Genomic DNA, 57671 nt, shown 5'->3' with positions numbered 1-57671 from the left:
GTCGTCGGTTCACGCCGATCGATCATGCGTCGCTGCATGCGTCCGCGTTTGCTTTGGCGTTCGCCGACGTACCGGTCGAGCGGGCGGCTCGGGTCGTTGCGTTCCTGCGCTCGCGCGGCATGGCGTGCAGCGTGTATACGGCCGCGCCGTATCTGCTTGGACTGTATGGTTCGGGTGCGCCCGATGCCGCCGCGGCCGCGACCGCGATGATCGCCGACCGTCGCAACGCGCATTCGTGGGCGTACATGATCGCGCAGAACGCGGGCGGCACGATGGAGGCGTGGGATGTGGCGCGCAAGCCGAACACCACGTATTCGCATCCGTGGGCCGCGTCGCCGGCGTTCCTGCTGCCGGAGGGTCTGATGGGCGTGCGTCCGCTTGAGCCGGGATACCGACGGTTTGAGGTCGCGCCGCAGCCGGGAGCCGTTCTCGCGGCGAGTGCGACCATGCCGACTCCGGCCGGCGACATTCGCGTTTCGTATCGAGTGAGGGAAGGGGCTGCGGATGGCGCGATCGAGCTCGACCTGACCGTCCCGTCGCGCACCCGCGCCAACGTGATCCTGCCGACCGCCGCGTACCGCGACCTCGCGCCCGGCCGGCACCGCCTCGTCGGCTGAGCTGATCGCGAACTGACTATGTATCCGGTCGTGCGATGAATTGTGATGGCTCAGCGCCATCGCATGACCGGACGATTCCATTGGTCTGTATGCCTATTGCTCTGTCGGACTTGACTTGATGCGTTCTCTGTTCTTGGCTTTCTCGGCTGAGGGAGCTGTCGGCAAAGCCGGCTGAGGGAGCGTCAAGCCCATCACATTAAGTCCGACAGAGCACTATGTCGTCATTCGTATGATGTCTTGTTACGTGGCGTGTCGCGTAATTGTAGCGCTACAATAATGATCGTCAGTGATGTTGTATCCGTCAATCATCAGCAAGGAAGCAGTCATGGGTAACACTTCGCACGATCAGTTCGCCATCGCCGGCAAACCGGCACACGAAATCGCGGATCGGCTCGCAGGCGCAACGAACGGCAATGCAACCGACGTCAGCGTCGAAAACTCGGCCGCGTCGTCCAACCAGCATAACGACATCGCCGCGCAGGTCTTCACGGTCGACCCGACCGGCACCGCGATCGAATGGACCAGCGACGGCGAATACGTGCGCGTCGACGCGTGGGGCACGAACAGCGTGCGCGTGCGCTCCCGCCTCATGCAGCACCCGCTCGACACCGACTGGGCGCTCCTCGCGCCGCCGGCTGACGCACCCAAGCCGAGTATCGCGGTCGGCGACCAGGCCGCCGCGCTCGTCAACGGCGAGATCGCGGTCAAACTCGAGATCATCGGCTGGGCCAAAGACCAGATGCGTCTCACCTTCATCGACACGCACACCGGCAAGACGCTCCTCAAGGAATCCTCCGACGGCGGCGCCCTGCGCCTGCGCGCCCGCAAGCACAATCCGCTCGAATCCGGCGCGGAGGCCCCGGTCGCCAGCTTCGAACCGCCGGCCGGCGAACACCTGTACGGCATGGGCGAATACCAGCAGAACGTCCTCGATCTCAAGGGCTCCACGCTCGAACTCGCGCACCGCAACTCGCAGTGCTCCGTCCCGTTCGTCATCTCCTCCGCCGGCTACGGATTCCTGTGGCACAACCCGGCCATCGGCCGCGTCACCTTCGCGGCCAACCGCACCGAATGGCAGGCCGACTACTGCGATCAGATCGACTACTGGATCACCGCCGGCCGCACGCCCGCGCAGATCGAATCGCAGTACGCCGACGCGACCGGCCACGCGCCCGTCATGCCCGAATGGGGCCTCGGATTCTGGCAGTGCAAGTTGCGCTACTGGAACCAGGAGCAGCTGCTCGACGTGGCGCGCGGCTTCAAGAAGCGCGGCATCCCGATCGACCTGATCGTCATCGACTTCTTCCACTGGCCGCTCATGGGCGACTTCCGTTTCGACGAGGAATTCTGGCCCGACGTCAAGGCCATGACCGACGAACTGCACCGGATGGGCATCAAGCTCATGGTCTCGATCTGGCCGCAGATCGACCTCAAATCCGAAAACTACGAGGAGATGCGCCATCGCAACTTCCTTGCCAAGACCCGTACCGGCAAGGACGTGGGCATGTGGTGGCCGCGCGACAGCCAGTTCTTCGACGCCACCAACCCGGACGCGCGCGCCTTCGTGTGGGGCAAGGTCAAGGAACACTACACCGACCTCGGCGTGGACGCGTTCTGGCTCGACGAGGCCGAACCCGAGTGGGGCGGCGACTACGACTACGCGCACTACATCTTCAACGCCGGCCCGGTCGGCAAGATCGGCAACCTGTACCCGCAGAAGTACAACCAGACCTTCTACGAGGGCCAGCTGTCGATCGGCCGCGAAAACGACACGGTGAACCTGTCGCGCGCCGCATGGGCTGGCGCCCAGCGCTACGGCGCGCTCGTGTGGTCGGGCGACGTGCACTCCACGTTCGACGACCTCAAGGCGCAGATCACCTGCGCGATCCACATGGGCGCGGCCGGCATCCCGTGGTTCACCACCGACATGGGCGGCTTCGCCGGCTCCGACATCACCACCGACGCGTTCAAGGAGCTGTTCGTGCGCTGGTGCCAGTTCTCCACGTTCCTGCCGGTCATGCGCAACCACGGCGACCGCGGTCCGCGCAACCACCAGGTGCTCGACCAGCGCGGCAACCAGATCACCCACGTGCATACCGGCGACGACAACGAGCCGTGGAGCTTCGGCCCGGAGGTCGAGAAGACGATGGTCAAGTACATCCGGCTGCGTGAGGCGATGCGCCCGTATACGCGAGAGCTGTTCGCGGCGGCGCACGAATCAGGACAGCCGCTGGTGCGCGGCCTGTTCTACGAGTTCCCGGGCGAGGAGGCGGCTGCGAACGTTGCCGACGAGTACCTGTTCGGGCCGGATATCCTGGTCGCGCCGGTGACCGAGCCGGGCGCGCGCTCGAGGGAGGTGTATCTGCCGGGGGCCGGTGCGGCTGGTGATGCGCCCGCCGAACTGACGACGTGGACGAATCTGCACACCGGCGAGACGTTTGCCGGCGGCCAGACGATCACCGTCGACGCGCCGCTCGACGTCGTGCCGGCATTCGCCCGTAACGGTCGCGATCACGGGCTTGCCGGACTGATCTGATCGGTCGGCTTGATCAGTCCGATCTGGCTGGTCGACTATCGGTCAGATCAATCTGACCGGAACTCGCTGAGTCGGTCTGACTGATTCTGCCGATTCGTTCGGCTGGCCGATCTCGTCGATCGGTTTGGCTGGCTACCGTTCCAAACTGTCGTTCGGTGAAACGCGACGATATTTCGCCGGAACCGGACGGCGGTCGCGGACGGTCATTCGCGCTGCCGGTCGGCTACGATAAGACGCGGAGGTACGGATGGTCACACTCGATGATGTAGCGGCCCGCGCCGGCGTATCGCGCATGACCGCGTCGAACACGCTGCGCGACAAAACGGTCGGAGGCAAACCGATCGTCAAGCCGGAAACCGCCGAACGCGTGCGCAAGGCGGCCGCCGAACTCGGCTATCGGCCGAACCTTGCTGCGCGCCAGCTCAGCTCGGGCCGCACCGGAATCATCGGCCTGTCCGTCGCCGATCTCGACATGATCTTCCCGGCCGCGCTCGCCGCCACCCTCTCCGACGAGGCATACCGGCGCGGCTACCAGCTCATCACCCAGCAGACGCGCATGTCCGCCGACTACGAGCGCGAGATGCTCGGCAGCGCCAGCGCGCAGATCTGCGACGGCACGATCGTGTGCTGGCCGAGCCATGACACGGTGTCCGCGCTCGCGTCCGCGCATGGCCATCCCACGGTCGTGCTCGACGGATTCGGACTCGAAGGGCGGGCCGATTGCGTGTTCACCCCGTGTGTTGATGGCGCGAAGGCGGCGGTGCGGCATCTCGTTGCGGCCGGTGCGCGGCGCGTGCTCATTCTCGGTACGGTGTACCGCACTGCGGGTGCGCTGGCGAAAGCCGCGAACAGTGCCGAACTGCGTCTGCGGGGTGCGTGCGAGGCGCTGGCCGAAGCCGGACTGCCGTACGGGCCGGGTGATGTGGTGCCGTGTGGTTGGACCCGGCAGTCCGGATATGACACGATGGCGCGGATTCTGGCCGATGGCGGTGCAGGCGTCGATTCACTTGGGTTCGACGCGGTGTTCTGTATGGCGGACACGGTGGCGATCGGCGTGCTGAGGGCGTTGACCGATGCCGGCGTGCGCGTGCCCGACGATGTGATGGTGATGGGCTTCGACGGCGTGGAGGACGGACGATACACCAATCCCGGGCTGTCGAGCGTGCTGATCGATACCGCCGAGGTCGCGTCTGTCTGTCTGGACATGCTGGCGGAGCGGATCGCGGCTGGGGGCGGCCGGACGATGGGCGATGTGCCGGTGGCTTCCGCGGCTCCGCGCACGCGTATGCTCGCCTATCGTATCGTTGCGCGTGGCAGCGCCGAACGATGATATCGCCGGCCGCATCTGTCGATCGGACGAATTGACCTGCCCTAGGTTGCGCATTACTGGTTTGGAATGAAAGCAGGACTGTGCGGCGTGTTATTCAAACGTTTGAATATACAATGATGACGAACAAGGCCCCACAACGAGGAGGAGTGTCATGACCGCATACCACGTTTCTGCATCCGCGCCCGCCGCCGGCGCAGACGGCACCGAAGCCCATCCGTTCCATACCATCAACGAAGCCGCCGCCATCGCCCGCGCCGGCGACGAGATCGTCGTGCACGACGGCGTCTACCGCGAATCCGTCGACCCACAATATGGCGGTGAAAGCGCGGAGCATCGCATCGTCTACCGCGCGGCCGACGGCGAGCATCCCGTCATCAAGGGTTCCGAACGCGTCGACACATGGGAACGCGTCGAAGAATCCGCGGACGGCGCCGTGTGGAAGGCTGTGCTGCCGAACGCCATGTTCGGCGCGTTCAATCCGTACGTGCGCACGGTGTTCGGCGACTGGGTGATCGACGCCAGCTCGCACGCCCGCGCCGTTCGCGAAGGGCACGACAAGCTCGCGCTGGAAGCGTCCGCCGCCGCACAGGCCTCCGCCGTGTCCGAGTCCGGCACCCCCAAGTCGCCCGCCTGCCACCTCGGCTGCGTCTATCTCGACGGTCGTGCGCTCTACGAGGCGTTCAGCCGCGAGGAAGTCGCCCATCCGCGTCCGCGCACGGTCGGTTTCGACTGCGGCGCGTGGCGCAACGGCCCGGTCGCCGACACTGCCGCCGGCAACCCGAGTCTCACTACGCTCGTCTGGTACGCCGAAGTCACCGGCGACTCGCACACCGGCACCACTACCATCTGGGCCAACTTCCACGATGCGGATCCGAACGAGTCCCTCACCGAAATCAACGTGCGCGAAACCTGCTTCGCCCCGTCGCGCCCGCAGACCAACTACATCACCGTGCGCGGCTTCGAAATCGCCCAGGCCGCCACCCCGTGGGCCCCGCCCACCGCCGATCAGGTCGGCATGATCAACACGCACTGGTCGCGCGGCTGGATCATCGAGAACAACCACATCCACGACGCGAAGTGCTCCGCCGTCGCGCTCGGCAAGGAAGTCTCCACCGGAGACAACGACTGCACGCGCACCCGCCGCAAGTCCGGTTACCAGTACCAGATGGAGGCCGTGTTCAAGGCTCTGCGCTTCGGCTGGGCCAAGGGCGTCGTCGGCGGTCATCTCGTGCGGGGCAACCGCATCCACGATTGCGGCCAGACCGGCGTCGTCGGCCATATGGGCTGCGCGTTCAGCCGCATCGAGCACAACGAGATCTACAACGTTGCCACGCGCCGCGAGTTCTGGGGCCATGAGATCGGCGGCATCAAGTTCCACGCCGCGGTCGACACGGTCATCGCGAACAACAACATCCACGACTGCACGCTCGGCATGTGGCTCGACTGGCAGACGCAGGGCACGCACATCGACCGCAACGTGTTCTGGGCGAACACGCGCGACATCATGGTCGAAGTCAGCCACGGCCCGTACACGGTCAGCAACAACGTACTCGCCTCGCCAATCAGCCTCGACATCATCTCCGACGGCGGCGCGTACGTGAACAACCTCATCGCCGGCACGATCCGGCTCGGCCGCGTCATGGACCGCTCCACGCCGTACCATTTCCCGCACACCACCGCGCCGGCCGGTTCCGCGTTCGTCTACGGCGGCGACGACCGGTTCGTCAACAACCTGTTCGTGAAGGCCGCCGGCACGCCCGCCGACGCCGACGAACAGACCGGTTGGCTGGCGGAAGGCCACGGCACGCGCGCGTACAACCTGCAGGCCGCGAAGGATCTGCCGCGCGTGCTGGGGGAGCGCGGCGAGCGTCCGGCGACGCTTGCCGAGTACGAGCACTGGGCGAACGCGACGGTCGGCAACGGCGATGAGGAGGCGTTCCGCGAGGTGCCGCAGCCGGTGTTCGCGCGCGACAACACGTACGTCGGCGGTGCGCGGGCGCTGCTCGGCGAGACCGGTGCGATCGTGCGTGACGGTTCGTTTGCGGTTGACGTCGCGCAGGATGGTGCCGATCGGTCGGTGCGACTGACCGTGCGGGCCGATGATGATGCGGCTGCCGCGGATGATACCGCCGTGTTCGGCACCGGTGCGATCGTGCGCACCGCCGACCTCGGCGAGCCGCGCATCGTGGAGGAGCGCTTCGAGCATGCGGACGGCAACCCGTTCGTCTTCGACACGGATCTTGTGGGGGATGCGCGTGCGGCGCAGTCCTCGCGCGGGCCGCTCGCTGAGTTCCGCCCGAACCAGTCCGTCACCGTCTGGCGCTGACGTGTGCGATCACGTCGATCGGCGTGACGCTTGTATGAGTGTGAGGCACGGGATGGCATACACGGTTGATTCGCCATCCCGTGACCGAAACAGATACCTGACGAGTATCGGTGTGCGATCAGCGCGCGGTGGATTCGCGCTGGACGATGCGGTAGTCCGCGACCAGTCGGCGCGGGGTCGGTGACCCGTCCTCGTCACCGGGATGATCGATGCGCGAGATGAGCAGGTCAAGCGCCTTGCGGGCGTAGTCGTCGTAGTCGATGGCGATCGTGCTGATCGACGGCGACGTGTACGCCGTCTCTCGAATCCCGTCGAACCCGATGATCGCCACGTCAGCCGGTACGCGCACGCCGCAATCCGCGAACCCACGCGCGGCGCCCATCGCCATCACGTCGTTCAGGCAGAACAGGCCATCGACCGGCAAGCCGCCATCCGTATCCGCCCGTTGCGCAACCAGCCGGTGCGCGGCCTTGCGCGCCTCCTCGAAATCCCACGAACAGTCGATCGCCAAGCCCGGCTCGAACGTGATGCCGGCTTCGTCCAACGCCGCCAAAGCCCCGTGCAGCCGCTGCGTGCGGAACGCGGAATTGCCATCCTTCGCAAACACGACCGAACGCGCCTCGCCCGGCGCATCCGCACGCACACCGATACCGAGAATCCCGATCCGCCGGCAGCCGGCCGCAATCAGGTGCCGCACCGCGTCACGCGCCCCCGTAAAACTCGGCGTCACCACCGCGTCGAACAGCGGCTCGTCCGAAAAATCCTCGCACCACACCATCGGTTTCGTACCGATATGCGACTTGATCTCCTCCGCCGACACCTTCGCCGGACTGAATATCAAGCCATCGCAGAACTGGCTCGTCGTGCGCTCCAACGTTTGCAGTTCACCCTCGCGCGAATTGGCCGTCTCCTGAACGATCACGCGCAATCCGCGCTCGCCGGCCTGCCGCGTGATCGCCGCCGCCAGACGCATCGGCTGCGCGGCCTCCAGCGCATACACCGCCACGCCGATCACCCCGTTGCGTCCGGCTTTCAGAATCCGCGCCGACAGGTTCGCCGTATATCCGAGCTCGCGCGCCGCCGCCCGCACACGCTCGACCGTTTCGGCATGGAACCGCGTGTCCCCGCGCAGAATGTACGACACCGCCGACGCCGACACCCCGGCCCGTGCCGCCACGTCACGCAACGTCGCCATGCTGCCTCCCCGCCGGATCGTCGCCGGCCGCGCTTCGTCCTGATTCGGTGCGGTCATGCCGCCGGATTCATCTTATGCCATCGCGTCGGCCGCGGTTTGAGGCTGTGTATGTGAGTGACCGGATGGTAGCGTGGGGAAGGACGTTGTGTGGATATGACGAAGGAGTACATATGACTGACGATGGGTTGACCGCGGTTGTGCCGGATGCGGACGGACGGTTCGCGTGGGGCAACGGCGTGGTGACGATGACGTTCGAGACGGGCGGCGACAAGCCGGTGCGGCTGAGCGGGTTGTCTGGCCGCGGCATGGGCGGGGGAGTCGGTGCTGCGGGTGCGGCTGTTCCGGCCGGCGACGATGCGGTTGTGGACGGCAACGCGGCTGCCGCGGGAGGCAACGCGGCCTCGCATGATGGCGGCACGGTCGTATTCCAGCGCGACCCGCGGCCGATCGTGGAGGTGCGTGCGGCGGCGACCGGTTCGCATGACAATCGTCAGCCATTGATCCTGACTGTGGCCGGCTCGAAGCTGCGGTTCGTGGGCGCTCGCGCGAGCGAGCCGGAATCCGGTTCGCGTGAGCCGTACCGGCTGGAGATCACGCAGTTTGCGTCGTACGAGAGCTTGAAGCCTGGCGGGCGTCCGATGGACAGCATCGATCCCGGTTCGGCGGCTTCTGCCGATGCGACGCTCGCCGGCGCGGACGGACAGGGGAGCACTGCCGAAACCTCCGGATCGCATGCCGACGGTCTTACCGTCACCTCCGTGTTCGAGGCCTATCCGGGCATTTCCGCGGTACGCGCATATACCGTCCTGCATTCGCCGCAAACGTTCCCAATCGAGTCGGCCTCGTCGTTGAACCTCACGTTGCCGATGGATGCGAACGGCGCGACCGTCGAATCGTCGCGCATCTTCTGGGGCGATGCCGCGTGGGCGGTCGAGAACGACTGGCACAGCGCGCCGTTGCGCAAGACCGCCGTGCGCGACCGCAACCAGATCATCAACCCCGGCGAATCCAGCTCGCGGTTCGTGCGCAGTTCGGCGTCCACATGGTCGACCGGACTGCACGAGCCTGCCGGCATCATCGAGGCCGACCGTGACGCGGCCGTCGCGCAGTCAACTGCTGCACACGTCGCAAACGTGAGCAATACGACCGATCCTGCGCACGTTACTGCTGACGGTCAGAACGCACACGTTGCCGCCGGCAACGCGACTTCCGCAGCCGGCGGCGCCGTCCCCGCGTTCTCCGTCATGTGGCAGATCGAGCACAACGGCCCGTGGGAGTGGGAGGTCGGCGAAAACGATCCCGGCCTGCACGTCGCCGCGTTCGGTCCGGAATACCAGGATCACCAGTGGTCCACGGACCTCGGCGATGGCAACGATTGCACCACCGTGCCAGTCTCGTTCTCGATCGCGTCCGGCGGCTGGCAGCAGGCGGTCGCCGAAATGACCCTGCAACGCCGCGCCCTGCGCGCCGCAAAGGCTGCGGAACTCGGCCGTTCCGCGCAATTCGAGCGCACGCAGGGGCTCGTCGTGTACAACGACTACATGAACACGCTGTTCGGCGACCCGCGCATCGAGAAGGAACTGCCGCTCATCGACGGCGCCGCGAAGGCCGGCGCGGACATTTTCTGCATCGACGCGGGCTGGTACGACAGCACCGACGGCGGCTGGTGGGACATGGTCGGCGAATGGCTGCCATCCACGAACCGTTTCGGCGAGGAGGGGCTGGCCGGACTGGCCGCGCGCATCCGCGAAGCGGGCATGGGACTCGGCCTGTGGCTCGAACCCGAAGTGATCGGCGTCAAGTCGCCGCTCGCCGCGACGCTGCCCGACGAGGCGTTCTTCACCCGCCACGGCGTGCGCGTGTGCGATTCCGGCCGTTACCTGCTCGACTTCCGTTCGCAGGCCGCGCGCGAGCACGTTACGCGCACCGTCGACCGGCTCATCGCCGACTTCGATGTGAAGTTCTTCAAGTTCGACTACAACACCATCCCCGGCGCGGGCACCGACCGCGACGCCGAATCGGTCGGATCCGGCCTGCTCGACCACTGCCGTACGTATCTTGACTGGCTCGACGACCTGCGCCGCCGTCACCCGGACGTGATGATCGAGAACTGTGGTTCCGGCGCGATGCGCGCGGATTACGCGCAGCTGAGCCGGCTCGACCTGCAGTCGACGTCCGACCAGTGCGATCCGCTGATCTACGCGGCGATCGCTGCCGGTGCGGGGCTCACGATCCTGCCCGAACAACAGGGCAACTGGGGATACGCGCAGCAGGAGATGGACGACGAGACGGCCGTGCTCACGTTGGCGGCCGGCGTGATGGGGCGCCTGTACCTGTCCGGGTTCATCAACCGGATGGACGACACGCGACTCGCGCTGGTACGCGACGCGGTGGCGTTGCAGCGGCGGATTCTTGCTCGTCAGGAGACGCTGGTGCCGTGGTGGCCGGCCGGGCTGCCCGATTTCGACGGCGATTGGCTGGTGGCCGGATTGCGACCGTATGCGCCGGTTGCTGCAAACGATGCCGACAACGAGGCGACTGCATACGTTACTGCATGGCGGCGTGCGGGGTCGTCGTCGATCGATCTGCCGCTCGAGGAAGGCCGCGAGATCACGCAGATCTTCCCGGCTCCGGTGACGGATACGGCTCGGGATGCCGGCGCTGCGATCGGTGACGCTGCGGAAGGAGCGACTGACGGTATAAACGGCGGCGCGGTCGCGAACCATGCGCCGAATGCCCGCCCGTGGACGATTGAACGGCTCGACCCGTCCACCGTGCGTCTGGCCGTATCCGATGCGACCAGGCCCTCCGCCCGCATCTTTGCCGTGCGGTGAATCCCTCGCCCGTGGGCTCATGCGACATCGTGCTGTCGCGTGATTCGTGAGCTATGATCCCAGAAACGTTGAGGCCCGGTTCGTGTGAACCGGGCCTCAACGCGAGAAAGGAGAAGAGAAGAAGAAGGTTTCAGTTGTCGCGGCTTGTTCGGCCGTGATTCCCATATAACCGCACGTTGCATAACGCAACGTGCGGTTTGTCTGAAAGTTATCTGGGAAATGAAGGTTGTACGGTTGCGTCCGTTTCCCATAGATGACTGGTCTCCTAGAGGAAAACGGACGCAGAAGACCGATTGGAGTCCGCTTCCCTCTAGAATGGTATTCCTTTTAGGAGGAAGCGGACGCTGGAGAGGCGGTTCGCGTCCGTTTCCCGTGAGGATCGGGTTCCTTCTGGAGAGAAGCGGACTCTGAGAGGGGCGTCCATTTCCTTCTGGGATGGTGCCCCTTCTAGGGGGAAACGGACTCCAAAAAGACGGTTGGCGTCCGTTCTCTCCCAGGAGAGCGTTCCCTCTGAGGAGAAGCGGACGCTGGAGAGGCAGTTTGCGTCCGCTTCCCGCTAGGATCGTGTTCCTATTAGAGGGAAACGGACGCTGAGGAGGATGAGCGCATCCCTAGGGGAGAGGAGCCGCGCCCAGATCGCGGGAATCACGCGGTGAACTCGACCGCGGCCCACGAGACGGCCGGCAGCGCGAAGCTCAGCGTGCCCGCATCCACCGTGGAAACGGGCAGCTCGCCCGGCGTCACGGCGGTCGGGTCCTCGGCCGTGTTCTGCATGTACGGGTTGTCGTCGTGCAGGATCTGCGCGCGCGTCACGGTCACGTCGCCCGCGCCGGCCAGCCCGTCGAGCGAGACGGTCACGTCATGCGCCGCGCCGAGATCACGGTTCACCGCGAGCAGCAGTCCGCGACGCGCCTCCGCATCCCACGTCACCACCGCGTCGATCGCCGCCACGTCACCGTACGACTTCGTCGCCACGGTCGGCGAGTCGATCGCCGGCACGTACACGTCTCCGCGAGCGTACGCGGCCGCCTCCGCGAACGGGTAGAAGATCGTCTGCTTCCACGCCGGACCGCCGTTCGGTTCGGCCATGATCGGCGCGATCACGTTGACCAGCTGCGCGCGCGACGCCGACCGCACACGATCGCAGTGTTTGAGCAGCGTGATCATCAGCGAACCCTCGACCACCGCGTCGGCCACGGTGTAGATGTCCTCGAGCAGGTGCGGCGCGACCGGCCATGTGCCGTGATGCAGTCCGTTCGCGGACTCCTTCTGCCACGCATCCTCCTGCTCGTTCCACGCATCGGAGTACCACACGCCCCACTCGTCGAACGACAGCGCGATGTCCTTGTCTCCGTTGTTCGCAGCCTTCGCGGCATCCGCCTGCTTGGCCACGGTGTTGATGAAATACGTCATGTCTTCGGCCGAAGCGAGGAAGTCCTGCAGCTCAACCGCGTCATGCGTGCGATGGCCGCGGTCCATGTAGTACGCGTGCGCGGACACGAAATCGAGGTTCCGGTACGCCTTGGTGAGCACCTTGCGCTCCCATTCGCCGAACGTGGGCATGTGCGCGTTCGACGATCCGCACGCCACGAGCTCGAGGCCGGATTCTGCCAGCTTCATCGCATGCGCCACGCGGTCGACCGCCGCCGCATACTCGTCCGGGCTCATGTGTCCGACCTGCCACGGGCCGTCCATCTCGTTGCCGATGCACCACATCTTCACGTCCATCGGCTCTTCGATGCCGTTCTTCACGCGCCGGTCGGCCAGTTCGGTGCCGGCCGTGCCGTTGACGTACTCGAGCTCCTCGAGCGCCGACTTGAGGCCGCGCGTGCCCATGTTCACGGCGAGCATGATCTCGGTGCCGGACTTCTGGCTCCAGCGGTAGAAGTCGTCGATGCCCATCTGGTTGGTTTCGGTGCAGTGCCAAGCGAGGTCGCGGCGCACGGGGCGCTGCTCGCGCGGGCCGGTGCCGTCCTCCCAGTTGTAGTTGGAGACGAAATTGCCGCCGGGGTAGCGCACGCAGGTCACACCGAGTTCTTTGACGAGATCGAGCACGTCCTGACGGAAACCGTTTTCGTCGGCGGTGGGGTGGTCGGGTTCGTAGATGCCGCCGTAGACGCAGCGGCCGAGGTGTTCGACGAACGAGCCGAACAGGCGGCGGGGAACGTCGGCGATCGGTTTGGTGCCGGCGAGACTGATGGTTGCATCGTTGCGATTGGTGGTTTCGTTACTCATGAATGATGCTCCTTTGCGTGGGTTTGATCGATGATGGTAATCGTTATGCTTGCTTACCGCTGCTTGCTTCGCGATCGTCGTGTCATTTCGAGCGAGGCGCAGACGAGTCGAGAAATCTTTCGAGTGCATCAGCCATAAGAGATTTCTCCGCTCGCTGCGCTCGGTCGAAATGACACGTGTGTCATGCGGTGATTGGTGAAGCAGACGGCGGAGCATGGCGCCTAACGTGCCGGACCGGGGGCGACGTGACGGAGTTTGCCTCCTCGATCCGGTGTGATGCGAGACGACCGTAACCCAACAGGATGATGACGATGATGTTGAGTTACGGTCGTCTCACGGGGACGGATCAGAGCTTGAACGCGGCCTCGACCGCGTCGTATTCGGCGGCGGTGATCGGCAGGATCGCGCCGTGACGCTTCTTCAGCCCGCCGAAGTCGATGTCGTCGGCCACGGCCCAGTCGGCCGGATCGTTGCTGGCGAGATTCGCCGAGCGGAACGGCAGGTAGCCCTTGGCCTCCGCGAACTGGTCGCACATCAGGCCGTACTTCATCTCGCGGCCGTTGATCGTCTTGATGTCCGCGTCGTTGTAGCGGAACAGCTCCGGTCCCTCAAGATACATCCACGAGTAGCGGCCGTTGCCGAGGATGCTGGTCAGCGAGCCGACGTACGACCATGCGTTCGGATCGTCGGTGCGCAGCACCTCGTAGGCGCTCGCGTACGGGTTGCGCGTGCGCTCGATCGTGATCTCGGAATCCTTGGACGCGCGGTACCACCAGCCGTCGTCGTCGCGCAGCATGGTCGAGTCGATCACGCTGTTCTTGCGGTCGATCCACTTGACCGGGTCGGAGAACGTGACGAGGTCCTTGCTGGTCGCGTAGTACATGTTCGTGCGGTCGCCGAGCTCGTTGTTGAGCGGGCTGCCCGGTTCGTCGACGTTGGTCTTGGTGGCCCAGAACACGATCCACTGCTGCTTGTCCGGGTCCCAGTTGGCTTCCGGCGCCCACGCCATGCCCGCGCCCGGGATCTTCGAGGCGACGTCGACGAGGCGCGGCTCGCTCCAGTGCACGAGGTCGGGGGAGTCCCAGATCACGAGGCCGGTGGAGCCGTTGGTGGTGGCGCCGTCGTGCGGGCCCCAGCCGCCGCGGTAGTGGATGGACAGGTCGGTGGCGACGATGTGGAAGCCGCCGTTCGGGTCGCGCGTGATGTGCGGGTCACGCGTGCCCTTCTCGCCGCCGAGCCAGGTGAGCGCCGGCTTGCCGGCTGGGCGCAGGTCGTGCCACTTGACGCCGTCGCGGCTGAGGGCGAAGTACAGCTGTTCGTCGGTCGGGGTCTTCTCGTCGCCGATGAAGTGAACGAAGAGATACGCCTCGGTCTTCGGAGTGGATTCGGTCATTGGTTACTCCTTTGTTGGGTTGGATGGTGGTTGCGTATGTTGGATGTGGGATTTGTTTGTCATGTCGACCGAGCGGATCGGACGGAGGCATCTTGCGTGACGGTTGGCGTCTGAAGATGGCTTCATTCGCTGCGTGTAATCGACATGACAACGTGTGCTACGTGGGGTGCCGACTAAACGGATCGGCCGCCTGTCGATTCGCGCGCGACGAGCTGGTAGCCGATCGTCGCGCGGGTCGGCGCGGTCGCGTCTTCGCTGCGGGCGCGTTCCTCGATCCGTCGTGTGATCATGTCGAGCGCGAACTGCGCGAGCTGGTCGAGATCGACCTGGATCGTGCTCAGCGTTGGCGTTGCGTACGAACCGAAGCTGGTGCCGTCGATGCCGATGACTTTCACGTCGTCCGGCACTCGGATGTCGCGATCGGCAAGGCCGCGGATCACGCCGAACGCGGCGTAATCGTTCGAGCAGAACACGCCGTCGAACGCGGTGGCGGATCCGTCGCGTTTCAGGTCGGCTGCCGTGCCGCGGGATGTTTCATGTGAAACGTTGGCGATGTTTTCACGTGAAACATTATCGGTGTTTGCGGCCCCGTCCACGGCGGCGACGTGATCCGACTCGTTCGCTCGCGCGGCCAGGATCGCATCCGCAATACGGTGCCCGGCGTCGATGCCGTCCTCGCTGTTGTACCCGCAAAACGTCATCGACTCGTCATACGGCAGTCCCGCGTCAAGCAGTGCGCCGCTCGCCCCGCGCAGTCGCAGGTCATAGGAATGCTCGGCGTGTGCGAGTTCGGCTCGCGGGATGTATCCTCCGCCAACGATCGCAATGTGCTTGCAACCGCGTTCGATCAAATGCTGCACGGCGGCGCGTGCACCCTCCTCGTTCGGGAAGTTCACGGTGTCGACGCTCGGCGTCTCCTCGCAACCGTCGATGAGCACGAGCGGCCGGCCGGCGTTCATCTTGGCGAGCGGCAGGTTGGTGCCCAGGCCCGACGCGTGGATGATCTCGCCGTCGAACAGCTGACCGGAGAACGGATTGGCGGACATGGCTTGCTTGGCGGCGGCCGGCGAGTACCGGGTCTGCTCGACGAACGGAGTCAGGCCGCGTGCGGTGGTCTCGTTTGCCAACGATTGCACGAGTTTGGAGTAGAACGGTGAGTCGAATTCGTTGACGATGATGTGGATGATGTTGCTGCGGCCGGACTTGAGCATGCTTGCGGTCAGGTTGATGCGGTAGTCGAGCCGTTCGGCGGCCTCGATGACCTTCTGCCGGGTCGATTCCTTGACGCCGGGCTTGCCGTGCAGTGCGTTCGACGCGGTCATGGGGGAGACGCCGGCCGCTGCGGCCACATCACGCAGTGTCGTCTTGCCGTTGCCCATATCGCGTCTCCTTTGCATACGTTTCCATGCGATCGCCAATAATCATATGTAACGGTATGCAAAAAATTGTAGTTTGTAAAATCGCGAGTTTTGTGGTGAAAATCGTTGCAAGATCAAGCGACTCGCCGGATGGCACCTACTATTGTCGCGCTACAATTTTCGGATAAAATATGTACCGATACACAGAAATCATGCAGTGATCATCGCGAAAGCAGGTCAATAATGGCATCACTTCCACAGGCATGGCGCCCGCCGATGGGCTGGAACAGCTGGGATTCGTACGGCACCACCGTCACCGAGGACGAGCTGCTCGCCAACGCCAAGTTCATGGCCGAACACCTCAAGGCGGCCGGCTGGGACACGCTCGTCATCGACATCGACTGGTACGACCCGACCGCGCGCGCCCACGGCTACAACGAGAACGCGCCGCTCATCCTCGACGAATACGGCCGTCAGCTGCCCGACCCGGTGCGTTTCCCGTCCGCTGCGAACGGTCGCGGTTTCGCGCCGCTCGCCGCTGCCGTTCACGATCTCGGGCTCAAGCTCGGCGTGCACATGATGCGCGGCATTCCGCGGATCGCCGTCGACAAGAACCTGCCCGTATACGGCACCGAATACACCGCGCGCGACGTCGCCGACCTTGACCACGTATGCAAGTGGAACCCCGACAACTACGGTCTCAACCAGCAGCATCCCGGCGCGCAAGCCTGGTACGACGCGCAGCTTGACCTGTTCGCTTCGTGGGGGCTCGATTTCCTCAAGGTCGACGACATGCAGACCCCGTTCCACTCCGACGAGATCGCCGCATACCATCGCGCGATCGCCAAGGCCGAAGCCAAGTACGGCCGTTCGATCGACCTGTCCCTGTCGCCCGGCGGCTGGGTGGCGACCTCGTACGTTGACTTCCTGCGCGAGAACGCGCAGATGTGGCGCATCTCCGACGACCTGTGGGACCGCTGGGAGGACATCTACCAGCAGTTCGCACGACTCGCGCGCTGGGCACCGTTCCAGACGACCGGTCATTGGGCCGACGCCGACATGGTGCCGTTCGGCCACATCGGACTGCGCGCCGAGCGTGGCGACGACCGCCAGTCGCGACTGACGCTGGACGAGCAGAAGACGCTGCTCGCGCTGTGGTGCATGGGACGCTCGCCGCTCATGGTCGGAGGCGACCTGCCGACCAGCACCGACGATACGATCGCGCTGCTCGCCAACCCGGCGCTGCGCGAAGTGCTCGCCGGCTCGACCAACAACCGCGAAACCGTGCGCGAACGTATCTTCAAGCACTGGTGGGAGGACAATTCCTACCGTGGCGAATTCATCGTCTGGGCCGCCGACGCGGCCGACTGGGCCGACGGCACGCCGTCCGCGCACCGCGGCGGCCACTACGCGGCGCTGTTCTGGACCGGTTCCGACGACTTCGAAATCGGCGGCAACATCCAGCTGCAGTCCATCGTGGGACTTGATGCGCGCGAGGATGGTTGGAAGCTTACTGACCTGTTCGCCGGCGCCCCGGGGGCTGCGGCTGATGTGCGCATCGAAGGCGAAGGCGCCGACCGCGTCATCACCGGCACGATCCCGGCGCATGGCGCTCTCTGGATCGCCCTCGACCCGATCGCCGCATAACGGAGCGTCCTGCACGTCGCTGCGAACTCGACGTATTGATATACGCCTTCGTCTGCTGCGGCGCGCAGGCCGCACGCGTTATGCGACGATCGGTCTGCGCGTGGTCGTCGTATCGAATGAATAACGGAGCGTCCTGCACACCGCTGCGAACTTGACGTATTGACATACGTCTTCGTCTGCTGCGGCGTGCAGGCCGCACGCGTTATTTGAGAATCGGTTCTAGCGCGATTCGACAATGTGCGACAGGAGCCAGTGAGTGCGCTTTCCACATCCCCGTCACGCGGATTCGCCGACGATGAGGCGTCCGCGGGCGGTTTCGATGCGCGGGGCGCGCTGCTTGCCCGGATGCTTGATCTGGTCGATCAGCAAATCGACCGCCTTCGTGGCCATATCCGCGTAATCGACGCCCACGGTCGTCAGCGTCGGCACCGTGAACGGCTCGAGCACGCCGCTGTTGAAAATCCCGTCATGACCGAACACGGCCTTGTCATCGGGCACGCGCACGCCCTCCTCGTGCAGCCCACGAATCAGCCCGTACGCGATCAGATCGTTCATGCAATAGAACACGTCGTACCGGTCGACCGGCCGCGCACCGTCGTCGCCCGCCGCGCACAGCGCATGCGCCGCCTCGATGCCGCCCGCGACGCTCCAGTTGCATTCCACGAAGTCGCCGGTCTCGCCCAATCCGTTGCCGATCAGCGCGTCCATCACCGCGCGAATGCCGTCGTCACGTCCGCTGGTATCGGAATTCTCCGCACGCGCCGGCCGTCCGCCGACCACGCACGCATGCCGGTATCCGCGCCCGCACAGGTAGCCGAACGCGGTGCTCGCGCTGGAGCCGGCCGGTCCGCGCACGGTGTCGAACAGCGGTACGTCGGCCGGATAGTTGAGCAGTACGGTCGGATGATTGCCGAGCATGCCGCGCAGATGCTGGTCATCGACGTTGTTGACGTTCAAGATCAGCCCATCGCACAGCGTCGCGTTGATCTGCTTGAGCACGCTGGTTTCGGTGGTGGAGTTGTAGCCGGTCTGCTGGATGACGGTGCGCAGTCCGTGCTTGCTCGCCGCGCTGCACACCGCGCTCACCAGGTTCGTGTAGTACGGATGCAGGATGTCGGGCACCATGACCGCGATCGCGCCCGTGCTGCCCTTCTTCAAAAACCTCGCCGACAGATTGGCGGAATACCCGAGTTCGCGCGCCGCGGCGAGCACCTTCTCCTTGGTGGCCGGCTTGACGATGTCCTCGCCGCGCATCGCCGCGCCCGCCGTGCTCATTGACACGCCCGCCAGGGCCGCCACATCCTTGAGTGTCGCCATACCTCACCACTCGATCATCGTTGGAAATACGTCATTCCCGACTACTGTACCGCACGACGCGCACGCTGGTCGAATCGTTGCGATTTTCGGTTGATATTGTTGTGGAACGTCATGTTGCGCGGGATGATGACAGGACTGCTCGTCACGTTTTCTTGATTCCGGAAGCCTGCCGTGTCACGGTTGTCTGATTGATGCCGTGCTGTGCGACGGCGCAGGCCGCGGCATCGCATATCGTGACGGGTCACGCAGCGATCGCCGTGGATTCGCGTTCGATCAGACGGAAGCCGGCGGTGACGCGCTGGGGGAGCGTGACGGGGGAGTCGCCGAACTTGCGCAGCATCATCGCGACGGCGGTGGCCGCCATGCCCTCGTAGTCCAGTGCGATCGTGGTGAGCGTCGGCACGCTCCAGCCGCCTTGCGGCACGCCGTCGAATCCGGTGACGGCCACGTCCTGCGGCACGCGCAGTCCGTCGTCGGCCAGCCCGCGGATCACGCCGAGCGCGATGTCGTCGTTCATGCAGCACACGCCGTCGTACCGTGTGCCCGATCTGGCCAGCGCGGCGAGCTGGTGCCCGAGTTCGATGCCGCCGTCCGGTCCCCAGTTGCAGTCGATCATCGTGCTGGTGCCGCGCAGACCCAGCTCGTCAAGCGCACGGATGGCCGCATCGATGCGTTCGTATCGTGCGCGGCTGCTGTTCTGCTCATTCTTGACGGCACGGTTGGCGACGTATGCGTCGCCGGTTGAGGTCGTGCGGTGTCGTCGACCGCCGCCGACCGGCGCGGCTCCGGCCACGCAGATATGCGTGCGGCCGCGCCCGGCCAGATGCCGGATGGCCTTGTCGATGCCGTTGCCGCTCGGCGCGTTCACCGTGTCGAACGTGATGTCGGCGCTGTAGTCCTCGAACAGTACGGTCGGGTGCCCCTGCGTGAGTTCGGCGATCTCGCGGTTGCTCACGCGCGCCGGCAGCATGAACAGTCCTTCGGAGAGCGTGTCCTCGGCCTGGGCGAGCACGCGGCGTTCCATCTGCTCGTCGAAATTGGTCTGCTGGATGACGAGCTGATAGCCGTTGCGTTCAACGCAGGTTTCCATCGCGCTGACGAGCCGGCTGTAAAACGGGATGGACACGGTGGGGATGGCGAGCGAGAGGATGCCGGTGCGGCCGGAACGCAGGGCGCGGGCCGAGACGTTCGCGGTGTAGTTGAGCTCCTGCGCGGCTTTGAGGACACGTTCGGCGGTGTTCGGACGGACGAAGTCGAGTCCGCGCAGCGCTCCGGACGCGGTGGACGGCGAGACGCCGGCTCTGGCTGCCACTTCCTTGAGGGTGACCATAGTTCTCTTCCCAGCCTTCGTGTGGTGCGGCGCACGGGACGGCGTGTGCCGCAGTGATCGTGCGATATTCGTACGCAACGATGCGGTTTGCGGCGATCATTGCCTGAAATATCCCACGATGACGGTGTTCGTGATCGAGCATACGATCGAATCGCTTCGATTATGTGCGGTGTCACTCGCGAGTATATCGCAGAATCGTAGCGATGCGGAAATGAGGCGTGTTGATAGGAGACGGCAGGTGCGGTCGTTGAAAAACGTTGGAATTTAGCGGTTGCCAGTTTTTTTCATTACAACACGCCGAACGATGTGTCTGGTTGACGGATCGCATCGAATCGATTTAGAATCGCAGCGTTGCGAGTTTGAAGATGGCCCGCAAGACAGTGTCCAACGGAAGACCGGATGTGCTGTACGGCTTCCTGCAAGGCACCGAATCTTCCGAACGCAGAGGTCGGAAGCAAGGAAAGGAAAAGGAAATGGCACGCAGAAGTGTTGTAACCAAGGCGCTCGCCGCCATCGCCGCCGTCGCGACGTTGGGATCGCTGGCCGCCTGCGGCAGCAGCGACAAGGCCGCCACCACCGAGGACGGCAAGCCAATCGTCACAATCCTGATCGTCAAGAACACCAACACCGACAAGGTCACCAACATGCAGTGGGCCAAGGACCTTGAAAAGGAAGCCGGCGTCAAGATCGAGTGGAAGGAAGTCTCCGACGATCAGTGGGGCCAGCAGAAGAACCCGTCCATGAGCGCCGGCGAAGTCGAGGACATCTCCCTGCGCGCGTTCAACCCCGACGACGCCGCCCAGTTCCCCGACCTGTTCGAGGACCTGAGCAAGGACATGGACAAGCTGCCTAACGTCAAGAAGTTCTTCGACGAGAAGCCCGATGCCAAGAAGCTCGTTGCCAACCCGGAGGGTCACATCTACAATCTGCCGTCCTCCCGCGGCAAGTCGTACTCCGGTTCCGGCCAGAACATGATGATCAACAAAACCTGGCTCGACAAGCTCGGCCTTGAGGTCCCGAAGACCTGGGACGAGTTCGAGAAGGTGCTCGAGGCGTTCAAGAACGACGATCCGAACGGCAACGGCCAGGCCGACGAGATCCCGATGAACATCCGCAAGCTCGACACCGGCGGCTTCGGCTGGTACAGCCCGATGCTGCTGCTCAACTCCACCGGCATCGTCACCGGCTTCAACAAGGGCCCGAGCGCGCAGGGCATCTACGTGCAAGGCGGCAAGGTCAAGAGCTTCCTCGTCTCCGACCAGTACAAGGAAGTCATCAAGTACTACCACGAGCTGATCTCCAAGGGCCTCATCCCGTCCGACTGGTCCACCAAGGCCGATGACGCCTACTACGCCGACCAGACCAACGACGGCAAGACCGCCAAGACCGGCGTGATCTTCGGCTGGTCGCTCGCCGACTTCGGCGACCTGCGCGACCAGTATGAGGCGATGCCGGTGCCGTCCGCACCGGGCGTTTCCGCCGACAAGACCGTCTGGGACGGCTCCTCCAACGAACTCGAAAACTACAAGTGCTCCGTCTCCGCGAACGCGAAGAACAAGGACGCCGCGCTCAAGGTCGTCAACCTGCTGTACTCCGAGAAGTACTCCGTGCAGCAGTTCGCCGGCTCCTTCGACGACACCCTCACCGACAACGGCGACCATACCTACACCGAGGACTCCGACAAAATGTCCGATCTGATCGCCGACAACAAGATGCCGGTGCTCGCCGACCGTCTCGCCGGCTGGATTCCGGACAATGTGACTATCAATGGCGATGACAACGCCGACGATATTCAGGAAGTCAACAAGGTGTTCGAGGAGCAGCGCTCGCACTTCGACCCGGTCAAGGACTACATGCCCGACTACGTGCGCGCCGACGCGACCGACTCCACCACGATCTCGAACAACAACACGCAGATCATGAACACCGCAATCCAGAAGGCCGCGCAGTGGATGGCCGACGGCGGCATCGACGGCGAGTGGGGCGACTACGTCAAGCAGCTCGAGAGCCTCGGCCTGAACGACAACGTCAAGCTCTGGCAGAAGTGGTACGACACCTACACCAAGTGACCTGACCGACCAGACCTCATTCATGTCGACAGGGTGAAGCCTTCCACTGATTGTCATTTCGAGCGGAGCGAAGCGTAGTCGAGAAATCTATCGAGGCGATACGGCTCGTAAGATTTCTCCGCTCGCTTCGCTCGGTCGAAATGACACTGTGAACGTTAGGTTTCGCTCGGTCGGAATGACACTGTGAATCTGGTATTTCGCTCGGTCGAAATGACATCTTGAACCCATCCAAAAAAAGAAAGCAACAACAATGTCTGCATCTCGTAAGACTGCGGCGACTACGGCTGCAGTAAACAGCGGCGGCACGGCAGCCGTCGTCGACAACATCGAAGCCGCAAAGCACGCACCTCTGGGAGTCAAGCTCACCCGTCACTTCAAGCGTTACGGCGCGCTGTGGCTCATGAGCCTTCCCGCAATGGCGTTCGTGGCCCTCTTCGCCTACGTGCCGATGTACGGCCTGCGCCTCGCCTTCTACAACTTCAACCCCAGCAAGGGCCTCATGGGCGGCACGTTCGCCGGCATGAAATACTTCAACCAGTTCTTCAAGTCCGGCATGTTCGTGCAGATCCTCACCAACACGCTGCGCATCTCCCTGTGGACGCTGGTCATGGGCTTCATCGCGCCGATCATCCTCGCGCTGCTCATCAACCAGATCGGTTCGGTCAAGATCAAGTCGTTCGTGCAGACCGTCACCTATCTGCCGCACTTCATCTCCACCGTCGTCATCGTCACGATGATCAACATCTTCCTCGCACCGAACACCGGTCTGCTCGGCCGGTTCTTCCCGAACTCGAACCTGCTCGCCAAACCGAACCTGTTCACGCCGATCTACTGGATCACCGAGGTCTGGCAGCACATGGGATGGAACTGCATCATCTACCTCGCCGCGCTCTCCAGTGTCGACCTCGCGCTGTACGAGGCCGCCAAAATCGACGGCGCCGGCCGACTGCAGCTCATCCGCTACGTCGACATCCCGACCATCATGCCGACCGTCGGCATCATGCTCATCATGAACATGGGCAACGTGCTCAACGTCGGATTCGAGAAGGTCTTCCTCATGCAGAACTCGATGAACCTGTCCGCGTCCGAAGTCATCTCGACATACACGTACCGCATCGGTATTCTCGGCAACCAGTTCAGTTACGCAACGGCCATCGGCCTGTTCAATACGTTGGTCAACTTCTTCTTCCTCGTGCTCGCCAACTTCATCTCGAAGAAGGCGTCCGACACGAGCATCTTCTAGCCCGGGCGTGACGGAAAGGTAAGGCAAATCATGACTAGTGCAACCGTGCAGCCGTCGCTCGCGCCGAAGACGAGCGCCGAGGACATCCCATGGAATCCGAAGGTCCGGCAGGCTCGGACCGTGTCCGACTGGATCACCGACATCGTGATCTGGGTGGTCCTGGCGTTGGTCGTCGTCGCGGTCATCTATCCGATCTGGTTCGTGATCATCGCGTCCGTGTCGAACCAGACGGCCGTGAACCAGGGGCGGGTGACGATGTGGCCTGTCGGATTCAGTTTCGGCGGGTACGCGAAGGTGTTCGCCGACTCGCGTATCTGGATGGGCTACTGGAACACGATCGTGTACTCGGTAGTCGGCACCGCGCTCAACATGCTCGTGACGATCCCGGTGTCGTTCGCGCTCTCGCGGCGCGAGTTCAAGCCGCGGCGCATCATCCTGTTCCTGTTCACGTTCACGATGTTCTTCTCCGGCGGTCTGATCCCGAACTACCTGCTGTTCAAGCAGCTGGGGCTGCTTGACAACTGGCTGGTGTTCATCCTGCCGGGCGCGGTGTCGGTGTGGAACGTGATCATCGCGCGCTCGTTCTTCGAGTCCTCGATTCCGGAGGAGCTGCACGACGCGTCGCAGATCGACGGCCTCGGGTACTGGGGTTACTTCCTCAAGATCGTGATCCCGCTGTCGTCCGCGATCATCGCGGTGCTGGCGCTGTACTACTTCGTGGGCCACTGGAACGACTTCTTCACGGGCCTCGTGTACATCCGCGACACCGAAAAGCTGCCGTTGCAGAACGTGCTGCGTTCGATCCTGCTCGCCAATCAGACCGGCATCACCGGCGCGCAGTCAGATGGCATGAGTCTGATCCAGCAGCGCGAATTCGCCAACCAGATCAAGTACGGCGTGATCATCGTCTCCACCCTCCCGCTGCTCGTGCTCTACCCGTTCCTCCAGAAGTACTTCAACAAGGGCGTCATGATCGGAGCGGTCAAGGGCTGATCCGTTAAGCGGACAGTCCTGTGGACTGTCCGTAGGATCAGCCTGAGCGAGCCGATAGGCGAGCGAAGGTCGGATTGAGTCCTCGCGCAGCGAGGTCCGTTGTTGCAGGGGCCGAAGGCGATCCGTTAAGCGGGAAGCCCGGTGGACTTCCCGTAACGTCAGCCTGAGCCGAGTCAGCCAAGATTGTCATTTCGAGCGAGGCGTAGCCGAGTCGAGAAATCTTTGAAGGCGGTGTGCTTTGAAAGATTTCTCCGCTCGCGGCGCTCGGTCGAAATGACAAAGGACGGATCTGCTTGGTCGGATTGAGTCCGAGCGCAGCGAGGTTCGCTGTGCGGGGCTGGTCGTAGATCAGCCCTTGAGGAAAGCCCGGTGTGCTTTCCGAAGGTTCCGCCGTCGCCCACCCAGTCGTCAATTGGCATACGATACGGTATATATCTCGCGATAAAGTCTGTCATGAGGTATACGACGAACCGTAAGCCTGCCGATCATCGCAGTCGTGCCGATCGGTTCCGACTCCCAAGTCATCAACCACTTACCATCAACCAATCCAAAGGAACCCAATCATGGCAACACTTCACGGCGTGCAGCTGTTCCGCGACACGGACGGCAACGTCGCCCAGCTCCACGGCATCGGCGTGCAGCGATTCGGCGACCGCTGGTACGCGTACGGCGAGATCAAGAATCACGGCAACCTCTTCCAGGGCGTCGCCTGCTACTCCACCACGGATTTCGCAACGTGGCGAAACGAGGGCACGGTACTGCCGGTCGGCGACGAGGATTCGATCATCGGCCCGAAGCGCATCGTCGAACGCCCGAAGGTCATGCGTCGCCCGTCCGACGGCAAGTACGTCATGTACCTGCACGTCGACGGCGAAAACAACTACTCGTACGCGCACATCGGCACCGCGATCTCCGACTCGCCGACCGGTCCGTTCGAGTTCCTCGCAACGTTCCAGTTCCGCGGCTACGAGTCGCGCGACATCGGCGTGTTCCAGGACGAGGACGGCACCGGCTACATCCTGAGCGAGGACCGCCCGCACGGCACGCACATCTACCGCCTGTCCGAGGACTACCTGAGCGTGGTCGAGGACGTGGTCTGCCTCAAGGGCACCAACTACTGGGCAGGCTACGAGTCGCCGATCATGGTCAAGCGCGACGGCGTCTACTACTGGTTTGGCTCGCAGCTGACCGGCTGGGACTGCAACGACAACATGTACGCGACCGCGACCGACCTGCACGGCCCGTGGAGCGAGTGGAAGCCGTTCACGCCGGCCGGTTCGCGCACGTTCGACTCGCAGTGCGACATCATCGTGCCGCTCGACGGTGTGGCTGCCGGCGGCGACGACTATCACGCGAGCCGGTTCCTGTACGTCGGCGACCGTTGGCATAACAAGGATCTCGGCAACTCCGAGCTCGTCACACTGCCGATCGAGATCGGTGACGGCGAGGCGCTGCTCGAATGGCACGACGAGTGGGACAACGGCCTGTGATGTGATGCGGGCCGCGCGTTCGGTCGATGCAGTGGTCATTGAATAATCGTCGGCGGGTTGGCCAGTCGCTCCGGACGGCCCGCCGGCTCAATGGCGGCGTATGCGTGGGTTTTCCTTTCTTTTTCCTGCGTGTGCGTCGCCGTTTTGCATATATGTGCGTATATTCGCATATATTGGAAGACGGTATGCACGGCATACCGGAATCGGGGGAATCATGGATTGCAACGGCAAGGTGCTGTACGCGTTCGGCGACAGCATCATCGAGGGGCACACGTATCCGCAGCGTTCGTGTGCGAACGTTGTCGCCGAAGCCGAGGGGATGCGTCTGTTCAAGTTCGCTCGCAACGGTGCGGCTATACTGCCGCGGCCGATGACGCGGCCTGACTTGGGCGGCCAGATCATCGACCAGTGTGACGAGGTTCCGGCCGGTACGCCCGCGCCCGACGTGATCCTGTTCGACGGCGGCACGAACGACGGTCATCTGGATCGGATCATGGACCGGCTCGGCGAAGTGATCGATGGTTTTGATGTGCCATCATTCGACCGCGGCACGTTTGCCGGCTGTTTTGAGGCGACGATCGCGGAATGCCGTCGTCGTTGGCCGTCTGCGAAGATCGTGTACGTGGCGACCGCAAGACTTGCGAACGTTGACATGACGATCCAGTCGGCTCTGTATGCGATCGAGCTGGAGGCATGCCGCAAGTGGGGTGTGGGCGTTGCCAACGTATTCGACGACGCCGATCTCGACCCGCACCGCGATGCCGATCGTGTCGCGTATTCCTTCGATCGCAACGGTTCCGACGGTTTGCCCGGCACCCCGCAGACCGTCACCTACGAGCACCCCGAAAGCCAGCCCAGCGGCACCCATCCGAATCTGGTCGCCGTCGAACGCTTCTACGCCCCCATCATCCGCCGCGCCCTGCGCTTGCTGTAGCGGGCAAGCCGTCACGCGTTTGGCGGCCTATTGCTTTGCCGTGTACACTGACGCGCTCCGCCCTTGTCGGGCGTTCTTATTCTTGGCTCCCTCGGTTGAGGGAGCTGGCCGCGAAGCGGACTGAGGGAGCGTCGAACCCATCACATTAAGCCCCGACACAGCACCAGTCCGATGCTGTCTCATCGAGTCGATAATGTCTCAGTGCAACTATTTTGGGCTGAAGCCGTTCTTTTCCGGAAATAGTTGCGCGTTATTCGTCGTGTATGGGTGGCGCTTGCGGCAATGGTATTCACTGGATGGATTGTCGGCTTGGTTTTTCCATCCCGTGCGCACACGATTTCTCGCTCGATGACATGGTCGGGTGGTTTTTCGTCCAGCGCGCAGCAAATGACAGTGATTCGGCGTTTTCGATTTGTGTGTGTCCGCGAAATCGTATAGAATCGCAGCGTTGCGATTTTTATGCGATACGACGACGTGCAGAAGCGTCGATGCTTCATGAAGAAAGGACTGGCGTATGTACTCGCTAGGCAAGAATTCCCCGGAAATCCCGGCATATGCGGACACCAGGTCCATGGTCTCGGAACTGGGTGCTCCCGGAGACGTAACGATTCGATTTTCGTCCGATCCGGCCGGCATGAACTGGCTGCGCGACGATCATCCGTACGCCGCGGTCAGCACCCCGGACGGCATCCAGTCGTCCGTCCACATGCTGCGCGACGGCGACACCATCGTCACCACGGTCCTGCTCGGCAACGCCACGAGCAAGCCGATCACCACCGCGGTCGGCGACATCGGCATCACCCTGCCGCTCGAGGACCGCTATTTCGACGAGACCGACGACTACTCGATCGACCGCCACTGCAACGTCCACCTGTTCTGCGGCGGCGCCTGCAGCTGGGCACTCGCCCTGCGCATGAGCGGCAACGCCCCGCACCTCGGCCTGATCCTCACGGAAGGCGCGCTCGCCGACTACAGCACGAGCCGAGACTTCGTCCACTACAGCAACGACCGCGGCTGCTTCGTCCTGCACCCCGAGGCGATGGAATTCGCGCCCGGCCAGACCCGCACGATCTCATGGACGATCTTCCCGTGCGATTCACGCGAGGATTTCTTCCAGCAGGCCGCCGAACGCAGCGCGTTCATCGACGCCCGCTGGAACACGTACGTCGCGTTCCCCGGCCAGACCGCTGTCCTGCACATCCGCCCGTCGTTCCAGCCCGGTCAGGATGACGCCGTCACCGTCAACGGCATCCCCGCCGCCCCCGAACCGGACGGCTCGTACACCTTCGCCTTCACCCCGTCCGACGACGACCCGTACACCCACGACGAATACCGCGACCGCACCGGCGAGCACACCTTCACCGTCCGCGTCGGCGACCGCACCGTGCGCACGCGACTGTTCGTCTCCGCCCCGCTCGACGAACTCATCGCCCAGCGCGTGCGCTTCATCGCCCGCAAACAGCAGTACCGCGGCCAGAACGAGCACCTGATCGGCGCGTACCTGCCGTACGACAACGAGGATCGCCGCCAGTACTATTACGCCGGCGACGACAAGGGCAACGTGGTCAACGACTACAACGCCGGCCGCGAACGCGTCGGCATGGGCTTGCTGATCGCCGCGTATCTGCGCGAACTGGATCGCGGCATCGTCACGGACGAGAACGGCGACCTGCTGGCCGACGTATCGATGGCGTTGTCCGGCGCGATGCCGGGCGGCGAATGGAAACCGCTGCGCGACGAACTGTCCGACAGTCTGCGTGACTACCGCACGTTCGTCGAACGTGAGCTGGTCGATGCCGAAACTGGCGAGGTGTTCAACGACGCGCCGCGCGACAACACGGTCACGCGACTGTACAACGCGCCGTGGTTCGCACGGCTGTACGTCGAGTTCTACAAGTTCGGCGGCGATGTGGAGGACCTACGCGTCGCATGCCGCATCATCCGCTGGTTCTACGCGGGCGGCGGCAGCCGGTTCTACCCGATCGAACTGCCGATCCTCGCGCTCGGCCGCGCGTTGCAGGAGGCCGGCGAGCGTGACCTGTTCGACGAGATGCGCGACCTGTTTCTCACCCACGCGCGCACATTGGCGGGACTCGGACTGCACTATCCGAAGCATGAGGTCAACTACGAGCAGTCGATCGTGGCGCCGGCCGCGAGCGTGATCCTGCAGACGGCCGCGCTGACCGGCGACCGGGACCTGCTGCGGGCCGGATTCGAGCAGTTGCGCGTGCTCGACCAGTTCAACGGATGCCAGCCGGACGCGCACATGAACGAGGTCGCGATCCGTCACTGGGACGGTTTCTGGTTTGGCAAACGTAAGCAGTACGGCGACACGTTCCCGCATTACTGGAGCGGACTGACCGCCGACGTGTTCGATCTGGCGGCCGATCTCATGGACGACGAGGATGCGGCCGAGACGCTGCGTCGCCGTGCGGCCGCGTCGCGTCGCGCGCTGTTGCAGCTGTTCTTCCCGGACGGCACCGCGTCGTGCGCGTACGTGTTCCCGTTCTCGGTGAACGGCGAGCGAACGCATTTCGCCGATCCGATGGCGAACGACCAGGACTGGGCGCTGTATTTCATCGTTCGGCATATGCTGGACGCGGAGTGAATACGTTGGCGGCCGGTTGCGGGGCCTTGTGACGGATGTCTGGCGGATATCCGCCACAAGGTCGGCAGGCGGTCGCCGTCATACGTGACGCATCGCAATGATGTACTGCGGTGACGTAGACGACAGACATAACAAGGGAGTTTTCAATCATGACCGGAACATCATCAACCCAATCATCGGCCGCATCAACCCAGCCGACGTTCGCCGAGCGTCTCGCCTCCCGCGGCAGCATGCTCTACGGCGGCGACTACAACCCCGAGCAATGGCCCGAATCCGTCTGGCACGACGACATGCGGCTGTTCAAGGAAGCCGGCATCAACGAAGTCACCCTCAACGTCTTCTCGTGGGCGCAGCTGCAGCCCAGCGAAGACGAATACGACTTCAGCAAACTCGACCGCATCGTGCGCACCGTCTCCGACGCCGGCATGTCGATCGTCATGGCCACCTCCACCGGAGCCCTGCCGGCGTGGATGAGCCTGCGCCACCCCGACGTCAACCGCGTCGACGAACGCGGCCGCAAGATGCGCCACCGCGAACGCCACAACGCGTGCATCAACAGCCCGACCTTCCGCAAGTACTCCGCGGCGCTCGCCGGCAAACTCGCCGAACGCTACGGCAAACTGGACAATCTCGTCGCGTGGCACATCGGCAACGAATACGGCGGCATGTGCTGGTGCGACACGTGCGCGGTCAAGTTCCGCGAATGGCTGCGCGCACGCTACGGCACGATCGAGGCCGTGAACGAGGCGTGGAACTCGGCGTTCTGGAGCCACACCTATCACAGCTTCGACGAAATCTTCCCGCCGAACGAACTCGGCGACACGACCAGCTGGGGCGGCAAGGCGATCCTCGGCGGGTTCTCGCTCGACTACCAACGTTTCTACGGCGAGTGCGTGCTCGAGTCGTACAACGAGGAGAAAGCCGCGATCCGCGAATTCGATCCGGTCAATCCGGTCACGACGAACATGATGGGCACATACCCGACGTACGACTACTTCCGCTGGCGGGCGGGCGCGAATCCGGCGGACGGGACGGTCGGTGACGCGGCTGTTGCGTCCGGCGATGCGACCGCCGCGCCCGCGCCGACAGCACCGACCGGCGGCGTAGACGTCGTCTCGTGGGACTCCTACCCGCGCCCCGACACCGATCCCGCGAACGTCGCGTTCGGCCACGAGCTCATGCGCGGCGTGGGGGGGGGGGCGGCAAGCCGTTCATGCTCATGGAACAGACCCCGAGCCGTCAGAACTGGATGGCGTACAACACGCAGAAGCGCCCCGGTCAGATGCGCGAGCTGAGCTGGCAGGCCGTCGCGCACGGCGCCGACACCGTGCAGTTCTTCCAGCTGCGGCAGAACCGGTCCGGCTGCGAGAAGTTCCACGGCGCGCTCATCAGCTCCGACGGCACCGATCGCACGCGCGCGTTCCGCGAATGCGCCGAGCTGGGAGCCGAACTGGGGCGAGTCTCCGGCCGTATCCTCGGCAGTCGCGTCGCGCCGGCGAAGGTCGCGCTGGTCTTCGACTGGCAGTCGCGCTGGGCGATCGGCATGTCCGCCGGCCCGACGATCTCGATGGATTACGTGGCCGAAGTGCAGCGTTGGTATCGCGAACTGCACCGCCGCAACATCCAGGTCGACATCGTCGGACCGTACGACTCGTACGATGCGTACGATCTCGTGCTCGCGCCGTGCCTGTACATGATGCGCGCGGATCTGGTCGAGCGGTTGCGCGGATTCGTGGCCGGCGGCGGACGACTGCTGCTGACCGCGCTGAGCGCCCTGACCGACGAGCACGACAGCCTGTACCAGGGCGAGATCCCGGTGCCGCTGCGCGATTTGACCGGCGTGTGGGTCGAGGAGACGGACGCGCTCGACCCGAGCGAGCACGTGGTGCCGCTGCGGTTCGCGGATGATACGGATCTGGCCACGCCCGCGGACTATACTGGGGATTCTTCCGTCATTGCAGATAGTGCGAACGACGCAGCGGCCCCTCACGGCCGCGTGCTGTTCGACGTGCTTGAGGCCGATGAAGGCACAGCAGTACTCGCCACCTATGGCAGCGAATACTATGTTGGTACGCCCGCCTTCACGTTCCGCCCGAGTACGGGCAATGGCGGTGTGTTCTATGCGGCCACGTTCCCGGACGATGCGGCCATGCCGCGATTCGTGGACGCGCTGCTCGCCGGCACCGGCATCACGGGTCTCACCGATGCGCCGCTGGTCGGCACTGTTGAACGGTCCGCGATCGCGCAGGATGCCACGGTGCGATCCGATCTGCGCACGGTTGATCTCGAAGTCACGCGTCGCATCGCGGCCGACGGTACCACGTTCACGTTCGTGCTCAATCCCGTGAATGCACCCGTTGCCGTCGACCTGCCGGCCGCGCTCGCCGGCCGCGATCTGCTGACCGACACGACCGTCACCCCCGGCCACCGCGTCCTGCCTCCGTTCGCGGTGCTCGTCATCGAATCGAAATAAGGAAAAGGAGCGTGCCACTATGCCGGTGGTGCTGAACGGACGTTCCGCAGTCCGTTGGAATGATGCGGAAGACGAGACTGTACCGGAGCCGGTCGCGTATGCGATCGAAGATCTGACGCATGACCTGGGTGTCGCGTTTGCGGGAGATGGCAGTACGGACGACGCGGACGACACAGACGGCGCGACGATCAGCGTGCGTTACGACCGCACGCTGGCTGAGGAGCAGTATCGCGTGACCGTCGACCCGTCCGCGAACGCGGTGATTGTTGCCGGTGCGGACGATCTCGGCTGCATCTACGGCCTGTACGCGATCAGCCGCGAATGGCTCGGCTTCGAGGACTTCTGGTTCTGGAACGACCAACGCCCGGCGCCGCGCCGCTCGCTCGAACTGCCCGATGCCGCGCGGCTCGACTCGCATCCCGCCGCCGTGCGCTACCGCGGCTGGTTCGTCAACGACGAGGTGCTCATCGTCGCGTGGAACATCCGCAACGACAACGAACTGACGTGGCGCATGATCTTCTCGACGCTCCTGCGCTGCGGCGGCAACCTCGTCATCCCCGGCTCCGGCCAGAACATGGCCCCGCACTGGGATCTCGCGCACCGCATGGGCCTGTACGTCAACCAGCACCACGCCACGCCGCTCGGCTCGCGGCTGTTCTCCGAAGCCTACCCCGGTCTCAAGCCGCGCTGGCCGGAGGATCGCGACAAGTACGAGGCGCTGTGGCGCGAGGCGATCGCGCAGCGTTGCGGCGCTGCAACGGCCGACGGGGCGGCCAAGCGCGGCGATCCGAAGGTCGTGTGGACGCTCGGCTTCCGCGGCAGCTGCGACGGCCCGTTCTGGACCGACGACCCGCGGTACACGACCGACGAGGAACGCGGCCGCGTGCTGTCCGAAGCGATCAAAGCCGAATACGATCTCGTCCGCGCCGCCGATCCGAACGCGCCGGTGAGCACGTATCTGTATTCCGAATCGCTCGAACTGTACCGCAAGGGACTGCTGCACTTCCCCGACGACGTGATCAAGATCTGGTCCGACAACGGTTACGGCCGCATGATGGTGCGCCGCAACGGCAACTGGGACCCGCGCGAGCCGGCCATGCCCGACGCCCCCGATCCCGGCGAAAACGGCATTTACTATCACGCGTCGTTCTTCGACCTGCAGGCCGCCAACCACATCACCCAGATGCCCGAGTCGGCCGACGACATCACGCGCGAACTCGAAACCGTGATCGCGAACGGCGGCGACTCGCTGTGGGTCGTCAACTGCTCGAACGTCAAGCCGCACGCCTTCACGCTCGACCTCATCGCCCGCCTGTGGCGCGACGGTTCGCTCGCATCGCAGCCGGCCTCTGCCGAGTCGTCCGTGCCTGTCGTGTCGGCTGCAACACAGCCGTCATTTCCTGTCATTTCGACCGAGGCGAAGCCGAGCGGAGAAATCTCTTCCCCCGCCGCTCCCTCACAAGATGTCTCGACTGCGCTGCGCTCCGCTCGACATGACACAAAGCAACCGGCCGATCCGCATGCGCAGGTCGACGCGTTCCTGCTTAACTACTGCCGCCGCTACTACGGCGAGGCATTCGCGCCGGCCGTGGCCAAACTGTTCCGCGCATACTGGGATGCGGCCGCGAGCTTCGGCGGCGAGTGGGACCAGAAGTGCGGCGAGCAGCTGTACACGTACATTCCGCGCATGATGATCACGCACTATCTGTCCGGAAGTCGCGACGAGGAAGACGATCTCAAGTGGCTGGTACGTGGGGACTTCGTCGCGCAGATCGCATGGGTCAAGCGGCTGTGCGCCAACGCCCTGCCGCGGTACGAACGGCTTGTGCGCGACTGCGAACGAGCAGCGCTCGACGCGGAGGATGCGGAGATTGCGACGGCCTGTACGTGCGGTGACGCAGCGTCGGATGGTCTGCATACGTCGGCTGCCGATTGCGCAGACCCGACGTTGCGGCAATCCACCGGCACCCGCGCCGCCCGACTCATCCGCGACACGATCGGCCTGCAATCGACCGTCTACCGCGAATGCGTTGCCGGCACCCTGCTCGTCTGCGACGCGCTCGAACAGGCGCTCGCCGGCGACTTCAAGCACGCGTTCTACCACGCCGGACTCGCCCGAGAACGCTTCCAGGCCGGCGACGCGGCGATGCGCGCCCGCGAACACGGCGTCTGGCAGGGCTTCTGGGCGAACGACTGCCTTGCGGACGTGAAGTTCTCCGGGCAGGTGTGCGCCACGCTCATGTCCTACCTGCGCAACCGCGGCGACGGCCCGCACTACGTCGGCTGGAAGCATGAGTTCTGCTACTCCGAGCAGTGGCGTGACGTGATCGTCGTGCTCAACATGGAGAACCACGAGTCCGACGACGAGATCTTCCAGGCCATGAAGCGCGCGTGGCAGCGGTGATCTGTATCGGTACGGAAAAATATCGGTGATCGATGATCGTGTGGAAAGCGTGAAAAACGTTGCGATAGTGCGGGACTCACCGAGCTGATTGCGCGGTTGTGGATTGTGTTTCGATCGGTAATATATGTAACGGTACATATATGACCGACAAGTGGACGGCGATGTCATGCTGTGTGTCGCCGCCGACCGACGAAACGTAAGGGGTTTGACATGACCGACAAGCTCGTCGCGACGCTCGACAAGGCCGGGGTGCGCAAGATCAGCACCGACCTGTGGGGCATCTTCTTCGAGGACATCAGCTATTCGGGCGACGGCGGCCTGAACAGCGAGCTCGTGCAGAACGGCGCGTTCGAATACAACCGCGCGGACAGCCAGGACTGGAGCAACTACACCGCATGGCGCAAGATCGTGCCGGCCGGTTCGTTCGCCGCGTTCGCAGTGGGGGAGAAGGCCCCGGTCGCGATCGAGAACCCGCACTACGCGACCGCCGAGATCGGTTCGGTCGACGGCGGCTCGCCCGCGCTCGAGAACCTCGGCTTCGACGGCATGGTGTTCCGCGCCGGCGAAACCTACCACTTCTCCGTCTGGACGCGCGTCCACGGCAAGGAACTGCCGCTGACCGTGACTTTGCGCGGCGATCACGGTGAAACCCTCGCCGAAGCGAACCTCGTTGCCCCCGAATCCTACGCCTGCGGTGATTGGTCGTGGCTTCAGGCATCTTTGACTATTCCGGCTCAGGAAGGCGAGGGGTGTACGCTCCCTCAGTCACAGCCTACGGCTGTGCCAGCTCCCTCAGCCGAGGGAGCCGAGAATGAAGACCACCCCATCGTCGCCACGCAGGGCACGCTGCGCATCGCCTTCGACCAGCCCGGCACCATCGACATCGACTTCGTCTCCTGCGAGCCGCAGACCACCTATCAGGGCCTCGAGCACTTCCGTCCGGACCTTGTCAAGGCGCTCGCCGACCTGCATCCGCGCTTCATGCGCTTCCCGGGCGGCTGCATCACGCACGGCCTCGGCATGAGCAACATGTACCGCTGGAACACCACCATCGGCGACGTGGAGCACCGCCCGCACAACTTCAACGTGTGGGGCTACCACCAGTCGTTCCGCATCGGCTTCTACGAGTACTTCCGCCTGTGCGAGACCATCGGCGCCAAGCCGCTGCCCGTGCTGCCGGCCGGCGTGAGCTGCCAGAACACGAGCCAGGGCCCGGTTCCGGTCGCGCAGGAGGATATGCCCGCCTACATCGACGAGGTGCTCGGCCTCATCGACTTCTGCAACGCCGACCCGGCCACCAACGAGTGGGCTGCCATGCGCGCCGAAATGGGCCACCCGGAGCCGTTTGGCCTCGAATATCTCGGCATCGGCAACGAGGACCTCATCGACGATGTGTTCAAGAACCGCTTCCAGCAGATCTTCGACGCGGTCAAGCGCGAGTATCCCGAAATCACCGTCGTTGGCACCGTCGGTCCCTCGCCGGAGGGCAAGGACTATGAGGAGGGCTGGGCGTACGCGCGCGAGGCCGGCATCCCGATCGTCGACGAGCACTCGTATCAGGCGCCGAGCTGGTGGTTCCACAACCTCGACCACTACGATGATACCGATCGCAAGGGTCCGAAGGTCTACCTCGGCGAATACGGCTCGTGGGGCACGGGCCTGATCAACGGCCTGTCGGAAGCCGCGTTCATGAGCCGCATGGAACTGAACGGCGACGTGGTGCACATGGCATCGTATGCACCGCTGTTCTGCAAGCACGGCCACGGCAGCTGGAACCCCGACCTCATCTACTTTGACAACGAACGCACCTATCTGCCGTACAGCTACTGGGTGCAGCGGATGTACGCGACCACCACGGCCGACACCGCATGGCCGGTCGCGGTCAGCGGCCCGACCACGTTCCGCCGCGAGCTGCCGAACAAGATCGGCCTCGCGCTCGGCGGCGGCGCGCACGCCGACTTTAGCGACTTCTCGATCGAGACGGCGGACGGCCAGCGCGTCGACCTGCCGGACGTCGAATACCGCGGCAGCGGCATGACGCTGCCGGTCGATCTTGCGGCCGACGCGTACACGATCCGCGCGACCGTCACGTACTACACCGGCATGTGGGGCGTGCAGATCACGTCCGGCGATCTCGACGGCAAGAACCGCAACCGCGTCTCGCTCGGCCGCGGCTTCGCGCTGCAGGTCGTGCGCGACGGCAGCGGCTACAACATCGGCGGCACGGAGACGTCGATGGATGCGGTGCGGCCGGGCACGGTGTGGCATGTGCGCATCGACGTGGCCGATCGCGGCGAGTCGATGAAGCTGTACATCGACGACCAGTTGGTCGCCGAAGGCCGTGAGGTCGCCGACGAGCCGCGCCGCACGGTGACGGTGTCGCGCGATTCGACCGCCGGCGTGGACTATGTGCGCATCGTCAACGCGCTGCCCGATGCGGTGGACGTCGACCTGACGCAGGTGCTCGACGAGCTGGGCGTTCCGGCCGAGTCGCGTGCGACCGTGACCGCGACCGTGCTCGCCGGCGATGACCCGTACGCCGGGCAGGAGCCGGTCGGCAGCGAATCGCCGCAGCCGACCGCCCACGAGGTGAACCTCGTCGCCGGCACCTACGCCGCCCCCGCCTGGTCCTTCACCACCTTGGCCATCAAGTAGTCGATTCCCTGTCATTGCGAGCGAAGTGCATCCCATGTCATTTCGACCGAGCGAAGCACATCCCCCGTCATTTCGACCGAGCGAAGCACATCCCCCGTCATTTCGACCGAGCGAAGCGAGCGGAGAAATCTTATGGAGAACAACACCTCAGTAAGATTTCTCGACTCCGCTTCGCTCCGCTCGAAATGACACAGGGCGACGCTTCACTCGGTCGGAATGACACAAGAAACAGACGTTGCGTTCCTGTCGAAATGACATGAATCGGTGTGTCTCGGTCTGTCGGCAAGGGGAGTCGGAAACGTAACATCGTGACGGTACGATCGGCACGACGCCAATAACGCAAGGAGCACATGGTGACAGATCGGAACACTGACCATCCAGCTGATCGCGAAGTCGCCTCCACTCCTTCCAGCGCTGCCCTGCGCGCCGCCGTCTCCACGCCCGGCCCGCGCAAAATCACCCTGCGCGACGCCATCGGCTTCGGCATCGGCGACTTCTACGGCGGCGGTCAACTCACGCTCATCGCCACCTATCTGTCCCTGTTCTGGACGCGCTTCTGCGGCATGTCCATCGCGCAATCGCAGACCATCATCGGTCTGAGCGCGTTCGTCAGCGCCGTCGCCGCACTCTGCTTCGGCGTCGCCGACGACAATCTTTATCGTTACCCGATCGGCCGCCGTTTCGGCCGTCGCCGTCTGCTCCTGCTCATTACCGCGCCACTCATCCTGTTCGGCGTCTTCCTGTGGATCCCCGGCCAGCCGCTCGGCGTCTACATCGCCGCATACGTCCTGTGGGTCGTGCTCGCGCAGCTCTTCCAGACCGCCTACAATCCGCTGCCCGGCGAAATGACTCCCGACTTCAACGGCCGCACCAAGCTCTCCACCGTCCGCATGTTCATCTCCACCGGCTCGGCCACCGTCATCCCGCTCGCCGGAGGCGCGGCCATCGCCATCGCGGGCGAGTCCAGTCCGGCCGGTTACATGGCGTTCATCATCGCCACCACCATCCTGTTCGCGCTCGCCGTGTTCGCCAGTTGGCGCGCCACATGGGAGATGACCCCGGAACAGGCCGGTTTTGGCGCGTATGAGCGTGGCGAGATCCGTGAGGGCCACATCGGGGTCGCCGGCTGGCTCAGGCGCGCCGGCAAGGTGCTGCGCGAGTACGCGAGCACCCTGCGCGTGGCCGAATTCCGCAAGCATCTGACGATCTACCTGCTCGTGCAGATGTCGATGGACGTGTTCGGCCAGACCTTCGTGTTCTTCGTCGTCTATGACTGGAACCGCACCGCCGCGTTCGCCTCGCTCCTGCTCGGTTGCACGGCGATCTCCCTGCCGCTTATGCCGCTGTTCGGCCTCGGCATGGCCAAACTCGGGCCGCGGCGCATGTACGCGATCAACTACGCCGGGTGCGCTCTCGGCGTGATCTGGCTGTTCGTCGCGTGGATGATGGCCGATTCGGGCGTATTGGCCGGTTCCGCATGGACGGTGTTCGCCGTGGCCGGATCGTTGTGGTTCTTCGCGTTCAAGGCGCTGTGCGGCTATCTGCCGTGGGCCGTGTTCCCGTACATCGCCGACATCGACCAGCTGGTCACGCGGCGCTACCGTTCGGCCACGTTCGCCGGACTGCAGGCGTCGCTGCGGCAGGTGTGTTCCGGCATCGGCACGATCGCGGTCGGCGTGATCCTGTCCGCGGTCGGCTTCGACGCGACCCGGGCGTCGCAGTCGCTGCCCGCGCGCATCGGCTTGGGCGCGGTGCTACTCGGCGGATTCGCAGCCGCGATGATGATCTGCTGGATCGTCTCCGCGCATCTGATCATCGACAAACGCACCGATGCGATCGTGCTGCGCGAGATCGACCGGCTGCGCAACGGTGGCGGCAAGACCGACGTCGATCCCGAAACCCGCCGCACCGTCGAGTCCCTCACCGGACTGCCCTACGAGCAGTGCTGGTGAGTCGCCACGCGGAAGGATTGACACGATTGAACAGGTCGTGGCGTACAGTGGAACGCAGAATCCTACCGATGTGAGCAAAGGACGAGATCATGGTCACGATGAGCGATGTCGCCAAAGCAGCCGGCGTGTCACGCGCTACGGTGTCGTACGCGTTGCGCGGCGACCCGCGCATCACCGAATCCACCGCGAAGAAAATCCGCGAAGTGGCCGCCAGCCTGCACTACAACGCGAACCTATCGGCCCGCTCGCTGCGTTCCGGCCGCACCGGCATCATCGGCGTGGCGATCTTCGAACTCGACCGTCCGTATCCGTCCGAAATGAGCGCCGCCATGTCGCGCGAGATCGCGAGTCGCGGCTATCAGGCCATCGTCCAGCAGACATCCAGCGAAAAGGACGACGAGATCGCGATCCTGCAGAAGGTCACGAGCCAACTGTGCGACGGCATGATCTTCAGCCCGGCCAAGGTCGCCGACGAGGAACTGCGGGCCATGTCGCACGGCAAGCCGATGGTGCTGCTCGACGACCTGTCGCCCGACCCGGTGTTCGATTCGGTCGCCACGGCCTGCGAGGCGGGAGCCCAGGCTGCCGTGAGCCATCTGATCGAAGTCGGCTGCAAGCATATCGTCGTGGTCGGCTCGCCCTATGAGCTGCTCGTGGAGGACCGCATGGCCACGACCGTGCGCGGCCGGCGCGTGCTCGGCTGTCTGCGCGCGTTCGAACAGGCCGGCATCGAGACCGGGCCGAACAACTTCCTCGACATCGAAACGTGGACGTCGGATTGCGCGCGCGAGGCCGCGCATCAGTTGGTCGATGCGGATCACGATCGTCAGGTCGACGGCGTGTTCTGCATGACCGATACGGTCGCGCTCGGCTTCCTGCGCGGACTGGCCGACCGCGGCGTGCGCGTGCCGGACGACATCGCGGTGGCCGGCTTCGACGGCATCTCGGAAAGCGAGTATTCGATTCCGTCGCTGACCACCGTGCGCACCGATCTGGACGATCTGGCGCACAAGGCCGTCGGCCTGCTTCTCGACCAGATCGAAGGCGACGGTGATCCGCGCGAACCGCAGCGTCTCACCGCCGATTTCGATCTGGTCGTGCGCGAATCCACCCGCCGCTAACGGTCCGTTTTTTGTCATTTCGACCGAGCGAAGCGAGTGGAGAAATCTCTTTCAGTCAATGCCTTCTGGAAGATTTCTCGACTCGGTTTCGCCTCGCTCGAAATGACAGGTAAGTCACCGTCACAGGCTGCGGGCGGCCTCGACGACCCAGCGGATGTGTTCCCAGTCGATGTTCGCATCGATCGTGCAGTCGCCGCCCAGAATCAGCCCGCGCTTGCCGTGGTCGAGGATCAGGTCGCGCGTGTACTGTTGTAGCTCGTCCTTGCTGCCGGTGTAGATCAGCCCGCGCTGGATCTTGCCATCCCAATGCGTCTCGAACCCGCCCATGCACGAGCGGCCGCCGAAGAACGCGCGCCCGTCGTCCAGGCTCAGCCCCTCCACGAACACCGCCCAGTTCACGGTCTTCACCGGGTAGTCCTGCCAGATCGCGAGCTGGTTCGGCGCGCCCGCCCAGCCGCACATGTGCATGATGTTGTTCTCGGAATACCGGTTCGCATGCTCGAGCACATACAGGTCGCTCGGCGTGACGAGCTTGTGGTACTGCTCGACGCTGAAGCGCGCCGCCTCGCCGCCCTGCACGCAGTAGTACACGCCGTCGCAGCCGGCCTCCTCAATCAGGCGGCGGCACAGTTCGGCCTGCGTGACCGCGATCCGGTCGAGCGCGGCCATCACCGGTTCCGGTGTGGCCTTGAGCGCGTCCGTCACGTCGTCGTACGTCTTGCCGGCGAACTCGTACGCGAACCGCAGCGCCGACAGCGGGCAGAACACGTTGTAGAACACGCACCGTTCCTTGCCGATCGCCTCGACGATGCGCTTGGCGCGTTCGACCTGATCGGTGATGTACGGGTCGTCTGGCGCGAGCGGGCGGATCGCCGACCAGTCGTCGTTCGCGATCGCGTCCGCGTCGATCGGATACGGGAAGTAGCCGTCGCACATGATCTTCACGAAGTCGAGATCGGTGTCGCGATAGTACTTGAGATGCGCCGCGATGTTCGCCTCTCCCGTGGCCTCGTCGCCGGCGAAGTGGAACCAGAAGCCGACCGGCACATGGTCGACCGGCAGGTTGTTCATTGCGTTCAGCATGCGCGTGCGTTTATCCATGATTGCTCCTTTGGATTGGATTGGTTGGGTTGATGTGCAGTATTTTTCCTAGTCATTTCGGCCGGCGTGGTCTTTCTAGTCATTTCGACCGAGCGAAGCGAGTGGAGAAATCTCTTCCCACTGACGGTCCTGAAAGATTTCTCGATTCGGCTTCGCCTCACTCGAAATGACATGACGCGTGTGCTGATTGATGCGGCACTAGCGCTTACGCCAGCTGCCGGTCGAGCCGCGGGATGGCCGCCGCGTAGATCGCGAACGTTTGCCACAGTGCCCCCATCATTACTTGAATCGATTAAAAGACCCATGCGCATCATCCTACCTATTTCCGGTCGGCCGGTACATACCCATTCCGGATAGTTGACCGGCCGGCCGAACGTCACCGTCTCACGCGGCGTCGCGCAGATCGGCGCGGCTCAGCGAACCGGTCGCCGGCAGCAGCCCGTCGGCTCGCAATGCCGCCGCCATCTGGTCCAGGCACCGTTCGAGCAGCGGGTACGGCATCGCGAAGTTCATACGCACGCATCCCGCGCCCGCAGCCCCGCACTCGCGCCCGTCGGTCAGCGCCACGCCGGCCTTCTCGAGGAAGTATCGAGCCGGATCGGCGATCTCCAAACCGTTGAAATCGAGCCACGCGATGTACGTGCCCTGCGGCCGCACGTACCCGACGCCCGGGAACTGCCCGTGCATCCGCTCGTCGACCAGCGCCGCGTTGCGCTTGACGTACTTGAGCACCTCGTCGAACCACAGTCCGCCCTCCTCGTAGGCGGCCGTGGACGCGATCGCGCCGATCGTGGCGGTCTGGTGCTCCGACCACTCGCAGCGCGCGTCCCACATCGCCACGTCGTCGGGATTCGTCAGAATCACCTGCGCGCACTTCGTACCCGGGATGTTGAACGACTTCGACGCGGAGGTCGCCGTGAACGCCTGCCGCGCGGTCGTCTCGTCGATCGCCGCGAACGGCACATGACGGTAGCCGTCGAACACGAACGGCGCGTGGATCTCGTCGGAGAAGACGCGCACGTCGTAGCGTTCCGCCAGTTCGGAGATCCGCAGCATCTCGTCGGTCGTGCAGACCTTGCCGATCGGATTGTGCGGGTTGCACAGCACGAACGCATGGCAGCCGGCGCGGAACGCGTCCTCGATCGCCGCGAAGTCGAACTTCCAGTCTTCGGCCGCGTCGTCGCGCAGCATCGGAATCTCGATGCAGTCCACGTCGTACAGCCGCGGCAGGCTCAGGAACGGCATGTACGCCGGCGTCGGCACGATCACGCTGCCGCCGTGGCCGACGATCTCGCGCAGGAAGATCTCGAACGCCTCGACCACGTCGGGCACCACACGCACCTGCGCGGCATCCACGTTCCACCGGTAGCGGTTGCGCTGCCAGTCGGCGCACGCCTTGGCGACCTGCCGCTTCCACGGTGAGGGGATATAGCCGAGCGCGCACTCGCTGACGGCCTGGTCGATGGCCCGCTGGATGCACGGCGCCAGACCGAAGTCCATTTCCGCGATGAACGCGCCCACGCAGCCGGGGTAGCGCGACCACTTATCGCTGCCGCCGCGCGCGAGTTCGTCGGCGGTTTTCTGATCGATGGCCTGTGCGTCGAATCCGATGATGTCCTTGATGTAATCCATGACTTCTACTGTGGCGCGCCGCGACCACGGGCGACACCGGGATCGTCCGCATGTTGCTTAGACAACCTATAAGCAAACGAATAGGTCGGGCAGTCGTGCGTGGCGATCATCTGACTATCCAATCGTCTTGTTTCCTGTCATTTCGACCGAGGCGATAGCCGAGCGGAGAAATCTCTTCCCTCCAACGCCTCAGGATGGTGTTTCGCATCATTCAGTGCTCAAGCAGCGGCCCTGCGGCCCACCGCAGCTCGTCGCACAGCGTGCGTACGGCCGGTCGCGCATCGCCTCGTCGCGTGATGATGCCGACGCTGCGCCGCGCGTACGGGTCGTCGATCGGGCACAGCGTGAGGTTCGCCGGCAACGGCGCCATCGAGGCAAGCCTGGAGACGATGGATACGTTCTCACCGATTGCGACAAGGTTCTGCGTGGTCGCGTAATCGTCCACGCAATACGTGATGTTCGGCTTGAAATCCTCGCGCGCGGCCATGCTCAGCAGGTTCGTCTGGCAGAACGGGCAGCCGGCGATCCAGTTGCACGGTGCGAACGTACGCAACTTGACCGGCGTGCCATTCTCGCGGAACCGCCTGGCCGAGGCGAACGAGCTTTTCATGAGCAGCAGCAGCGGATCATCACCGAGGTCGTCGAAGGCCAGTTCGTCGTCGTTGATGACGAGGTACTGCGGGATGCTGTCGTAGCGGAAGATCATCGCGCAGTCGGCCGTGCCCTGCGTGACGGCCTCAATCGCCTCGGGCGGTTCGGCCTGCGCGAGGCTCACGTCGATCGGCGAGTCGACGCTGAGCTTGGCGAGCGCCTTCGAGACGATGGTCGAGCAGATCGACGGCGGCGCGAGCAATCGCAGCGTGGTGTCGGCGCGGCGTCGGTATTCGTCGAATTCCTTGCCGGCCTGCGCGAGCCGCAATGCGATGAGTTCGCCGTGTTTGGCGAGGATCATGCCGGCTGCGGTGAGCTTGACGCCGCGTCCTTCCCGTTCGAGCAGCGCACAGCCGCAGTCGCGTTCGAGCTTGCGTACCTGTTGGCTGATGGCCGGCTGCGACCAGCCGAGTGCGCGTGCGGCGGCCGACAGTGATCCTTGCGTTTCGATGTGCCACATGGTGACCAGCAGGTTCGGGTCGAATGATGGACACTCGACACGCCGATCGTCGGCGGTTGCGCTGGGTGCGGTGCTCATATTCGTCTCCTTATGGATGCGTGGCCGTGACCGTCCGTGCGGTGTGCGTCAGTCGTTCGCGAGGGCGCATGATTGCGGCGATCCGGCGTGACCGAGGCGGCTGCGGATGGTGCCGTGACGCGGGGCGGATCAGTCCTGATATCCCGATCATAGCGGCGATGCCGGCATGGACGAACGATTTGACACGATTGAATTACGTGAGGTATAACGTCAAACAAACCGTAGTTAATCGAGTCAATTTCGTTTGACGCAGTGTACGGGAGATCGGATTGGCGTGGCGACGGGGCTGCGGCAGTCTGCGCGCGCTCGCGCGAACACAACCCAAGGAGAGCATCATGAACCACAAGGAAACCCCCAACAGTATCGTTCCGGTCATCCCGGCAACGGGCAACCCGGCGTCCGCACACGGCCTCCGTCGCCGCACTCGCGCGATCAAGGTCGCCGTCGCATCCGCCGCCGTGCTCGCCATGCTCGTCCCGATGGCCGCCTGCGGATCGACCTCGGCCGGGTCAAACGGTGGCAAGACCACGCTCACGCTGTTCTCGTGGGACAACGACAAGACGATGGAGCCGTATATCGCCGCGTTCGAGAAAGCATACCCCGACATCACTGTCGACCAGTCCAGCGCGCCGAACAACGCCGACAAGGACTCCACGCTTGCCGCGCGCATCTCCGGCAACCAGGCCCCCGACGTGTTCTACATGGGCGGCGCGAAAACCACGCGCACCGTGCGCAACGGCTACGCGCTCGACGTGACCAACGAGCCGTTCGTCAAGAAGATGAGCGACGCGAACCGCGACTGGATGAGCAAGGACGGCAAGGTCTACGGCGTGTCCATGACCTCGTGGGAGTCCGGCATCGTCTACAACAAGGATCTGCTCGCCAAGGTGGGCGCGACCGGCATCCCCGAAACATGGGACGAATTCCTCGACCTGTGCAAGAAGCTCAAGGCCGCCGGCATCACGCCGTTCCTCGAGCACCTCGACGAGACGCCGCACCTGCTCGCCGCATGCCTCGGCGGCCAGTACGCCAAGAAAGGCAACTCGATCGGCGACGAGATCATCACCGTGGAAGGCAAGTCCACGTTCGCCAAGGAATACACCGACTGCCTGACCCAGTGGAACCGCCTGTACAGCGAGAACATCGAGGACCGTTCCGCGGTCGGCGTCAGCTCCGACGAGGTCGTGCAGCAGTTCGTCGGCGGCCAGCTCGCCATGTACATCACCGGCCCGTGGGATATCAAGACCCTCAACGACTCCGGCGTCAACTGGGACATGGATCTCGTGCCGACGTTCAACGACGCCGAGGCCCGCTACGGTGCGGGCGCGGCCAGCAACGGCTACGCGATCTACTCCAAGCTCACCGGCAAGAAGCTCGATGCCGCCAAGAAGTGGCTCGAGTTCATGGTTAGCGACGACGCGCTCAAGATCCAGGCCGCGGCCGGCAACGCCGTCACCGTGCAGGGCTTTAAGCAGGATGTCGACGAGCACTACAAGAAGGTTTACGAGAACGGCCTCGTCAAGAGCCGCTACTACCTGCCGATCATGCACTGGAACACCTACAGCTCCGGCCTGAGCCCCGAGGTCGTCGCGCAGATCCAGCTGCTGGTGCAGGGCCGGCAGAACCCGCAGCAGACCGCCGAAAACCTCGATAAGAAACTGGCGACGCTCAAGTGAGCCGCGCAACGAGGCCCGAGACGGTTACTCGGGGGAGCGCGGCTGACATGCGGGGAAGTGTGGCTGCGACGGATGCGGACCGTCCGACGCTGGATTCGTCACGGTCCGATGTGCGGTCCGGCAGTGCGCAGGTCGCCTACGACGATCGCCGCTGCCTGATCCTCGGCGTGATCGCCTCGGCCTCGCTGTTCGCATCCAGCGCGTTCGGCGTCGGCTCCAGCATCGCCCTGCCCAACTGGCAGACCGCGTACGGTTTGAGCAACTTCGTCACCGGACTGCTGCCCACGCTCATGCTGCTCGCGGGCGCGGCCGGCGCGCTGTTCGGCGGCATCCTCGCCGCCCGGTTCGGCAACCTGCGCGTGCATCATCTGGCGATCCTGTTCGTCGCGATCGGCAACCTCGTCGTACTGTTCGCGCCGAACCAGTACACGCTCGCGGTCGGCCTCATGGTTGGCGGACTGGCCGGCAGCTTCGACACCCCGGTCGTGCTCGCGGTGATCGCCGAACGTGTGCCGCTTGCCCGGCGCGGCCATGTGATCGCGATCTCCGACATGGCCGGCCTGTTTGGCCTGATCGCCGCGGAAGGACTCGCGTTCGCCGCGACCGTGACCGGTGCCGCCGACGTGACGATCGTGTTCGTGTTCAACGTAGTGCTGTGTTTCGCGGTGTGGGGGATCCGCATGTTCAGCGTGCGCTACCACCGGCTCGAGGACTCGTTGCTGGAGGCCGAAACGCGGCGGCTGCACGCGGAGGCCGTGCGTGCCGGTGATGACGACGATGCCGCACGCGCGGCTGCAAACGTCGCCGAGAACGGTGCAAACGCGCGTATGCGCCGGCAGCAACTGCTTCCGTCGCTGCTCATCACCTGGGGATTCTTCCTGTGCTGGCAGCTGCCGGCGAACACGTGGGGAGGCTTCCTCAACTACTTCCTCGTGTCGGTCGGCGGTCAGTCAAACGCCTTCGCGACCGGCGCCGCGTTCTTCGCGAACATCATCGGCATGCTCATGATCATCTTCGTCTACCGTCGGTTCATCGACAGCCGTCACCGGTACGTCATGATCTACTGCGGACTGGCGGTCGGCATGATCTCGTTGGTCGCCGTCGCGCTGGCCGGCGGCCAATGGCAGATCTTTACCGTCTGCTACTTCCTGTACTGCGCGGTCAACATGCTGCACGGCAGTCCGGTGTACAAGATCTGGTGCCAGGAGCTGTTCCCGGCACGGTTCCGCGCACTCGGTATGGGCGTGACCACGTTCGGCGTGCAGATGATCATCGCCGTGTTCGGTCTGCTCACGCCCACCCTCATGCACGGCCATTTGCACGCGATGCTGTGGTTTCTTGCCGGTTGCCTGTGCGTCAACGCCGTCGTCGCCGCGCTCGCCATCGGCTATATCCGCCGCCACCATATTCCCGACCCTGCGGTGTGATTTGCGTGGGGCGGCATAGTGTTGCCGTCCCACTGCGCTGACGAGGTGTCGCGGAGTTCGCGTCGCGTGTATCGGAAGTCTAAACGCAAAAAGCGGTGGGTCGGTTCCCGAAGGAGCCGACCCACCGCTTACCAGGAGGAAGGAAGGAAAGGTAGGGAGGTCAGATCAGGACAGGGACTTGAGCTTGTCGTCCATGTTCTTGGCGGTCTGTGCCGGCGTCTGGCTGCCCTGCACGAGGAGCTGGAACTGCGCCGTCCACTCGGTGTTGATCGCGTTGCCCTTGAGTCCCCAGTGGTTGACCGGCAGGTAGTACTTGCTGGTCAGCAGGCCGTTCTTGTATACGTCGGTGTAGCCCGGGTCGACGTCCTGCTTGTAGCCCTGCACGGTGACGATGTTGCCGGCCTTGGCCTGCAGATCCAGCGCCTCCTTGGAGACCATGAACTCGAGCCACTTCTTCGCGGCGTCGGCGTGCTTCGTCTTGGAGTAGATCGCATAGCCGGGGGACGGGGAACCCGCGCCGTAGTTGGCCTCGCCGCCCTCGAACGTCGGCACCAGACCCATCTTCCAGTGCTGGCCGCCCTCGTTGAGCTTGGTGAAGTCCCATGCGCCGGTGATGAACATCGCGAGCTCGCCTGCGTTGAACTGCTGCACGATCTGGTCGCCGCTGACGCCGACCGAATCACGGGATTCGATGTCCTCGTCGTACAGCTTGTACCACTGCTTCAGGCAGTCGGTGTACTCGGCTGAGAACGTGGTGGTACCGTCGATGATCTTTTCGTCGCCGTCCTGGTTGCCTTTCTTGGCGTACTGGCCGCCGACGCAGGCCGCCACGAGGTGCGGGGTCTCGTCGATGTGTTCGAGGAACGGGGTGATGCCGGCCGCCTTGAGCTTCTTGCACAGCTCGAGGAACTCGTCCCATGTGGACGGGATGCCGGTCGCGCCCACCTTCTTGAGCAGGTCCTCGTTGTAGACGATGCCGGACTCCCACGAGGTGATGGACACGCCGTACACCTTGCCGTTGGCGGTCAGGTAGTCCTTGTTGGCCTGCGCCACGTTCTTCATGAACGGCTCGTTGGTCACGTCCATCACCAGTCCACTCTTGACCTTCTGGTCATGGCGGGCGTTGCCGAGCGTGAATATGTCGGGTGCTTGGCCGCCGGAGAAGCGCTGGTTGAGAATCGAGTCCTTGTCGCCGTTGTTGGGGGCGCTGGACTGGTCGACTTTGATGTTGGGGTATTTCTTTTCGAACGCTTCGATGTACGGTTTCATGGCCTCGTCGTTGTCCCACGTGAACATGGTCAGCGTGGTCTTGCCGTCCGCCGAAGTGCCGCTGTTGCCGGAACCGCATGCCGCCATCGGCGCGATCGTGGCCACCGCCGCGACTGCCGCCACCGCCGTCTTGACGAAGGTGTTGCGCTTCATTTTCGTTCTCCTCACTGCGATCTGCCGCGACCGCATTCTCAGCTACTATATCCACTGCGATATCCGTAGTTTGAAACGATTATTTGAACCGTTTCAACTGCGTTGGTACAGTTATATACCCGCGGATTGAATCGAGTCAAATTCCTGCCGGCGGACAGCGTCGTGGCGGGATGGATGTGTGACGATAAACGAAACGCATGTCTCATGCGGAAAGACTTGGAAAATCAACGGAAACGATGATTGCGGTGATGATGATGCCGGACTGTCGCGTCGGCGTGTCGCGTGGACGTATCTCTGCCGATGCGGACGAGGTGAGGTCGCGGGGTCCTGCGGCCGATGGTTCGGGAAGATTTCTCGACTCGGCTTCGCCTCGTTCGAAATGACGGAGAACGGGTTGGGCGCTTTGGGGTAGCGGTAATTCGACGGCTTCGCGGCCATGCCCTTGGGAGCGACTCCTCATCGCAAAAAGGCGGTGTTTCGGTCATTGGTGACCGAAACACCGCCTTAGATGCGTGATCGCGGGGAGTGCCCCCTAGGTCGATTCAGTTCGGATCGTCGCTCAGCTCAGCGAGGCGAGCTTGGCGTCCATGTTCTTCGCAGCCTCCTCAGGAGTGACCGAACCCTGCACGAGCAGCTGGAACTGCGCCGTCCACTCGGTGTTGATCGCATTGTTCTTCGCGCCCCAGTGGGTCACCGGCAGGTAGTACTTGCTCTCCATCAGGCCCTTCTCGTACACGTCGGTGTAGCCGGGGTCGACCTCCTGCTTGTAGCCCTTGACCGTCACGATGCTGCCGGACTTGGCCGTGATGTCGAGCGCCTCCTTGGACGTGATGAACTCAAGCCACTTCTTGGCCGCGTCCATGTGCTTGGTCTTGGAGTAGATCGCGTAGCCCAGCGATGGCGAACCCGCGCCGTAGTTGGCCTCGCCGCCCTCGAACGTCGGCACGAGGCCCATGGCCCAGTTCTGGCCACCCGCGTTCAGGTTCTTGAAGTCCCATGCGCCGGTGATGAACATCGCCAGTTCGCCGGCGTTGAACTGCTGTACGATCTGCTCGCCGCTGACGCCGACCGAATCGCGCGTCTCGAGATCGCGGTTGTACAGTTCCATCCACTGGTTGAGGCAGTTCGGATACTCCTTGGAGAACGTGGTGGTGCCGTCGATGATCTTCAGATCGCCCTCGGTGTTGCCGTCCTTGGCGTACTGGCCGCCGAGGCAGGCCGCCACGAGGTGCGGCGACTCGTCGATGTGCTCGAGGAGCGGCGTGATGCCGGCGTCCTTGAGCTTCTGGCACAACTCGAGGAACTCGTCCCACGTTTCGGGGATGCCGTCATAGCCGACCTTCTTGAGCAGATCCTTGTTGTAGACGATGCCGGATTCCCACGAGGTGACGGACACGCCGTACACCTTGCCGTCCTTGCCGAGGTATTCCTTGTTCGCCTCGCCGAGGTTCTTGACGAACGGCTCGTCAGTAATGTCGAGCACGAGGCCGCCATTGACCTTCTGGTCGGAGGCCGCGCTGCCGAGGAAGAACACATCGGGTGCCTGGCCGCCGGAGAATCGCTGGTTGAGGATGGAGTCTTTGTCGCCGTTGTTCGGCGCGCTGGATTGATCGACTTTGATGTTGGGATATTTCTTTTCGAACGCCTCGATGTACGGTTTCATGGTTTCGTCGTTGTCCCACGTGAACATCGTCAGCGTGGTCTTGCCGTCCGCGGAGTTGCCGCCGCTCGTCGACCCGCATGCCGCCATCGGGATGATCGTCGCGCCGACCGCAAACGCGGCCACCGCCGTCCTGATCCACTGGTTGCGCTTCATTGCTGTTCTCCTCACTGCGATCGTCCGCGATCGCCTCTTCTTGGTTGCCATCTACTGCGATGACTGTCGCTTCGGATTGGTTGTTGATTGTGGCTGTGTTCCGAAGCTGTCATTTAACGTTATACGCCACGATTTTAATCGTGTCAAATTCTGCGGTACGATACTTACGTGACACGATTCAACCTAGTTTCCCAACGGTCGAAAAACCTAGGAATCACAGCCGATCAGAAGGAGTCCGAACGTGGTGACCATCAATGATGTGGCGAGGGCCGCCGGCGTGTCGCGGGCGACGGCCTCCTATGCGCTGCGTGGCGATCCGCGCATCGCCGTGGCTACCGCGAACAAGGTCCGTCGCGTGGCCAGCCAACTGCGATACACCGCGAATCTGTCCGCGCGATCGCTGCGATCGGGCCGCAACGGCGTGATCGGCGTGGCGATCTACGAGCTCGACCGCCCGTACCCGGCTGAGATGAGCGCCGCGATGTCGAACGAGATCTCCCGTCGCGGCTGCCAGCCGATCGTGCAGCAGACCTCCAATTCCAAGGAAGGCGAGATTTCGATCCTGCAGCGCGTGACCAGCCAGCTGTGCGACGGCATGATCTTCAGTCCGGGCAACGTGGGCGATCAGGAGCTCAAGATACTCTCGCACGGCAAACCGATGGTGCTGCTCGACGATAGCTCCCTCGCGCCCGTGTTCGATTCGGTCGACACGCCGTGTGTGGAGGGCGCGGCCGCCGCGATCCGTCACCTGATCGATGTGGGCTGCCGTGACATCGTCGTGATCGGGCCGGACTATGGGCTGTTGGGCGACCCGTGCGCCGCCGCCGGAGTGGAGGGGAGGCGCATGCGCGGCTGTCTGGCCGCGTTCGAAGAGGCCGGGATGATGACCGCCGATGTGACCGCCCGGTTTGTGCACACGCGGTGGAACGCCGACGATGCGCGGCAGTGCGCGCGCGATCTCGTGCGTTCGGGGCGGCGGTTCGACGGCGCGTTCTGTCTGACCGACACCACCGCGATGGGATTCATCCGCGGGCTCGCCGACTGCGGCGTGCGCGTGCCCGACGACGTGGCTGTGGTTGGATTCGACGGCATCGCCGCGGGCGCGAATCTCGTGCCGTCGCTCACGACGATTGCCGTTGACCTGGACGATTTGGCCCGCAAGGCCGTTGATCTGCTCATGCGGCGCATCTGCGAGGACTCCGCCGATCCGGCACCGCCCCGCCGCCTCACCGCCGATTTCCATCTCGTCCAGCGCGAATCCACGCGTCGATGACAATCTCCGCGACACGGTTTGACACGATTCAAACTTGTGGTGTATAACTGAGTCATCACGGTTTGAAACGGTTCAAATAATCGTTCCAAATCGATGGGCTTCGTAGAAGACAGTCATCGAGGCGATCGTCGCTGATCGCAGTGAGGAGACGGAAATGATCGGTTCGATCAACCCACCCGGCCGACTGCCGATGTCCATCGCCAATACCTTCCAGGGAATCGAGTAACAATGAGCAATCAAGCAACCGGCGTCGTGCTGAGCGACAAGGATCTCGACAAGCGCCGTCGTCACCGCAACTTCATGGAGGATCTCTCCGCGTTCTGGTTCCTCCTGCCGATCATCGCCTGCTTCGTGGTGCTGCTGCTGGTGCCGCTCATGCAGACCCTGTACTTCTCGTTCACCGACTTCGACGGCCTGAACCTGAACCCGAACTGGGTCGGCGGCAAGAACTACGCCAAGGTCTTCTCCGACTCCTCCATCCTGCAGGGCCTCGGCTTCACCCTCGCCTACGCGATCCTGACCACCCTGCTGGTCACCGTCATCGCCATCCCGCTGGCCGTCCAGCTCAACAGGCGCTTCCTCGGCCGCAATTTCGCGCGCTCGCTGTTCTTCTTCCTGTCCGTGCCGTCCGCCGCCGTGCTCGGCATGATCTGGAAGTTCATCTTCTCGCCGCTCAAGTCCGGCCTCATCAACTCGATCCTCGCCGCCGTGGGCCTCGGCCCGATCCCGTGGCTGTCGAACTCCCGCCTCGCCCAGTTCTGCGTGATCTTCGTGGCCGTCTGGGCCCAGATAGGCTGGCATGCCACACTGTACCTGGCCTTCCTGCAGTCCATCCCGTCCGACCTGTACGAACAGGCGCAGGTCGACGGTGCCAGTCCGATGCAGCAGTTCGTGCACATCACCCTGCCGCAGCTCGTGCCCGGCATCGTCACCTCCACGTTCCTGCTCATGTCCGGCGGCCTGAAGGTCTACGATCTGCCGTTCACCCTCACCAAGGGCGGCCCGGGCTACGCCACGAACACCGTCTCGCAGGCCATCATCACCCGCGGCATCGGCATGAACGAGTATGGCATCGCCTCCGCGCTGTCCGTGCTGTTCGCCATCGCCATGCTCGTCGTCACGTTCGCCCAGCTCGGCGTCTCCCAGCTCATCGCCAAGCGGTTCGAGTAGGCATCGCCGCCGCATCGAACCAGGCAATCGAAATCAGTAATCAGACATCAAGCAAGAAGGTCGTTATGAACAATACTGTCGCCAAATCCAAGGGACTGGGCAAGTCCGGCCGCGAACGCGTCGGCTACTGGGTGCGCACGGTCGTCATCCTCGCGCTCGCACTGATCTGCGCCGTGCCGCTGTGGTACGTGGTCATCAACACGTTCAAGACGTCGAAAGACATGATGGTGCACCCGCTTGCGCTGCCGGAAGGCGCATGGCAGTTCGGCAACTACGTCACCGCGTTCGAGAACCTGCCGTTGGTGCAGGCGTTCGGCAACACGCTGTACGTGACGATTCTCGGCGTCGCGTTCCAGGTGTTCATCGGTTCCCTCGCCGCGTACGGCATGATCATCCGCAACTCCAAGTTCACCGCCGCGATCGGCGCGATCCTGATGATCGCGTTCGTCATCCCCGGTCAGGCCACGTTGATCCCGCTCTACCGCATGGAGGCGCAGACCGGACTCGTCAACACGCTCACCGGTCTGGTCGTGCTGTACCTAGGCGGTTCGGTGTTCTGCTACTTCCTCATCGTCGGCTACATGCGCAAGCTGCCGTTCGAGCTGGTTGAGGCGGCGCGCATCGACGGCGCCGGCCCGTTCCGCATCTACTGGACGATCATCCTGCCGCTGATCCGCCCGATCCTGACCACCGTGGTCGTGTTCCAGACGCTGAGCACGTGGAACGACTTCATGAACCCGAACGTGTTCCTGTCCTCCGGCGACAAGAAGACGATCGTGCTGCAGGTCTACAACGCGGTCGGCGAGTTCAGCACCGACTGGACCACGTTCATGACCATCATCGTCATCTCCCTCATCCCGGTCGTCATCTTCTTCATCTTCTGCCAAAAGTGGATCGTCGCCGGCCTGGCTGCTGGCGCGGTTAAGGGCTGACGCGTTAAGTGGGAAGCCCGGTGGGCTTCCCGTAGCGTCAGCCTGAGCGAGCCGATAGGCGAGTGAAGGTCGGATTGAGTCCGAGCGTAGCGAGGTCCTTAATTGCAGGGCCGGAGGCGAGCCGTTAAGCAGCAAACAAATCTCGCGCATGGCGCGAGTTCCTCATTGCGGCGCCGCAGGCGACGCGTCGGAAACCCATCCCCTTAGCCTCCTGACGTTGACGGAGCCTCGGCCCCCTCGGCTGAGGACATTGCCGTTAAGCAAACAGCGGAGCTGTTTGTAGGCGATGCGCGAGCCGACAGGCGAGCCAGCAAGAAGTCAGCCGTAAGGCTGTCCATAATTGCGGATGGCTGTCAGCGAAGCTGACTGGGGGAGCGTCGGCGGGCCGACCGTTTCTCACGCTGCCATCCGTATCCGAGTTTCACGTAGAGCAGATGCCAAACCAAGAACATCCGCCGAACACAACCGTTCAAGAAAGGTCGCGTTTCAATGAACCGTCGCTGGACCCAAGCCGAGATCTGGTCGTGGTACCGCAACCACGATTGGATCTCCGGCTGCAACTTCTCACCGAGCACCTCGCTCGGCGGCATGTTCGCGCTGCTGCAGGAATACGGTCACGAACAGATCCGCCGCGAGTCGGCCAAGGAGATCGCCCTCGCCGCATCCGTCGGACTCAACTCGGTGCGCGTCTTCCTGCCGTTCGAGGTCTGGCATCACCAGCGCGACGCGTTCTTCGCGCACCTCGACGAGTTCCTCGCCCTGCTCGACTCCTACGGCATGACCCTCATGCCGGTCATCTTCAACGACTGCCGACCGCCGAAAAGCCAGTACCGCGAACCGGTCTTCGGGCCGCAGCCCGAACCCAAGCCCGGCTTCTTCGGCGGCACCGACGAGAACTCGTTCGACACGGCCACCCAGACCGGCAAGCGCGTCGGCTACAGCGTCTTCGACGAACCCGACATGCAGCCGGTCGCCGAACGGTACGTGCGCGACCTCGCCCGGCACTACGGCGACGATCCACGTATCCTCATCTGGAACGTGTGGAACGAGGTAGGCAACTCCAGCCGCGACCGCATGTCGCTGCCGCTCATGCGCAAGGCATTCGCATGGCTGCGCGAGGAGAACGTGAGCCAGCCGCTCACCGCCGAAGTCTGGGGCGCGCAGATGCCCGACGACGCGTCGTACTACGAGTGGCTCAACAACCCGCACTTCTTCGGCGACATCGACCGCGAAAGCATCGAACTGTCCGACATCGTCACGTTCCACTACTACGGCGACTACCTGCACTCCAAGCGGCTGATCGCGTGGCTCAAACAGTTCGGACGGCCGATGATCAACACCGAATGGATGCACCGCCCGTTCGCGAGCTGCATCGAAACGCATCTGCCGCTGTGGAAGCGCGAGGGGATCGGCAGCTACTTCTTCGGATTCGTCAACGGCAAATCGCAGCTCAACGTCGTGTGGGACTTCATCAAACCGTATCCGAGCGTCGACCAGACGCTGTGGATGCACGACATCTTCCACGCCGACTTCACGCCGTACGACCCCGACGAGATCGCCGTGCTGCGCGCATGTAACGCCGACAAGACCCTGCCGGATTCGTGCCGGCCGCCGGTCGATCGCTAGTCGATCGCCGACTTCACGAAAGGACCATCATCATGACCACCGTTCTCGAGCCGCCGGTCGCGCGGGCCGTACCGTACGATCAGCTGCCGCACCGCGTCAACAACGCCGTGCTCGCCACCAATCCGCTGCACCGCTACTGCGCCGATCCCAACCTCGCCATCTTCGACGGCCGCTACTTCCTGTACTGCACCGACGACGGCGTGGACGACTGGGGAACGACGTGCTTCAGCGTGTACGTGTCCGACGATCTCGCCTCGTGGGAGCGTTACCCGGCGCTCGACCTGCGTGACGTGCCGTGGTGGGACGGCTCCGACGGCGCGTGGGCGCCGAGCATCGTGCGGCGTGCGGACGGCCGGTACGTGTTCTATTTCGTGGCCGGATCGTCGATCGGCGCGGCCGTGGGCGAATCCCCGTACGGGCCGTTCGTGCCCGAACCGGAGCCAATCGTGCGGCGCGGCACGCACCAGTGCCATACGATCGATCCCGGCGTGTTCGTGGACAAGGACAGCACGCGGTACCTGCTGTTCGGCAACCGTCGTGCGTGGGCCGCGCCGCTGAACGAGGACTGCCTCTCGTTCGACGAATCGCAGGCGTTCTCGTGGGTGCCGGGCGACTTCCGCGAGGCCATCTGGATCCATGAGCGGGGCGGCATCTACTATGCGAGCTGGTCGGAGAACGACGCGAACGACGAGGACTACCAGGTGCGCTACGCGACGGCTCCGTCGCTGCATGGCCCGTGGAGCGGGCCGCGGCCGTTGATCGATTTCGACCCCGCGCATAAGCTGTACGGCACCGGGCACCACAACATCGTGAACATCCCCGGCACCGACGAATGGATCGTGGCCTACCACCGCTTCGCCTACAATCCGGACGGCCGCTGGGAGGGCGGCAACGGATTCCATCGCGAGGTCGTCTTCGCCCCGCTCGTGCATCGCGACGACGGATCTTTGGAGCCGATCCATCCCCAGACCGGTTCGTACGTCCGGCCGTTGACGTTCTGACGCGTCCCGTTCCTCGCCCGCGGAGATGACTTCGCGGGCGATATTGTCTTTGCCGTGCGCGCCGGTGTCGGTCTCGTCTCGGGGCTCTCGTTTCGGGGCTTATGGGCTGCGCCGACTTCGACCCGCCGACCGGTCGTGATGATCTGGTTTCTGCTGTCTGGTGTTGGCTATGCCTCGCCGTTTACACTCCCGGGCATACGGTCGTTTCCACGCCTCGAACCGGCCGTATGCCCGGTAGCGTCCGTCGAGATCGGGCCCGAATCCGGGCTTACGGTCGTTTCCGTGTTCCGAACCGGCCGTATGCCCGGGAAGTTGCGCGTGGTGGTGGCCATGTTCCCGGGCATACGGCCGTTTCCGACCTCCATGCCGGCCGTATGCCCGGGAGGTTTGCGTGTCCGATGGGTGTGTCCCGGGCTTACGGTCGTTTCCGGTCTCTATGCCGGCCGTATGCCCGGGAAGGGGAGGGGTGAGCCGAGTCCCGTCACCATTTGTTGCGGCAATGGCGTGCGAGTGGGGGGAGTTGAACTCTGCCGACGTTGCGGGCTTGGGTCATGATGACTGGTTTGGCCTGTGTTCGCTTGGCTCCTGTCCGGTGTTGAATCACGCGTTTTCGGCTGGTTCGGGTTCGTTCGTCACTTTTTTTGTTACGGCGGATCTGAGAAGGGCTGGTATGTCGGAGCTTGTGCTATGAAGAGTTAAGGGGTGCCAGATATGAATCCGGCACCCCTTGCGGCTCTAATGGGGATGGGTTTGGAGCCACCCCGCCGGTTTCGACCCGTTCCCTAAAAGTCCTTCGTGCGCGCCTGAAGAGCGGGAGCGGCTAGCAGTGTTTCCGCCGGCACCATCCATCATAGTCGATATCATGATCGGTGTCGATGACGTTCTCTAGCAGGAATCGATTCGGCCGTCCGACAATAGTCGGGCGACGTTGCCGCGTCCTACGCGGCGCGGCCCTAATGAAAGGCGCGATTATGCGCAGTTTGGATGAGGAGCCGCGCGGCGGCTCGATGCTCGGGTACATGACGGTGATGTTCATCGTCGTTTCGGCCAAGATCGATACGGTCACGGCCGACTGCATCTGCATGGCCTTGACGGCCTACGTGATGTGGCAGTATCACAAGGAAAGCCGCGAATAGCGACACACTCAGCCCCGGCGGTATGAACTGGCGGGGTCGATGACGGCCCGTGCAGTGCCCCGAGAGCTTGGCCCGCACGGGTCCACCGTGTTTGGTTGTTTGATGGGTTGAGTGGCGACGCTGACGCTCGCACCATGCGTGGTGTTGTTTGAAAACCTACGCGTGGGAGCGGACGTGGCGTGTTAGCGCGTGCCTCGTCGGATGGCTCGT

Annotated in this window: 37 protein-coding genes (1 of these 37 running past the window's edge); 26 read left to right on the top strand and 11 right to left on the bottom strand. The window is 63.8% G+C overall.

The features are described from left to right. The 4 genes from KIH76_RS09450 to KIH76_RS09435 form a co-directional block, all read left to right on the top strand. A protein-coding gene (locus tag KIH76_RS09450; protein ID WP_219070453.1) for an alpha-L-rhamnosidase-related protein crosses the window boundary here: on the top strand, window positions 1-617 show its final stretch. 2635 nt of this gene lie to the left of the window's left edge; only the last 617 of its 3252 coding nucleotides appear in the window; the start codon falls outside the window, past its left edge; it ends in the stop codon at window positions 615-617. A gap of 325 nt (window positions 618-942) precedes the next feature. Beyond that, window positions 943-3153: a glycoside hydrolase family 31 protein gene (locus KIH76_RS09445; RefSeq protein ID WP_219070451.1), complete on the top strand. Its 2211-nt coding sequence runs from the start codon at window positions 943-945 to the stop codon at window positions 3151-3153. A gap of 247 nt (window positions 3154-3400) precedes the next feature. Continuing rightward, window positions 3401-4483: a LacI family DNA-binding transcriptional regulator gene (locus KIH76_RS09440; RefSeq protein WP_219070450.1), complete on the top strand. Its 1083-nt coding sequence runs from the start codon at window positions 3401-3403 to the stop codon at window positions 4481-4483. A gap of 151 nt (window positions 4484-4634) precedes the next feature. Beyond that, window positions 4635-6809 carry a right-handed parallel beta-helix repeat-containing protein gene (locus tag KIH76_RS09435; protein ID WP_219070448.1) on the top strand — a complete coding sequence of 725 codons (2175 nt, stop codon included), beginning with the start codon at window positions 4635-4637 and terminating at the stop codon, window positions 6807-6809. 118 nt (window positions 6810-6927) lie between these two features. On the opposite strand, the gene KIH76_RS09430 is transcribed toward KIH76_RS09435, so the two are convergent. Continuing rightward, window positions 6928-8061: a LacI family DNA-binding transcriptional regulator gene (locus KIH76_RS09430; protein WP_219070446.1), complete on the bottom strand. Its 1134-nt coding sequence runs from the start codon at window positions 8059-8061 to the stop codon at window positions 6928-6930. Window positions 8062-8174: 113 nt separating this feature from the next. Here KIH76_RS09430 and KIH76_RS11630 point away from each other — a divergent pair, with 113 nt between their 5' ends. Next, window positions 8175-10838: a glycoside hydrolase family 36 protein gene (locus KIH76_RS11630; RefSeq protein WP_236036959.1), complete on the top strand. Its 2664-nt coding sequence runs from the start codon at window positions 8175-8177 to the stop codon at window positions 10836-10838. A 645-nt stretch (window positions 10839-11483) separates the two neighbouring features. Here the strand turns inward: KIH76_RS11630 and KIH76_RS09420 are convergent. From KIH76_RS09420 to KIH76_RS09410, 3 genes are all read right to left on the bottom strand, one after another. Beyond that, window positions 11484-13202 carry an alpha-N-arabinofuranosidase gene (locus tag KIH76_RS09420; protein ID WP_420829271.1) on the bottom strand — a complete coding sequence of 573 codons (1719 nt, stop codon included), beginning with the start codon at window positions 13200-13202 and terminating at the stop codon, window positions 11484-11486. Window positions 13203-13419: 217 nt separating this feature from the next. Then, entirely contained in the window at window positions 13420-14466 is a 1047-nt protein-coding gene (locus tag KIH76_RS09415) for an alpha-arabinofuranosidase (RefSeq protein WP_219070442.1), read from the bottom strand. A gap of 173 nt (window positions 14467-14639) precedes the next feature. Further along, entirely contained in the window at window positions 14640-15845 is a 1206-nt protein-coding gene (locus tag KIH76_RS09410; RefSeq protein ID WP_219070440.1) for a LacI family DNA-binding transcriptional regulator, read from the bottom strand. Window positions 15846-16100: 255 nt separating this feature from the next. On the opposite strand from KIH76_RS09410, the gene KIH76_RS09405 reads away from it, so the two are divergent. Further along, window positions 16101-17471, top strand: coding sequence for a glycoside hydrolase family 27 protein (locus tag KIH76_RS09405; protein ID WP_219070471.1), 1371 nt, complete (start codon window positions 16101-16103; stop codon window positions 17469-17471). Between the two features lie 276 nt (window positions 17472-17747). On the opposite strand, the gene KIH76_RS09400 is transcribed toward KIH76_RS09405, so the two are convergent. After that, window positions 17748-18788, bottom strand: coding sequence for a LacI family DNA-binding transcriptional regulator (locus KIH76_RS09400; RefSeq protein ID WP_214374045.1), 1041 nt, complete (start codon window positions 18786-18788; stop codon window positions 17748-17750). Between the two features lie 241 nt (window positions 18789-19029). Then, window positions 19030-20118: a LacI family DNA-binding transcriptional regulator gene (locus tag KIH76_RS09395; RefSeq protein ID WP_219070438.1), complete on the bottom strand. Its 1089-nt coding sequence runs from the start codon at window positions 20116-20118 to the stop codon at window positions 19030-19032. A 473-nt stretch (window positions 20119-20591) separates the two neighbouring features. Here KIH76_RS09395 and KIH76_RS09390 point away from each other — a divergent pair, with 473 nt between their 5' ends. From KIH76_RS09390 to KIH76_RS09335, 12 genes are all read left to right on the top strand, one after another. After that, the gene (locus KIH76_RS09390; RefSeq protein WP_219070436.1) at window positions 20592-22187 is read left to right on the top strand and encodes an extracellular solute-binding protein; all 1596 of its coding nucleotides are present in this window, start codon (window positions 20592-20594) and stop codon (window positions 22185-22187) included. Between the two features lie 250 nt (window positions 22188-22437). Continuing rightward, the gene (locus KIH76_RS09385; RefSeq protein WP_214374048.1) at window positions 22438-23430 is read left to right on the top strand and encodes an ABC transporter permease; all 993 of its coding nucleotides are present in this window, start codon (window positions 22438-22440) and stop codon (window positions 23428-23430) included. A 30-nt stretch (window positions 23431-23460) separates the two neighbouring features. Next, window positions 23461-24423 carry a carbohydrate ABC transporter permease gene (locus tag KIH76_RS09380; RefSeq protein WP_214374049.1) on the top strand — a complete coding sequence of 321 codons (963 nt, stop codon included), beginning with the start codon at window positions 23461-23463 and terminating at the stop codon, window positions 24421-24423. A gap of 563 nt (window positions 24424-24986) precedes the next feature. Next, window positions 24987-25913 carry a family 43 glycosylhydrolase gene (locus KIH76_RS09375; protein WP_214374050.1) on the top strand — a complete coding sequence of 309 codons (927 nt, stop codon included), beginning with the start codon at window positions 24987-24989 and terminating at the stop codon, window positions 25911-25913. Window positions 25914-26127: 214 nt separating this feature from the next. Next, a complete protein-coding gene (locus tag KIH76_RS09370) occupies window positions 26128-26847 on the top strand; it encodes an SGNH/GDSL hydrolase family protein (protein ID WP_214374051.1) in 720 nt (239 codons plus the stop codon). A gap of 571 nt (window positions 26848-27418) precedes the next feature. Next, the gene (locus KIH76_RS09365) at window positions 27419-29455 is read left to right on the top strand and encodes a hypothetical protein (RefSeq protein ID WP_219070434.1); all 2037 of its coding nucleotides are present in this window, start codon (window positions 27419-27421) and stop codon (window positions 29453-29455) included. Between the two features lie 149 nt (window positions 29456-29604). Next, window positions 29605-30750 (top strand): beta-galactosidase, encoded by a 1146-nt coding sequence (locus KIH76_RS09360; RefSeq protein ID WP_219070432.1) that lies wholly within the window; start codon window positions 29605-29607, stop codon window positions 30748-30750. Beyond that, complete coding sequence (locus tag KIH76_RS09355) at window positions 30675-31928, top strand: beta-galactosidase (protein WP_219070430.1); 1254 nt, start codon at window positions 30675-30677, stop codon at window positions 31926-31928. Before KIH76_RS09360 ends, KIH76_RS09355 begins: the two co-directional genes overlap by 76 nt. A 19-nt stretch (window positions 31929-31947) precedes the next feature. Further along, on the top strand, window positions 31948-34332 hold the full coding sequence (locus KIH76_RS09350) for a glycosyl hydrolase 115 family protein (protein ID WP_214374054.1): 2385 nt from the start codon (window positions 31948-31950) through the stop codon (window positions 34330-34332). 210 nt (window positions 34333-34542) lie between these two features. Then, window positions 34543-36987 carry an alpha-L-arabinofuranosidase C-terminal domain-containing protein gene (locus KIH76_RS09345; protein WP_214374055.1) on the top strand — a complete coding sequence of 815 codons (2445 nt, stop codon included), beginning with the start codon at window positions 34543-34545 and terminating at the stop codon, window positions 36985-36987. Window positions 36988-37337: 350 nt separating this feature from the next. Next, window positions 37338-38939, top strand: a complete 1602-nt coding sequence (locus KIH76_RS09340) for an MFS transporter (RefSeq protein ID WP_219070428.1) — start codon at window positions 37338-37340, stop codon at window positions 38937-38939. Window positions 38940-39028: 89 nt separating this feature from the next. Further along, window positions 39029-40060: a LacI family DNA-binding transcriptional regulator gene (locus tag KIH76_RS09335; protein WP_214374057.1), complete on the top strand. Its 1032-nt coding sequence runs from the start codon at window positions 39029-39031 to the stop codon at window positions 40058-40060. Window positions 40061-40180: 120 nt separating this feature from the next. On the opposite strand, the gene KIH76_RS09330 is transcribed toward KIH76_RS09335, so the two are convergent. The 3 genes from KIH76_RS09330 to KIH76_RS09320 form a co-directional block, all read right to left on the bottom strand. Continuing rightward, window positions 40181-41161 (bottom strand): uroporphyrinogen decarboxylase family protein, encoded by a 981-nt coding sequence (locus KIH76_RS09330; RefSeq protein WP_219070426.1) that lies wholly within the window; start codon window positions 41159-41161, stop codon window positions 40181-40183. A 384-nt stretch (window positions 41162-41545) separates the two neighbouring features. Beyond that, window positions 41546-42793 (bottom strand): MalY/PatB family protein, encoded by a 1248-nt coding sequence (locus KIH76_RS09325; RefSeq protein ID WP_219070424.1) that lies wholly within the window; start codon window positions 42791-42793, stop codon window positions 41546-41548. Window positions 42794-43004: 211 nt separating this feature from the next. Next, window positions 43005-43982: a LysR family transcriptional regulator gene (locus KIH76_RS09320; protein ID WP_219070422.1), complete on the bottom strand. Its 978-nt coding sequence runs from the start codon at window positions 43980-43982 to the stop codon at window positions 43005-43007. A 335-nt stretch (window positions 43983-44317) separates the two neighbouring features. Between KIH76_RS09320 and KIH76_RS09315 the strand changes: the two genes are divergently transcribed. Then, on the top strand, window positions 44318-45658 hold the full coding sequence (locus tag KIH76_RS09315) for an ABC transporter substrate-binding protein (RefSeq protein ID WP_214374061.1): 1341 nt from the start codon (window positions 44318-44320) through the stop codon (window positions 45656-45658). A 47-nt stretch (window positions 45659-45705) separates the two neighbouring features. Further along, entirely contained in the window at window positions 45706-47085 is a 1380-nt protein-coding gene (locus tag KIH76_RS09310; RefSeq protein WP_214374062.1) for an MFS transporter, read from the top strand. A 165-nt stretch (window positions 47086-47250) separates the two neighbouring features. On the opposite strand, the gene KIH76_RS09305 is transcribed toward KIH76_RS09310, so the two are convergent. Next, window positions 47251-48507, bottom strand: a complete 1257-nt coding sequence (locus KIH76_RS09305) for an ABC transporter substrate-binding protein (protein ID WP_219070420.1) — start codon at window positions 48505-48507, stop codon at window positions 47251-47253. Between the two features lie 559 nt (window positions 48508-49066). Further along, window positions 49067-50323 (bottom strand): ABC transporter substrate-binding protein, encoded by a 1257-nt coding sequence (locus KIH76_RS09300; protein WP_219070418.1) that lies wholly within the window; start codon window positions 50321-50323, stop codon window positions 49067-49069. A gap of 241 nt (window positions 50324-50564) precedes the next feature. Here KIH76_RS09300 and KIH76_RS09295 point away from each other — a divergent pair, with 241 nt between their 5' ends. The 6 genes from KIH76_RS09295 to KIH76_RS09270 all read left to right on the top strand — a co-directional run bounded on the left by KIH76_RS09295 (window position 50565) and on the right by KIH76_RS09270 (window position 57461). Further along, window positions 50565-51596 carry a LacI family DNA-binding transcriptional regulator gene (locus tag KIH76_RS09295; protein WP_219070416.1) on the top strand — a complete coding sequence of 344 codons (1032 nt, stop codon included), beginning with the start codon at window positions 50565-50567 and terminating at the stop codon, window positions 51594-51596. A 228-nt stretch (window positions 51597-51824) separates the two neighbouring features. After that, window positions 51825-52766 carry a carbohydrate ABC transporter permease gene (locus KIH76_RS09290; protein WP_236036958.1) on the top strand — a complete coding sequence of 314 codons (942 nt, stop codon included), beginning with the start codon at window positions 51825-51827 and terminating at the stop codon, window positions 52764-52766. Window positions 52767-52831: 65 nt separating this feature from the next. After that, window positions 52832-53698: a carbohydrate ABC transporter permease gene (locus KIH76_RS09285; RefSeq protein ID WP_214374066.1), complete on the top strand. Its 867-nt coding sequence runs from the start codon at window positions 52832-52834 to the stop codon at window positions 53696-53698. Between the two features lie 489 nt (window positions 53699-54187). Beyond that, window positions 54188-55324 (top strand): beta-galactosidase, encoded by a 1137-nt coding sequence (locus KIH76_RS09280; protein ID WP_219070415.1) that lies wholly within the window; start codon window positions 54188-54190, stop codon window positions 55322-55324. 32 nt (window positions 55325-55356) lie between these two features. Next, complete coding sequence (locus KIH76_RS09275; RefSeq protein WP_214374068.1) at window positions 55357-56325, top strand: family 43 glycosylhydrolase; 969 nt, start codon at window positions 55357-55359, stop codon at window positions 56323-56325. A 971-nt stretch (window positions 56326-57296) separates the two neighbouring features. Beyond that, on the top strand, window positions 57297-57461 hold the full coding sequence (locus KIH76_RS09270; RefSeq protein WP_219070414.1) for a hypothetical protein: 165 nt from the start codon (window positions 57297-57299) through the stop codon (window positions 57459-57461). Window positions 57462-57671: the final 210 nt, after the last annotated feature.

The organism is Bifidobacterium simiiventris (assembly GCF_019331715.1).
Taxonomy (GTDB): Bacteria; Actinomycetota; Actinomycetes; order Actinomycetales; family Bifidobacteriaceae; genus Bifidobacterium; species Bifidobacterium simiiventris.
This window is presented reverse-complemented; position numbering and strand designations above follow the sequence as displayed.

Excerpts from the sequence above, each read along its gene's own strand:
- KIH76_RS09445 (WP_219070451.1), top strand. The coding sequence starts at position 943 with ATGGGTAACACTTCGCACGATCAGTTCGCCATCGCCGGCAAACCGGCA.
- KIH76_RS09440 (WP_219070450.1), top strand. The coding sequence starts at position 3,401 with ATGGTCACACTCGATGATGTAGCGGCCCGCGCCGGCGTATCGCGCATG.
- KIH76_RS09435 (WP_219070448.1), top strand. The coding sequence starts at position 4,635 with ATGACCGCATACCACGTTTCTGCATCCGCGCCCGCCGCCGGCGCAGAC.
- KIH76_RS09430 (WP_219070446.1), bottom strand. The coding sequence starts at position 8,061 with ATGACCGCACCGAATCAGGACGAAGCGCGGCCGGCGACGATCCGGCGG.
- KIH76_RS11630 (WP_236036959.1), top strand. The coding sequence starts at position 8,175 with ATGACTGACGATGGGTTGACCGCGGTTGTGCCGGATGCGGACGGACGG.
- KIH76_RS09420 (WP_420829271.1), bottom strand. The coding sequence starts at position 13,202 with ATGCACTCGAAAGATTTCTCGACTCGTCTGCGCCTCGCTCGAAATGAC.
- KIH76_RS09415 (WP_219070442.1), bottom strand. The coding sequence starts at position 14,466 with ATGACCGAATCCACTCCGAAGACCGAGGCGTATCTCTTCGTTCACTTC.
- KIH76_RS09410 (WP_219070440.1), bottom strand. The coding sequence starts at position 15,845 with ATGGGCAACGGCAAGACGACACTGCGTGATGTGGCCGCAGCGGCCGGC.
- KIH76_RS09405 (WP_219070471.1), top strand. The coding sequence starts at position 16,101 with ATGGGCTGGAACAGCTGGGATTCGTACGGCACCACCGTCACCGAGGAC.
- KIH76_RS09400 (WP_214374045.1), bottom strand. The coding sequence starts at position 18,788 with ATGGCGACACTCAAGGATGTGGCGGCCCTGGCGGGCGTGTCAATGAGC.
- KIH76_RS09395 (WP_219070438.1), bottom strand. The coding sequence starts at position 20,118 with ATGGTCACCCTCAAGGAAGTGGCAGCCAGAGCCGGCGTCTCGCCGTCC.
- KIH76_RS09390 (WP_219070436.1), top strand. The coding sequence starts at position 20,592 with ATGGCACGCAGAAGTGTTGTAACCAAGGCGCTCGCCGCCATCGCCGCC.
- KIH76_RS09385 (WP_214374048.1), top strand. The coding sequence starts at position 22,438 with ATGTCTGCATCTCGTAAGACTGCGGCGACTACGGCTGCAGTAAACAGC.
- KIH76_RS09380 (WP_214374049.1), top strand. The coding sequence starts at position 23,461 with ATGACTAGTGCAACCGTGCAGCCGTCGCTCGCGCCGAAGACGAGCGCC.
- KIH76_RS09375 (WP_214374050.1), top strand. The coding sequence starts at position 24,987 with ATGGCAACACTTCACGGCGTGCAGCTGTTCCGCGACACGGACGGCAAC.
- KIH76_RS09370 (WP_214374051.1), top strand. The coding sequence starts at position 26,128 with ATGGATTGCAACGGCAAGGTGCTGTACGCGTTCGGCGACAGCATCATC.
- KIH76_RS09365 (WP_219070434.1), top strand. The coding sequence starts at position 27,419 with ATGGTCTCGGAACTGGGTGCTCCCGGAGACGTAACGATTCGATTTTCG.
- KIH76_RS09360 (WP_219070432.1), top strand. The coding sequence starts at position 29,605 with ATGACCGGAACATCATCAACCCAATCATCGGCCGCATCAACCCAGCCG.
- KIH76_RS09355 (WP_219070430.1), top strand. The coding sequence starts at position 30,675 with ATGGAACAGACCCCGAGCCGTCAGAACTGGATGGCGTACAACACGCAG.
- KIH76_RS09350 (WP_214374054.1), top strand. The coding sequence starts at position 31,948 with ATGCCGGTGGTGCTGAACGGACGTTCCGCAGTCCGTTGGAATGATGCG.
- KIH76_RS09345 (WP_214374055.1), top strand. The coding sequence starts at position 34,543 with ATGACCGACAAGCTCGTCGCGACGCTCGACAAGGCCGGGGTGCGCAAG.
- KIH76_RS09340 (WP_219070428.1), top strand. The coding sequence starts at position 37,338 with ATGGTGACAGATCGGAACACTGACCATCCAGCTGATCGCGAAGTCGCC.
- KIH76_RS09335 (WP_214374057.1), top strand. The coding sequence starts at position 39,029 with ATGGTCACGATGAGCGATGTCGCCAAAGCAGCCGGCGTGTCACGCGCT.
- KIH76_RS09330 (WP_219070426.1), bottom strand. The coding sequence starts at position 41,161 with ATGGATAAACGCACGCGCATGCTGAACGCAATGAACAACCTGCCGGTC.
- KIH76_RS09325 (WP_219070424.1), bottom strand. The coding sequence starts at position 42,793 with ATGGATTACATCAAGGACATCATCGGATTCGACGCACAGGCCATCGAT.
- KIH76_RS09320 (WP_219070422.1), bottom strand. The coding sequence starts at position 43,982 with ATGAGCACCGCACCCAGCGCAACCGCCGACGATCGGCGTGTCGAGTGT.
- KIH76_RS09315 (WP_214374061.1), top strand. The coding sequence starts at position 44,318 with ATGAACCACAAGGAAACCCCCAACAGTATCGTTCCGGTCATCCCGGCA.
- KIH76_RS09310 (WP_214374062.1), top strand. The coding sequence starts at position 45,706 with ATGCGGGGAAGTGTGGCTGCGACGGATGCGGACCGTCCGACGCTGGAT.
- KIH76_RS09305 (WP_219070420.1), bottom strand. The coding sequence starts at position 48,507 with ATGAAGCGCAACACCTTCGTCAAGACGGCGGTGGCGGCAGTCGCGGCG.
- KIH76_RS09300 (WP_219070418.1), bottom strand. The coding sequence starts at position 50,323 with ATGAAGCGCAACCAGTGGATCAGGACGGCGGTGGCCGCGTTTGCGGTC.
- KIH76_RS09290 (WP_236036958.1), top strand. The coding sequence starts at position 51,825 with ATGAGCAATCAAGCAACCGGCGTCGTGCTGAGCGACAAGGATCTCGAC.
- KIH76_RS09285 (WP_214374066.1), top strand. The coding sequence starts at position 52,832 with ATGAACAATACTGTCGCCAAATCCAAGGGACTGGGCAAGTCCGGCCGC.
- KIH76_RS09280 (WP_219070415.1), top strand. The coding sequence starts at position 54,188 with ATGAACCGTCGCTGGACCCAAGCCGAGATCTGGTCGTGGTACCGCAAC.
- KIH76_RS09275 (WP_214374068.1), top strand. The coding sequence starts at position 55,357 with ATGACCACCGTTCTCGAGCCGCCGGTCGCGCGGGCCGTACCGTACGAT.
- KIH76_RS09270 (WP_219070414.1), top strand. The coding sequence starts at position 57,297 with ATGCGCAGTTTGGATGAGGAGCCGCGCGGCGGCTCGATGCTCGGGTAC.